This is a genomic window from Mycobacterium europaeum, from assembly GCF_002102155.1.
GTDB lineage: Bacteria > Actinomycetota > Actinomycetes > Mycobacteriales > Mycobacteriaceae > Mycobacterium > Mycobacterium europaeum.
Genome location: NZ_LQOU01000064.1, coordinates 55,589 through 112,927, shown reverse-complemented (window position 1 = coordinate 112,927; position 57,339 = coordinate 55,589). Strand labels below are relative to the sequence as shown.

Annotated in this window: 50 protein-coding genes, 1 tRNA gene and 2 pseudogenes (2 of these 53 only partly in view); 30 read left to right on the top strand and 23 right to left on the bottom strand. The window is 67.1% G+C overall.

The window, feature by feature from the left end; translation table 11 throughout:
- Nucleotides 1-107, top strand: the 3' portion of a protein-coding gene (locus AWC03_RS24610; protein ID WP_085243305.1) for an LLM class flavin-dependent oxidoreductase. 760 nt of this gene lie to the left of the window's left edge; only the last 107 of its 867 coding nucleotides appear in the window; its start codon lies beyond the left edge, outside the window; it ends in the stop codon at nt 105-107.
- A 12-nt stretch (nt 108-119) separates the two neighbouring features.
- Here AWC03_RS24610 and AWC03_RS24605 read toward each other — a convergent pair whose 3' ends face one another.
- Nucleotides 120-926 (bottom strand): enoyl-CoA hydratase/isomerase family protein, encoded by an 807-nt coding sequence (locus tag AWC03_RS24605; protein WP_085243304.1) that lies wholly within the window; start codon nt 924-926, stop codon nt 120-122.
- 75 nt (nt 927-1,001) lie between these two features.
- Here AWC03_RS24605 and AWC03_RS24600 point away from each other — a divergent pair, with 75 nt between their 5' ends.
- A complete protein-coding gene (locus AWC03_RS24600) occupies nt 1,002-1,919 on the top strand; it encodes an SAM-dependent methyltransferase (protein WP_085243303.1) in 918 nt (305 codons plus the stop codon).
- On the opposite strand, the gene AWC03_RS24595 is transcribed toward AWC03_RS24600, so the two are convergent.
- Together AWC03_RS24595 and AWC03_RS24590 are read right to left on the bottom strand one after the other, a co-directional pair.
- Nucleotides 1,916-3,853, bottom strand: a complete 1,938-nt coding sequence (locus tag AWC03_RS24595; protein WP_085243302.1) for a fumarylacetoacetate hydrolase family protein — start codon at nt 3,851-3,853, stop codon at nt 1,916-1,918. The genes AWC03_RS24600 and AWC03_RS24595 overlap by 4 nt on opposite strands.
- Complete coding sequence (locus tag AWC03_RS24590) at nt 3,850-6,120, bottom strand: ATP-dependent DNA ligase (protein WP_085243301.1); 2,271 nt, start codon at nt 6,118-6,120, stop codon at nt 3,850-3,852. The genes AWC03_RS24595 and AWC03_RS24590 overlap by 4 nt, the downstream gene beginning before the upstream one ends.
- 127 nt (nt 6,121-6,247) lie before the next feature.
- On the opposite strand from AWC03_RS24590, the gene AWC03_RS24585 reads away from it, so the two are divergent.
- The 5 genes from AWC03_RS24585 (at nt 6,248) to ku (ending at nt 12,096) form a co-directional block, all read left to right on the top strand.
- Entirely contained in the window at nt 6,248-7,777 is a 1,530-nt protein-coding gene (locus AWC03_RS24585) for a mannitol dehydrogenase family protein (RefSeq protein WP_085243300.1), read from the top strand.
- On the top strand, nt 7,774-8,631 hold the full coding sequence (locus tag AWC03_RS24580; RefSeq protein WP_085243299.1) for an HAD family hydrolase: 858 nt from the start codon (nt 7,774-7,776) through the stop codon (nt 8,629-8,631). Before AWC03_RS24585 ends, AWC03_RS24580 begins: the two co-directional genes overlap by 4 nt.
- Nucleotides 8,632-8,741: 110 nt before the next feature.
- Nucleotides 8,742-10,154, top strand: a complete 1,413-nt coding sequence (locus AWC03_RS24575) for a mannitol dehydrogenase family protein (RefSeq protein WP_085243298.1) — start codon at nt 8,742-8,744, stop codon at nt 10,152-10,154.
- Nucleotides 10,151-11,077, top strand: coding sequence for a carbohydrate kinase family protein (locus AWC03_RS24570; protein WP_085243297.1), 927 nt, complete (start codon nt 10,151-10,153; stop codon nt 11,075-11,077). The genes AWC03_RS24575 and AWC03_RS24570 overlap by 4 nt, the downstream gene beginning before the upstream one ends.
- A gap of 110 nt (nt 11,078-11,187) precedes the next feature.
- Nucleotides 11,188-12,096 (top strand): non-homologous end joining protein Ku, encoded by a 909-nt coding sequence (ku, locus tag AWC03_RS24565; protein ID WP_085243296.1) that lies wholly within the window; start codon nt 11,188-11,190, stop codon nt 12,094-12,096.
- Between the two features lie 19 nt (nt 12,097-12,115).
- Here ku and pstA read toward each other — a convergent pair whose 3' ends face one another.
- The 4 genes from pstA to pstS (AWC03_RS24545) all read right to left on the bottom strand — a co-directional run bounded on the left by pstA (nt 12,116) and on the right by pstS (AWC03_RS24545) (nt 16,436).
- Nucleotides 12,116-13,024 (bottom strand): phosphate ABC transporter permease PstA, encoded by a 909-nt coding sequence (pstA, locus tag AWC03_RS24560; protein ID WP_085243295.1) that lies wholly within the window; start codon nt 13,022-13,024, stop codon nt 12,116-12,118.
- A complete protein-coding gene (gene pstC / locus AWC03_RS24555; RefSeq protein WP_085243354.1) occupies nt 13,021-13,965 on the bottom strand; it encodes a phosphate ABC transporter permease subunit PstC in 945 nt (314 codons plus the stop codon). Before pstC ends, pstA begins: the two co-directional genes overlap by 4 nt.
- 60 nt (nt 13,966-14,025) lie before the next feature.
- Complete coding sequence (gene pstS / locus AWC03_RS24550; RefSeq protein ID WP_085243294.1) at nt 14,026-15,138, bottom strand: phosphate ABC transporter substrate-binding protein PstS; 1,113 nt, start codon at nt 15,136-15,138, stop codon at nt 14,026-14,028.
- A 185-nt stretch (nt 15,139-15,323) separates the two neighbouring features.
- On the bottom strand, nt 15,324-16,436 hold the full coding sequence (gene pstS / locus AWC03_RS24545; protein ID WP_085243293.1) for a phosphate ABC transporter substrate-binding protein PstS: 1,113 nt from the start codon (nt 16,434-16,436) through the stop codon (nt 15,324-15,326).
- A gap of 310 nt (nt 16,437-16,746) precedes the next feature.
- Here pstS (AWC03_RS24545) and AWC03_RS24540 point away from each other — a divergent pair, with 310 nt between their 5' ends.
- Genes AWC03_RS24540 through AWC03_RS24520 form a run of 5 tightly spaced genes read left to right on the top strand, consistent with a single transcriptional unit; the run spans nt 16,747 to nt 21,840 of the window.
- Nucleotides 16,747-17,538: an SDR family oxidoreductase gene (locus AWC03_RS24540; protein ID WP_085243292.1), complete on the top strand. Its 792-nt coding sequence runs from the start codon at nt 16,747-16,749 to the stop codon at nt 17,536-17,538.
- A 24-nt stretch (nt 17,539-17,562) separates the two neighbouring features.
- Nucleotides 17,563-18,639: an NAD(P)H-dependent amine dehydrogenase family protein gene (locus tag AWC03_RS24535; protein WP_085243291.1), complete on the top strand. Its 1,077-nt coding sequence runs from the start codon at nt 17,563-17,565 to the stop codon at nt 18,637-18,639.
- A gap of 40 nt (nt 18,640-18,679) precedes the next feature.
- The gene (locus tag AWC03_RS24530) at nt 18,680-19,936 is read left to right on the top strand and encodes an Nramp family divalent metal transporter (RefSeq protein WP_211279287.1); all 1,257 of its coding nucleotides are present in this window, start codon (nt 18,680-18,682) and stop codon (nt 19,934-19,936) included.
- Nucleotides 19,937-20,992 carry a poly-gamma-glutamate hydrolase family protein gene (locus tag AWC03_RS24525; protein WP_085243289.1) on the top strand — a complete coding sequence of 352 codons (1,056 nt, stop codon included), beginning with the start codon at nt 19,937-19,939 and terminating at the stop codon, nt 20,990-20,992.
- A gap of 23 nt (nt 20,993-21,015) precedes the next feature.
- The gene (locus AWC03_RS24520; RefSeq protein ID WP_085243353.1) at nt 21,016-21,840 is read left to right on the top strand and encodes an LLM class F420-dependent oxidoreductase; all 825 of its coding nucleotides are present in this window, start codon (nt 21,016-21,018) and stop codon (nt 21,838-21,840) included.
- 15 nt (nt 21,841-21,855) lie between these two features.
- Here the strand turns inward: AWC03_RS24520 and AWC03_RS24515 are convergent, their stop codons facing one another.
- Nucleotides 21,856-22,950, bottom strand: coding sequence for a CapA family protein (locus AWC03_RS24515; RefSeq protein ID WP_085243352.1), 1,095 nt, complete (start codon nt 22,948-22,950; stop codon nt 21,856-21,858).
- A gap of 180 nt (nt 22,951-23,130) precedes the next feature.
- On the opposite strand from AWC03_RS24515, the gene AWC03_RS24510 reads away from it, so the two are divergent.
- The 3 genes from AWC03_RS24510 to AWC03_RS24495 all read left to right on the top strand — a co-directional run bounded on the left by AWC03_RS24510 (nt 23,131) and on the right by AWC03_RS24495 (nt 25,660).
- A complete protein-coding gene (locus AWC03_RS24510; RefSeq protein WP_085243288.1) occupies nt 23,131-24,537 on the top strand; it encodes a phosphoribosyltransferase family protein in 1,407 nt (468 codons plus the stop codon).
- Between the two features lie 80 nt (nt 24,538-24,617).
- On the top strand, nt 24,618-25,103 hold the full coding sequence (locus tag AWC03_RS27555) for a hypothetical protein (protein ID WP_169716550.1): 486 nt from the start codon (nt 24,618-24,620) through the stop codon (nt 25,101-25,103).
- 131 nt (nt 25,104-25,234) lie between these two features.
- Nucleotides 25,235-25,660, top strand: coding sequence for a hypothetical protein (locus tag AWC03_RS24495; RefSeq protein WP_085243285.1), 426 nt, complete (start codon nt 25,235-25,237; stop codon nt 25,658-25,660).
- 21 nt (nt 25,661-25,681) lie between these two features.
- Here AWC03_RS24495 and AWC03_RS24490 read toward each other — a convergent pair whose 3' ends face one another.
- Nucleotides 25,682-26,686: a ribose-phosphate diphosphokinase gene (locus AWC03_RS24490; RefSeq protein WP_249025964.1), complete on the bottom strand. Its 1,005-nt coding sequence runs from the start codon at nt 26,684-26,686 to the stop codon at nt 25,682-25,684.
- A gap of 243 nt (nt 26,687-26,929) precedes the next feature.
- Here AWC03_RS24490 and AWC03_RS24485 point away from each other — a divergent pair, with 243 nt between their 5' ends.
- The 5 genes and pseudogenes from AWC03_RS24485 to AWC03_RS24465 all read left to right on the top strand — a co-directional run bounded on the left by AWC03_RS24485 (nt 26,930) and on the right by AWC03_RS24465 (nt 30,970).
- Nucleotides 26,930-27,385: a DUF5709 domain-containing protein gene (locus AWC03_RS24485; protein ID WP_085243284.1), complete on the top strand. Its 456-nt coding sequence runs from the start codon at nt 26,930-26,932 to the stop codon at nt 27,383-27,385.
- An 80-nt stretch (nt 27,386-27,465) separates the two neighbouring features.
- Nucleotides 27,466-27,687 (top strand): hypothetical protein, encoded by a 222-nt coding sequence (locus tag AWC03_RS24480; RefSeq protein ID WP_085243283.1) that lies wholly within the window; start codon nt 27,466-27,468, stop codon nt 27,685-27,687.
- Between the two features lie 94 nt (nt 27,688-27,781).
- Nucleotides 27,782-29,329: pseudogene (locus AWC03_RS24475) on the top strand (APC family permease); the annotation flags it as partial.
- 268 nt (nt 29,330-29,597) lie between these two features.
- Nucleotides 29,598-29,670 (top strand) — tRNA-Arg (locus AWC03_RS24470).
- A gap of 113 nt (nt 29,671-29,783) precedes the next feature.
- Nucleotides 29,784-30,970, top strand: a pseudogene (locus AWC03_RS24465) (IS481 family transposase).
- 165 nt (nt 30,971-31,135) lie between these two features.
- Here AWC03_RS24465 and AWC03_RS24460 read toward each other — a convergent pair.
- From AWC03_RS24460 to AWC03_RS24450, 3 genes are all read right to left on the bottom strand, one after another.
- Nucleotides 31,136-31,753: a TetR/AcrR family transcriptional regulator gene (locus tag AWC03_RS24460; RefSeq protein WP_085243281.1), complete on the bottom strand. Its 618-nt coding sequence runs from the start codon at nt 31,751-31,753 to the stop codon at nt 31,136-31,138.
- Nucleotides 31,754-31,815: 62 nt separating this feature from the next.
- Nucleotides 31,816-34,683 (bottom strand): MMPL/RND family transporter, encoded by a 2,868-nt coding sequence (locus AWC03_RS24455; protein WP_085243280.1) that lies wholly within the window; start codon nt 34,681-34,683, stop codon nt 31,816-31,818.
- A complete protein-coding gene (locus tag AWC03_RS24450; RefSeq protein WP_211279284.1) occupies nt 34,680-35,117 on the bottom strand; it encodes an MmpS family transport accessory protein in 438 nt (145 codons plus the stop codon). The genes AWC03_RS24455 and AWC03_RS24450 overlap by 4 nt, the downstream gene beginning before the upstream one ends.
- A 382-nt stretch (nt 35,118-35,499) precedes the next feature.
- On the opposite strand from AWC03_RS24450, the gene AWC03_RS24445 reads away from it, so the two are divergent.
- Complete coding sequence (locus AWC03_RS24445) at nt 35,500-37,347, top strand: fatty acyl-AMP ligase (RefSeq protein ID WP_085243350.1); 1,848 nt, start codon at nt 35,500-35,502, stop codon at nt 37,345-37,347.
- A gap of 43 nt (nt 37,348-37,390) precedes the next feature.
- The gene (locus AWC03_RS24440) at nt 37,391-37,684 is read left to right on the top strand and encodes a DUF4193 domain-containing protein (protein ID WP_085243278.1); all 294 of its coding nucleotides are present in this window, start codon (nt 37,391-37,393) and stop codon (nt 37,682-37,684) included.
- 150 nt (nt 37,685-37,834) lie between these two features.
- On the opposite strand, the gene AWC03_RS24435 is transcribed toward AWC03_RS24440, so the two are convergent.
- The 3 genes from AWC03_RS24435 to AWC03_RS24430 form a co-directional block, all read right to left on the bottom strand.
- Entirely contained in the window at nt 37,835-38,068 is a 234-nt protein-coding gene (locus AWC03_RS24435; protein WP_085243277.1) for a hypothetical protein, read from the bottom strand.
- 48 nt (nt 38,069-38,116) lie between these two features.
- Nucleotides 38,117-38,257: a hypothetical protein gene (locus AWC03_RS27335; RefSeq protein ID WP_158086177.1), complete on the bottom strand. Its 141-nt coding sequence runs from the start codon at nt 38,255-38,257 to the stop codon at nt 38,117-38,119.
- Between the two features lie 83 nt (nt 38,258-38,340).
- The gene (locus AWC03_RS24430) at nt 38,341-39,816 is read right to left on the bottom strand and encodes a DUF4185 domain-containing protein (protein ID WP_085243276.1); all 1,476 of its coding nucleotides are present in this window, start codon (nt 39,814-39,816) and stop codon (nt 38,341-38,343) included.
- Nucleotides 39,817-40,467: 651 nt separating this feature from the next.
- On the opposite strand from AWC03_RS24430, the gene AWC03_RS24425 reads away from it, so the two are divergent.
- The 3 genes from AWC03_RS24425 to AWC03_RS24415 are packed head-to-tail and all read left to right on the top strand — an operon-like array spanning nt 40,468 to nt 43,692.
- Nucleotides 40,468-41,694: an acetyl-CoA acetyltransferase gene (locus tag AWC03_RS24425; RefSeq protein WP_085243275.1), complete on the top strand. Its 1,227-nt coding sequence runs from the start codon at nt 40,468-40,470 to the stop codon at nt 41,692-41,694.
- A gap of 1 nt (nt 41,695) precedes the next feature.
- Nucleotides 41,696-43,210, top strand: a complete 1,515-nt coding sequence (locus tag AWC03_RS24420) for a carotenoid oxygenase family protein (RefSeq protein ID WP_085243274.1) — start codon at nt 41,696-41,698, stop codon at nt 43,208-43,210.
- Complete coding sequence (locus AWC03_RS24415) at nt 43,210-43,692, top strand: VOC family protein (RefSeq protein WP_085243273.1); 483 nt, start codon at nt 43,210-43,212, stop codon at nt 43,690-43,692. The genes AWC03_RS24420 and AWC03_RS24415 overlap by 1 nt, the downstream gene beginning before the upstream one ends.
- A 5-nt stretch (nt 43,693-43,697) precedes the next feature.
- On the opposite strand, the gene AWC03_RS24410 is transcribed toward AWC03_RS24415, so the two are convergent.
- The 5 genes from AWC03_RS24410 to AWC03_RS24390 form a co-directional block, all read right to left on the bottom strand.
- The gene (locus AWC03_RS24410; protein WP_085243272.1) at nt 43,698-44,132 is read right to left on the bottom strand and encodes a hypothetical protein; all 435 of its coding nucleotides are present in this window, start codon (nt 44,130-44,132) and stop codon (nt 43,698-43,700) included.
- A 42-nt stretch (nt 44,133-44,174) separates the two neighbouring features.
- A complete protein-coding gene (locus AWC03_RS24405; RefSeq protein ID WP_085243271.1) occupies nt 44,175-44,645 on the bottom strand; it encodes a type II toxin-antitoxin system Rv0910 family toxin in 471 nt (156 codons plus the stop codon).
- Between the two features lie 4 nt (nt 44,646-44,649).
- A complete protein-coding gene (locus tag AWC03_RS24400) occupies nt 44,650-44,838 on the bottom strand; it encodes an antitoxin (RefSeq protein WP_085243270.1) in 189 nt (62 codons plus the stop codon).
- 67 nt (nt 44,839-44,905) lie between these two features.
- Nucleotides 44,906-47,278: a cation-translocating P-type ATPase gene (locus tag AWC03_RS24395; RefSeq protein WP_085243269.1), complete on the bottom strand. Its 2,373-nt coding sequence runs from the start codon at nt 47,276-47,278 to the stop codon at nt 44,906-44,908.
- Nucleotides 47,275-48,861 (bottom strand): serine hydrolase, encoded by a 1,587-nt coding sequence (locus AWC03_RS24390; protein WP_085243268.1) that lies wholly within the window; start codon nt 48,859-48,861, stop codon nt 47,275-47,277. Before AWC03_RS24390 ends, AWC03_RS24395 begins: the two co-directional genes overlap by 4 nt.
- 97 nt (nt 48,862-48,958) lie before the next feature.
- On the opposite strand from AWC03_RS24390, the gene AWC03_RS24385 reads away from it, so the two are divergent.
- The gene (locus tag AWC03_RS24385; protein ID WP_085243267.1) at nt 48,959-50,062 is read left to right on the top strand and encodes a glycosyltransferase family 4 protein; all 1,104 of its coding nucleotides are present in this window, start codon (nt 48,959-48,961) and stop codon (nt 50,060-50,062) included.
- 36 nt (nt 50,063-50,098) lie between these two features.
- Here AWC03_RS24385 and AWC03_RS24380 read toward each other — a convergent pair whose 3' ends face one another.
- Together AWC03_RS24380 and AWC03_RS24375 are read right to left on the bottom strand one after the other, a co-directional pair.
- Entirely contained in the window at nt 50,099-51,211 is a 1,113-nt protein-coding gene (locus AWC03_RS24380; RefSeq protein ID WP_142278512.1) for an MBL fold metallo-hydrolase, read from the bottom strand.
- Between the two features lie 5 nt (nt 51,212-51,216).
- A complete protein-coding gene (locus AWC03_RS24375; protein WP_085243266.1) occupies nt 51,217-51,948 on the bottom strand; it encodes an enoyl-CoA hydratase in 732 nt (243 codons plus the stop codon).
- Nucleotides 51,949-51,975: 27 nt separating this feature from the next.
- Here AWC03_RS24375 and AWC03_RS24370 point away from each other — a divergent pair, with 27 nt between their 5' ends.
- Complete coding sequence (locus tag AWC03_RS24370) at nt 51,976-53,448, top strand: carboxyl transferase domain-containing protein (RefSeq protein ID WP_085243265.1); 1,473 nt, start codon at nt 51,976-51,978, stop codon at nt 53,446-53,448.
- A gap of 91 nt (nt 53,449-53,539) precedes the next feature.
- On the opposite strand, the gene AWC03_RS24365 is transcribed toward AWC03_RS24370, so the two are convergent.
- The gene (locus AWC03_RS24365) at nt 53,540-54,091 is read right to left on the bottom strand and encodes a TetR/AcrR family transcriptional regulator (protein WP_085243264.1); all 552 of its coding nucleotides are present in this window, start codon (nt 54,089-54,091) and stop codon (nt 53,540-53,542) included.
- Between the two features lie 104 nt (nt 54,092-54,195).
- Here AWC03_RS24365 and AWC03_RS24360 point away from each other — a divergent pair, with 104 nt between their 5' ends.
- The 3 genes from AWC03_RS24360 to AWC03_RS24350 form a co-directional block, all read left to right on the top strand.
- The gene (locus AWC03_RS24360) at nt 54,196-55,335 is read left to right on the top strand and encodes an FAD-dependent oxidoreductase (protein WP_085243263.1); all 1,140 of its coding nucleotides are present in this window, start codon (nt 54,196-54,198) and stop codon (nt 55,333-55,335) included.
- A 175-nt stretch (nt 55,336-55,510) separates the two neighbouring features.
- Nucleotides 55,511-56,221 carry a two-component system response regulator PrrA gene (gene prrA, locus AWC03_RS24355; protein ID WP_090418020.1) on the top strand — a complete coding sequence of 237 codons (711 nt, stop codon included), beginning with the start codon at nt 55,511-55,513 and terminating at the stop codon, nt 56,219-56,221.
- 15 nt (nt 56,222-56,236) lie between these two features.
- Nucleotides 56,237-57,339: the 5' portion of a sensor histidine kinase gene (locus AWC03_RS24350; RefSeq protein ID WP_085243262.1), read on the top strand. Its footprint extends 238 nt past the window's final position; the window shows 1,103 of its 1,341 coding nt (coding positions 1-1,103); the start codon lies at nt 56,237-56,239; its stop codon lies off the right edge, out of view.

Below are 57,339 nucleotides of genomic sequence, written 5' to 3'. Positions count from 1 at the left end.
TCGTCGGCTTCCGCATCCCCTACATCAAGGGCACGGACACCGAGCCGCTGGAGAACAAGATCCGCAACCTCGAGATGTTCGCCGAGAACGTCATCGCGAAGGTCTGACCTCCCTGACCGTCACAGCGGATCCCACTTCGGGGCTCGCTTCTCCCGGTGCGCCTTGGCCGCCTCGACCGGGTTGTTGGTGAAGCCGGTGAGGATCTGGGTGCGGTTCTCGATCTCGATGGCATGCCGCAGGCTGGGCGCATCCAGTGCCGCGTTGAGCCCGATCTTGGTCTGCCAGACGCCGTAGGCGTTGTTCGCGGCGATCGAGCGGGCCACCTTCAGCGCGGCCGGCATCAGGTCGTCGGGGGCCACCACCTCGTGCACCAGCTTGATGCGGTAGGCCTCGGCCGCGTCGATGATGCGGCCGGTCAGCATGAGTTCGCGCGCCACGCCCGCACCGACGATCTTGGGTAGCAGGTAGCTGGTGCCCATGTCCATCGACGAGAAGCCCGCCTTGATGAACGCCGAGGAGAACCGCGCCCGGTCGGAGGCGACACGGATGTCGCACACCAGCGCGAAGGCCAGCCCTCCCCCGACGGCCACCCCGTTGACGGCGGCGATCACCGGAATGGGCAGCTCGTAGATCCGGGTGAACAGGTCGGCCAGGCGGACCTGGGAGTCGTAGTTGACTTTGAACGCCGGGGTCGACGGCCTCGGCTTGGTCCACGGCTCGCCGGTGCCGCTCAAGTCGGCCCCCGCGCAGAATCCGCGTCCGGCGCCGGTCAGAATCGCGACCCTGAACTCGCCGCCGCTCAGCGTGTCCAAGGCGTGGTCCACGCCGTCGATCAACGCGCCGTCGATGGCGTTGAGGCGCTCGGGCCGGTTCAGGGTGATGCGGGCGATGCCGTCTTCGACGGTTTCGGATTCCACTGCGGGCATGGCAGAAACGGTAGGCGACGCGGATTTCACCGACGGGGCATACCGTGGTTTGGCCACCACATCGAAGGAGAAGCCATGGCACGAACCGAAGGTGACAGCTGGGACCTGGCCAACAGCGTGGGGGCGACGGCCACCATGGTCGCCGCTGCCCGGGCCGCCGCAAGCAAGCGTCCGCAGCCGGTCATCACGGACGACTTCGCCGAACCGCTGGTGCGCGCCGTGGGCTTGGACGTGTTCACCAGGCTGGCCAGTGGCGAGCTCGATCCCGACGACCTCGAGCGGAGCGTCGGGTTCCCCCGGATGGTCGACACGTTCGCCGCCCGCGCGCGGTATTTCGACGACTATTTCGCCGCGGCCGGGCAGGCGGGGCTGCTCCAGGTGGTGATCGTGGCCTCGGGGCTGGATTCACGCGCCTACCGGCTGCGCTGGCCGATCGGGACGATCGTGTACGAAATCGACCAGCCCGAGGTCATCGCGTTCAAGGCGGCGACGATGTCGGAGATCGGGGCGGCGCCCACCGCCAAGCTCCGCGAGGTCGGCGTCGATCTGCGCGATGACTGGCCGGCGGCGCTCCAGGAGGCGGGCTTCGATCCGGCCCACCCCACGGCATGGCTGGCCGAGGGCGTGCTGATCGGATGGCTCCCGCCGGAGGCCGAGGTGCGGCTGCTGGACTCCATCATCCCGCTGTCGGCCGAGGGCAGCCGGTTCGCCGCCGACTACGGCACGGTGACCGGCACGTCGCCGGCGGCCCGCGAGCAGGCCCGGCTCGCGACCGAGGGTTGGCGACAGCAGGGACTCGACATGGACCTGACCAGCTTGTCGTATCCCGGCGAGCACACCGACGTCGCCGCGCACCTGCACGAAAACGGTTGGGAAACAACCGAATCCCGGCTCACCGACCTGTTCTCCGCCGCCGGGCTGCCGGAGTTGGGGCCCGCCGCGGAGCAGGTCCCGGCTGCCACGATCAAATTCGTCCGGGCGGTGCGGCTCTAGCCGCGCCTGGCCAGCCACTCGGCCTGCATCACCAGCAGGGCCATCGCCTCCAGCTGCGGGGTCTCCGGGTCGAGTTCGCGGTACCGCTGATAGACGTTGACGACGACGCGCTCGGCGTCCAGCCAGCTCGCGTACTCACCGAGGTCGATGGTGTCGGCCGCCTCGGACCACGACAGCCCGCGGCGGTAGGCGGCCTCGGCTTGTTCGGAGACGTCCGCGAGATAGCCGCGCACAGCGCGGATTCCGTCCGGGTCGGTGACGGGGCCGTGGCCGGGTACCACCGTCGGCGCGTCCAGCGCGATCATCGCGTCGCACGCCGCGATCCAGTTGGCGATCGGGCCGGCCCACACGATGGGGGTGCAGCCGATGAACAGCAGGTCGCCGGCGAACAGCACACCGGCGTCGGGCACAAGCACCACCGAATCCGCGGCGGTGTGCGCCGGACCCAAGTTCAGCAGGTCGATGCGCCGCCCACCGACCTCGATGGTCAGCTCGCGGTCGAACGTCTGATCCGCGTTGCGCACCGTGATGCCGCTGAAGTCGAAGTGCCCGAAGCGGTCCCGGGTGTAGGGGGTCGCGACGGGGCCCAGGTTCGCGGTCTGCGCCATCGCCAGCATCTCGGGTGCCATCCCGTGCGCGATCTCGTCGGCCGTGCCCCGCGCGGCGATGATCCGGACGGAGGGATCGAGCAGCTGGTTGCCGTGGGTGTGATCGCCGTTGGAGTGGGTGATCAACGCGTCGGTGATGGGTGCCGCGGCGGTGATGTTCCGCATCGTGCTGAGCATTTCGCGGGTCAACGCCAGGTCGAACAGGGTGTCGACGAGCAGGGACGCCCCGTCGCCGGCGACCAGCCCGGCGTTGCTCCACCCGTAGCCGCCGTCCGGCAGGGTCCAGGCCCACACCCGGTCGGCGACCTCGTGCAGACCGCGGGTGTAGGGCACCTTGGCGGCCGCCCGGTTCACCCGCGGTGGGGCGGGCGGGGCGTCCGGGTTGCGCCGGACGGCCAACGGGTGCGGCGCGCGGCTGGCGCGCACGGTCTGTCGGGTCTCCCCGAGCCCCTGGACCTGGAGCGTGACGACGTCGCCGTCGTGCAGCCAGCCGGGGAAAGAGTCCAGCGCCGTCGGGTTGAGGTGCTCGACGAGCGTGCAGGTCGGCACCGTTCCGGAGCCGATGACGTCGCCCGGGGCGAGCGTCACGCCCCGGGAGGCGTAGGAGATGACTTCGCCGAAGGTCCAGTCCATTTGGGCGGTCGACCCCGTGCCGATGACGGCGTCGTTGACCAGGGCGGTCACCCGCAGGTCCAGCCTGCCGCCCCGCCGGTACGGCTCGAGCTCGTCGGGCGTCACCAGGTAGGGGCCCAGGGTCACGCCGCCGTCCTTGCCCTTGCCCTGCCCGATGCCCAGTTGGCTCTCCAATTGCTGCAGGTCGCGCGCGGACCAGTCATTGAAGATGGTGTAGCCGATGATGGCGCGCTCGGCTTCGTCGACCGTCAGGTCCCGCCCGCCGGTGCCGATGATCGCGGCGATCTCCAATTCGAAGTCCTGCCAAGCGCTTCCAGGGGCGGCGGGGGCGTCGTCGTAGGGGCCTAAAACCGTTGCGGGGCAAGCGAAATAGAACGCCGGTATCCGATACCAGGTGTCGGCGAGCGTCCGCCCGGCGCCCAGCGCGGCCTGGCAGTTGCGCATGTGATCCAGGAAGCACAGCGAGTCGCGGATGGACGGCGGACGCGGGATCGGCGCCAGGAGCCGCACCGCGGCCACGGGCACTGTGGCGACGGGGGCGCGCAGCGCCTCCTCGCCGGCCGCACGCAATCCGTCGGCGCCGCGCCCGATGAGGTCGAGCAGCGTCACGCCCGCGGGCATCGGGTGGATGACGTCGCCGGCGAGCACGCCGGTGCGTTCGCCGTCCGCGTCAAGGTAGGTCACCCATTTCATTCGCGCACCACCTCGCTCGGTTCCTTGTCCGGCCGCAGCCCACGCCAACTCGATTGGCGCAACCGGTCATCCGGGGTCCATTCGCTGTACCGCACTTCGCCCACGAGCACCGGCTCGACGTACGTCACGCCCCTGGCCTCGGTGCGCGGAAGCGGCGGGGTGAAGGGAGACCGGTCGGTGTGCAGCGGTGCCAGCGTCTTCTTCAGGTTCGCCAGGTCACGTTCGGTGAACCCGGTGCCGACGCGCCCGGCGAAGTGCAGGCCACCGTCGACCGGAATGCCCATCAGCAGCGAGCCGATGCCGCTGCTGCGCCCGCCCTCGCCGGCCTTCCAGCCACCGATGACGACTTCCTGGGTGTTCCAATGCTTGTCCTTGATCCAGGACGCCGAGCGTCGGCCGGGCTGATAGGTGGAGTCGCGTCTCTTGGCGACCACGCCCTCCCAGCCGTGCTCGAGTGAGTGCTCCAGCGCCTGTTTCCCGTCGCCGGGCAGCAGCTCGGGGACGATGAGGCCGCCGCCACTGGCCAACGTTTCCAACAGTTTTCGGCGGTCCTGGTAGCGGGCCCGCAGCAGCGAACGGCCGTCGAGATACAGCAGGTCGAACGCCCAGAACTGGACGCGGCTGCCGCGGCCCCGGTTCTGCATCGCATGAAAGCTCGGCACCCCGGAGTCGTCCAGGACGACCGCCTCCCCGTCGAGCACCACGTGATGGTCGGCGAGATCGGCGGTCAGAGCGCGCAATTGGGGGTATTCGTCGGTGACCTCCCGGCCTCGCCGCGACCGTACCCGCAGGCTTCCGTGGTCGATCTCGACCAGCAGCCGGTAGCCGTCCCACTTGCCTTCGAACGCCCACTGGCTCGCCTTGCAGCCGGCGACCGAGCCGTGGGAGGCGAGCATGGGCGCTATTGCGTCGAAGTCGAAGACCTTCTGGTCCTTCATCCGGTGCGCCAGCCACTGGTCACCCTTGGTTTGGATCAGGGCGTAGCGGCCGGAGACCTTGCTGCCGCGCAGATTGACGATGACCTCCCCTTTTTCGGCGGACTGATCGAACTTCTCCGCCTCATAGGTGCCGGAGTCCCAGATGACCACCTTCCCGGCCCCGTATTCGCCCTTGGGGATGCTGCCTTCGAAGGTGGCGTATTCCAGCGGATGGTCCTCGGTGTGGACCGCCAGGTGGTTCACCGACGTGGTTTCGGGCAGGTTCTTCGGCACCGCCCACGACACCAGCACGCCGTCGCGCTCCAGCCGGAAGTCGTAGTGCAGCCGGCGGGCGTGGTGCTCCTGGATGACGAACGTATTGCCTTGGCCGGACTCAGGTTTCGTCCGGGGCACCGGTTCCGGAGTCTTCGACGCGTCCCGCATGCTGCGGTACTTGGTCAGCCGGTCCGGGGCGGCGACGTCGTTGTCCAGCGCCGCCAGCAGGTCACCGTCGCGCGCCACCCGGGCCAGCACCTCGTCGTAGCGCAGTTGGCGCAGCGACGCCGGGTCGTCGATCTCCGCCCAGGTGCGCGGCGCGGCGACCGTCGGGTGTTCGCGTCCACGCAGGGAATACGGTGCGACGGTCGTTTTGGATCCGTTGTTCTGGCTCCAGTCGAGAAAAATCTTGCCCGCCCGCAGGCTGCGGGTCATGGTCGAGGTGACCAGCTTGGGCATCGACGTTTCCAGTTGCTGGGCAACCCGTTTCGCCAACACGGTCGCGCCCTTGCTGCTCACCGGTTCCGCCAGCGGCGCGTAGAGGTGCAGGCCCTTGCTGCCGCTGGTGAGCGGGAACAGGGTCAGCCCGATCCCGCCGATCAGCTCGCGCACGGCATGGGCCACCTCGGCCAGCTGGGCCATGGTCACGCCTTCACCGGGGTCGAGGTCGAAGACCAATCGGGTCGCCGGGCCGGGCTTGAGTTCCTCGGCCTTGCTCCGCGTCCACTGGGCGACGAACCGCCACTGCGGCACGTGCACTTCCAGCGCGGCCTGCTGCGCGATCCAGGCCAGCGCCTCGGGGGTATCGATGATCGGGTAGGTCGTGGTCCCGGACCGGTGGGTGACGCTGGCGCGCGGCAACCAGTCGGGGGCCGAGGCGGCCAGCTGCTTTTCGAAGAAGGCGTCCTGCTCGACGCCGTTCGGCCAGCGTTTGCGGGTGGCCGGGCGCCCCGCGATGTGGGGAATCATCACCTCGGCGATCCGGGTGTAGTAATCGAAGACGTCGCGCTTCGTGGTCCCGCTGGCGGGATAGAGCACCTTGTCGGCGTTGGTCAGCTTCACCCGCGGTGCCATGAGAGTCAACTTACGCGTTTGATCAGGGCCGATTCATTACCACCGCTGATTATGTCTCAAACGTAAATCTTTGTGACATCGACCACGAAGGGGTTAGACACACCGACGGGCCGGGCACCGAAGACGGATGCCCATACCGTCCTGGCGTCCAGAATGTGGCGTCCCCCTCAGCAATGCCACCCTTCGACTGCACTCCCGGCGAATCGCGGTACCCACCTACGAGAGATCGGCCCTCCAGCGTGGTGTCGTCCACATCGGCGCGGGCAATTTCCACCGCGCACATCAGGCCGTCTACTTCGATGACCTTGCCCGCTCGGGCATTTCGGATCGTTGGGGGGTTACCGGCGTCAGCCTGCACTCCCCGACCGCCAAAGACTTGCTGTCGGCGCAGGACGGGCTCTACACCGTGGTACAGCGCGGCCACGACCGCCAGACCGCCCGCGTGGTCGGCTCGATCGGCTCCGTGCATTACGCACCGAATGATGGCGCGGCGGTGCGCGCCGCCCTGGCGGACCCCCAGACCCGTATCGTCAGCCTGACCATCACCGACAACGGATACTTCCTCGATCCGGTCACCGACGAGTTCGATGCCAACCACCCCGACATCCGCGCTGACCTCGTCGCGTCTCATGGCGCCTCCGGAGGGTATGCCACCGCGTGGGGATATCTGGCCGAAGCTCTCGACCGGCGCCGCCGCGCGGGCGTGGCGCCGTTCACCGTGCTCTGCTGCGACAACATTCCCGGCGACACCCGCCCGGCGAGAACCGCGCTGGTGTCGTTCGCCGCCTTGAAGGACTCCGGGCTCGCCCGCTGGATCGAAAAGCATGTCGCGTTCCCGTCGACCATGGTCGACCGCATCACCCCGCAGACTTCGGCGTCGGAGCGCGAATTCGTGGAGCAGACGTTCGGCGTGGCCGACAAATGTCCGGTCGTGACCGAGCCGTACAGCCAATGGGTGATCGAGGATTCCTTCAGCAACGGGCGCCCTCCGCTCGAGGAGGTCGGAGCCGAATTCGTCTCCGATGTCTCCGACCACAAGCTGATCAAGACCCGCCTTCTCAACGGAACCCACATCGCGCTCGCGTGTTTGGCCATATTGGCCGGCTACCGGCGCACCGACGAGGCGATGCAGGACCGCGTGATATTCGACTACGTCGAGAGGCTGCTGCGCGACGAGATTCAGCCGCTGCTGCCCCCGGTCCCGGGGATGAACACACCCCAATACCGGGCCAGTTTGCTCGATCGGCTCGGCAATCCTCAGATGAGTGACCAGTTGTCGCGGCTGGCCAGGCGGGGAACGAGCAAGATAACGTCGTTTGTGTTGCCGTCCCTGCAGGATGCGATCGCGCGGGGCAGGCCGCACACGCTGCTGATGTTGGCCGTTGCCGGGTGGGCCCGCTACATGCGCGGCCACGACCTGCAGGGGCGCAAGCTCCGTCTGGAAGACTCACAGGCGATACCGGTGGCCACGTTGGCCAACATGGCAGGCGACAATGCGGATCCGCTGCTGCGGCACGCGATGTTCGCGGAGCTTCGCGCGGTTCCCGGGTTTGCGGAGCGCCTTGGCGACATGATCAGGCGTATCGACACGTGCGGTGTGGTGCCCACGCTGCTTGACGGGATGCGCAACGACGAGCGGGAGTTGGTGTCACGATGAGCGATGGGCTGACCTTTGTGCGCACATTCGACCCGGCGCCGATCACGACCTTGCTGTGCGACGCGGACGACAACCTGTTCGCTTCGGAGCGGCCGGCGTTCGAAGCGTCGACGGAGGTGATGAATCGTTTCCTGGCCAGGTTCGGCGTGACCGCTCCGGTCGACTCGGAGGAGTTGCGGAAGCGGGCAGTCGGGAAGAACTTCCGCGCCATGGCTCTCGAGCTGGCGGTCCAGTGCAGACTGCCGCTCGATCAGGCGTTGGCCGACGGCCTCCCCGCAGCGGTGTGCGCCTCAACCGGTGACGTGGCGAAGGGCAATGCGTTGTCCGCCGACGAACTCGAGCAGTGGGTGCGCGAAGAGCGCGAACGGGTCACCGCACATCTGGCGGTGACCCTGACACCCGACCCGCAGGTGCTCGAACCGCTGCGCGACCTCGCACCGCATTACGCGCTGGCGGCCGTGAGCTCCAGCGCCACCAAGCGCCTGCGTGCCTGCTTCGCCGCCACCGGCATCGACTCGCTGATCGCCGAGTCGGTGACCTTCAGCGCGGAGGATTCACTGCCGTCGCCGACAAGCAAGCCCGACCCGGCGGTGTATCTGCATTCCGGTCAGGTGATGGGCGTCGCGGCAGCACAAGGGCTGGCCATCGAGGACTCGGTGGCCGGCGTGCGTTCCGCGGTCGCGGCCGGTTACCCCACCGTGGGCAACCTGATGTTCGTGCCGGCTGACGAACGGGATTGCCGCCGAGCGGATCTGATCGATGCCGGCGCGGTCGCGATAACCGAATCGTGGCGCGCTCTTGCCGATGTCCTGCTGTTGTCGGCCGTACCGGCCGCAGGCACGTCACTCACGTAGGGCATCGGCTGGTCGTTTGTCGCTGGGCTTCGGCCCGCGGCTGTCATACCGTCGAGAGGTGCCGCGCGCCCGGTAACGATCCGGGCGGCGGCCCGGTGAGGAGTTGGCCAATGGTGGCTAGCGCGATCGATCTGAACAATGCGTCGCTTTCCAAACTGCCGATCGAGCCGCCCAACTATGACCGGGGCGCCGTGACCGTCGGTATCGCTCATATCGGCGCCGGCCATTTCCACCGTGCGCATCAGGCCGCGTACATCAACCTGCTGCTCCAGCAGGGCCTGGCACTCGATTGGGGCATCTGCGGTGTGGGCGTCATGCCCGCCGACTGGACCATGCGCGACGTCCTCAACGATCAGGACGGGCTGTACACACTGATCTTGGAGAATCCCAACGGCAGCCGAGACGCCCAGGTGATCGGGTCGATCGTGGACTACCGCTACGCCCCGGACGACCCGGAATCGGCGTTGGAGGTACTCACCGCGGCATCGACCCGGATCATTTCGCTGACCATCACCGAAGGCGGCTACCGCGACCCGGACGGGCCCGCGTTCGCGTTGATCACCGAGGCGCTCGCCAGGCGGCGCGATCGCGGGATCCCCGCGTCGACGGTCGTCTCCTGCGACAACATCGAGAACAACGGTGACGTCGCCAGGCGCACCGTGCTCGCCAGTGCCGAGCGCAGAGATCCCGCGCTGGCCGAGTGGGTGGCCGAACATGCCCGGTTCCCCAATTCGATGGTCGACCGCATCACTCCGGCAACAACTTTGGAGATGGCCGCCGAAGTGCGGCGCGACTTCGGCGTCAACGACCGATGGCCGGTGGTGGCCGAACCCTTCAGCGCCTGGGTGATCGAGGACGACTTCGCCGATGGCCGTCCCCCGCTCGAGCAGGCGGGGGTGCTGCTGGTCGACGATGTGCGCCCGTACGAGCTGATGAAGCTGCGGCTGCTCAACGCGGGGCATCAGTGCCTGGCCTACTTCGCCCACCTGTGCGGCTTCCAGTTCGTCCACGAGGCGGCGCGCGATCCGCTGTTCGCGGAATTCCTGCTCTCCTACTTCGACAACGAGGCCATCCCCACGCTGCCGCCGGTGCCGGGGATCGACCTCCACGAATACGCCCGCACGCTGGTCGAGCGGTTCGCCAACCCGGCCGTGCGCGACACCGTCGCGCGGCTGTGCGCCTACTCGTCGGACCGCATCCCGAAATGGCTGTTTCCCGTCGTCTGCGACAACCTGGCCGCCGACGGGCCGGTTCAACTCGCGGCCGCGGCGGTGGCCAGCTGGGCGCGCTACGCCGAGGGCACCGACGAATGGGGCAGGCCGTACGAGGTGGTGGACCAACTCGCGGATTCGCTCATCCCGATCGCCCGGTCACAGCACCGGAATCCCACCGCGTTCATCGAGGTCACTGCGGTGTTCTGCGATCTGGCCCACCAGCCACGCTTCGTCGAGGCGTACCGCTGGGCGCTGGATTCGTTGCACACCAAGGGAGCTCGGGCGACGCTGGAGGCTTTGGTGCGGTGACCCGCGGACTGGTGATCGGCGAGTCGCTGATCGATATCGTCGACGGCGAGGAGCATGTGGGTGGCAGCCCGCTCAACGTCGCCGTCGGACTCGCACGCTTGGGCCGTGAAGTCGACTTTCTGACTCACATCGCCGACGACCCGCACGGCCGGCGCATCGCCGAGTACGTGAAAGCTGCTGGCGCACGGCTGGTTTCGGGTAGCGTCGCGGCCGGCCAGACACCGACGGCCGTAGCGACGATCGGCGAGGACGGCTCGGCCGACTACGTGTTCAATCTGGACTGGCGACTCTCCGGGACACCCGAGATTCCGCCGCCGCTGTTCGTGCACACCGGGTCCATCGCCGCCACGCGCGAGCCGGGCTGCCTGGCGGTCGCGGCGTTGATCGACACCTACCGCGTTTCCGCCACGGTCACCTTCGACCCGAACGTGCGCCCGTCGCTGACCGCCGACCCCGCTTTGGCCCGTGCGCGGATCGAGCGCCTGGTCGAGCGCAGCGACGTCGTCAAGGTCAGCGACGAGGACCTGCGCTCCATCGAGCCCGATCACGAGCCCGAGCAGACGGCCAGGGCGTGGTTGGGTTTGGGACCCGCGGTCGTCGCGGTGACGATGGGGGAACGCGGTTCGCGGGCGTTCTGCGCGGCCGGCGAGGTCCAGGTCGCGGCGAAACCGGCCAGGGTGGTCGACACCGTAGGCGCCGGTGACGCGTTCATGGTCGGCCTGCTCGACTCGTTGTGGGAGATGAACCTGCTGGGCGCCGACCGGAGGGCCACCCTCGCCCGGATCGAACCCGACGCGCTCACTGCCGCCCTGTGGACCGCGAGCGCCGCGTCGGCATTGACGGTCGCCCGCCCCGGAGCCGATCTGCCCGATCGGGCTGCCCTGCGGGCTCAATTGACCTCCGCCAGCGGCGCTTTCGGGTAGCACGACGCCGGCGAACCCGGCACACCGCGGTCTGCCGCGAAGCCGCACAGCCCCAGCTCACGCGCCTGTCATGCTGTTTTCCCGGCGGCGGTATGGGCATACTGACTTACATGCGCTCCATCTGGAAGGGCTCGATCGCGTTCGGGCTGGTCAACGTCCCGGTCAAGGTGTACAGCGCCACCCAGGACCACGACATCAAGTTTCATCAGGTGCACGCCAAGGACAACGGCCGCATCCGGTACCAACGCGTCTGCGAGTTGGACGGCGAGGTCGTCGAATACCGCGACATCGCCCGGGCGTTCGAATCCGACGACGGCCAGATGGTCATCATCACCGACGACGACATCTCCACCTTGCCCGAGGAACGCAGCCGCGAGATCGAGGTGCTGGAGTTCGTTCCCGCCGAGGAGGTCGACCCGATGCTGTTCGACCGTAGCTACTTCCTGGAACCGGATTCCAAGTCGTCGAAATCCTATGTGCTGCTTGCAAAGACACTCGCCGAGACCGATCGGATGGCGATCGTCCACTTCACGCTGCGCAACAAGACGCGGCTGGCGGCGTTGCGCGTCAAGGACTTCGGCAAGCGGGACGTGATGATGGTGCACACCCTGCTGTGGCCCGACGAGATCCGCGACCCCGACTTTCCGGTGCTCGACAAGGAGGTCGAGATCAAGCCCGCCGAACTGAAGATGGCCGGCCAGGTCGTGGAGTCGATGGCCGAGGACTTCAATCCCGACCGCTACCACGACACCTACCAGGAGCAGCTGCAGGAGCTGATCGACGCGAAACTCGAAGGTGGCGAGGCCTTTACCACCGAGGAGCAACCGAAGGAACTCGACGAGACCGAGGACGTCTCCGACCTGCTGGCCAAGCTGGAAGCCAGCGTCAAGGCGCGCTCCGGCGACGGCAAGGCTACGGCCAAGAAGGCACCGGCCAAGAAGACGGCCGCGAGGAAGACGACAGCGAAAAAGATCACCGCGAAGAAGGCACCGGCCAAGAAGGCGGCATCGAAAGCGTGACGCGTGGCCCCGCGCGCGCTCAGCGCCTGCGGGTCGAGAAGAAGCGGGTGGCCCCCGCGGTCAGGTTGATCACGGCGACGATGATGATCAGGCTCAGGGCCGCACCCCAGATGCGCTGGAAGCCGGCGTGCTCGGGATTGGTGAGCTCGGTGTAGATCAGCAGCGGCAGCGAGGCCATGTTGCCGTGGAAGATGTCGGTGTTGATCGACCGGCTGTAGCCGACCAGCACCAGCACCGGGGCCGTCTCGCCGATCACCCGCGCGACCGACAACAGGATTCCGGAGACGATGCCGGGCATCGCGATCGGGAACACGATTCGCACGATGGTCTTCCATTTGGTCACCCCGAGCGCGTAACTGGCCTCCCGCAGATCGTCGGGCACCAGCCGGAGCATCTCCTCCGCGGACCGCACCACCACCGGCAGCATCAGCAGGACCAGCGCCAGCGACACGGCGAACGAGCTCTGCTGGAATCCCAGGGTGGCTATCCACAGAGTGAAGATGAACAGCGCCGCCACGATCGAGGGCACCCCGGCGAGCACGTCCACCATGAACGTCGTCAGACGCACCAGCCGGCCGGAACCGTATTCCACCAAGAAGACCGCGGTCATCAAACCCAGCGGGACGGACATCAGGGCGGCCACGCCCGCCTGCACCACGGTTCCGTACAGCGCGTGGTACACGCCGCCGGCGAATTGCTCCGGCAGAATCCCGCGCAGCGAGTGGGTCCACCACGTCGACCGGGTGACCGCGTACCAACCCCGGGCCACCACGACCGACAGCACCCAGACCAGCGGCACCAGCGCGACGAGGAACGAGGTGACGAAGAAGATGGTCGCGGCGTTGTTCGTCAGCCGGCGCCGGATGCTGACGGGCCGGAAGGCCTGGGCTTTGACCGGCCGGTCAAACGTTTCCACCGTGGAGCTCATCCGTTGACCTTGCCGCCGGCGATGGCGCGGGCCAGGGCGTTGACGACGAAGGTCAGGACGAACAACGCGAATCCCGCGGCGATGTAGGCCCCGGTGGGCAGTGGTGCGCTGAATTCGGCTGCCGCCGAGGCGATCTTCGAGGCGAACGTGTACCCGCCGTCGAACAGCGACCAACTCCCCGGGCGCGCGGCGGAGCGCAAGATGATCAGCACCGCCACGGTCTCGCCCAGCGCGCGGCCCAGCCCCAGCATCGACGCCGCGATGACACCGCTGCGGCCGAACGGCAGCACGGTCATCCGCACCACCTCCCACTTGGTGGCGCCCAGCGCCTGCGCCGCCTCCATCTGCATGTGCGGGGTCTGCCGGAACACCTCACGCGAGACCGACGTGATGATCGGCAGGATCATCGCCGACAGCACGATGCCGGCGGTGAAGATGGTGCCGCCGCCGGCCAGTGACACGTTGCCCTGCTTGAACAGGAAAAACCAGCCCAGGTTGCGGTTGAGGAACGCCGCGACGGGCTCGATGTTGGGCGCCAGCACGAAGATGCCCCACAACCCGAAGATGATGGAGGGCACCGCGGCCAGCAGGTCCACGATCGCCCCGAACGGGCGGGCCAGCCGCTTGGGCGCGTACTGGGTGAGGAACACCGCGATCCCGACCGCGACCGGCACCGCCACCACCAGTGCGGTGAGCGAACTGAGGACGGTCACCATCAACAGGTCGCGGATGCCGAACTCGAGCTTCGCCGGGTCGGTGGTGCTGAACTGCGCGCTGGTGAAGAAGTTCGCGTGGTTGGCCCGCAACGACGGAACGGCACGAATCAGCAGGAACGCGGCGATCAGCAGGATCGCGACGACGATCGTCGACCCGGCAGCGGCAGCCAGCAGTTTGAACAACTGGTCGCCCCGCCGAGCCGAAGGCGCACCCAGCGTCTTCAGCTCGGGCTTTTGCGGGGTCGACGGGCTGGCTACCGCTCCACGGGTCACGACCACCTCAGATCACGTGATGGCGTTGATTGCGGCCGACAGTCTCGACTTGAACGAATCCGGGATGGGGATGTACCCATTGTCGGCCAGGCCACTTTGCCCCGCACCGATCGTACTTTCCAGGAACGCCTTCACCGCGGTGCCGACCTGGGCATCGGGGTACTTGGAGCATACGATCTCGTACGTCGCCAGCACGATCGGGTAGGACCCCGGCTGGGTCGGCTTGTAGAAGGAGAGCGTGTCGAGGACCAGGTCGTTGCCCTGGCCGCTGATCTTGGCCCCGGAAATCGTTTTGCCGACCGACTCCGAGCTGATCGCCACCGCGTCCGGGCCGGCCGACGTGATGACCTTGGCCATGTTGAGCTTCTGAGCTTTGGCGAACGACCACTCGTTGTAGGTGATGGACCCTTCGGTGGCCTTGATCGCCGCCGACGTGCCGTCGTTGCCCTTGGCGCCCTCGCCGACGCCGCCCTTGAACGTCTTGCCGGCGCCCTTGCCCCACGCGCCGTCGGAGGCGGCGTCGAGGTACTCCTGGAAGTTGTCCGTGGTGCCGGATTCGTCGTTGCGGAACACCACGTGGATCGGCTCGGCGGGCAGCGCGACACCGGGGTTGAGCGCCGCGATGGCCGGGTCATTCCAGGTCTTGATGGCGCCGTTGAAGATCTTCGCCGCCGTCGGACCGTCGACGCTCAGCGAACTCAGGCCCTTGACGTTGTAGGTGATGGCGATCGGACCGAACACGACCGGCAGATTCCATGCCGGCGAGCCGCAGCGCTGCTGCGCGGCAGCGTATTCCTTGGGGGCAAGGGGCGAGTCCGAGCCACCGAAATCGGTTTGCTTGCCGCTGAATTCGCTGATGCCCGCCCCTGAGCCGTTGGCCGTGTAGTTCAGCGTCTGACCGGGGCAGGCCTGTTCGAAGGCGTTGACGAACCGGGTCATCGCGTTGGCCTGGGCGGTCGACCCGCTGGCCTTCAACGTCTTCTTCCCGCCACAGCTGACCTTGCCCGCCGACGAACCGCTGGTCGCGCTTCCGCTGCTGGCGTTGTTGTCACTTCCGCAGCCCGACAACACCAGCGCACCAGCGGTCACGACGCTCAGCGCGGCACCGAATCGGTTGAGTTTCAAGTCACTTCCTAACGGTAGGGATGAAGCTCGATTGGCGACGTTCTCCTGGCCGCTGTCGAGCGGTCAGCCGTCTCTCGCAGCAAGGAAGCTAACAGCACGAAGGTTAACGCGGGGCAAATTGCCGTCGGCCGATTATCGCTGGCCAGCGATGCCTTTGCGGTGGGCCGCAGGCCGTTGCGAGAAGCTCACGAGATGGCGTTGATCGCGGTCGACAACCGGGATTTGAACGAGTCGGGGACCGGGATGTAGCCGTTGTCCGCCAAACCGTCCTGCCCCGCGCCGATGGTGCTCTGCAGGAACGCCTTCACGGCCGCGCCGACCCGGGGATCGGTGTACTTCGAGCAAACGATCTCATACGTCGCAAGCACGATCGGGTAGGAACCGGGCCGGGTCGGCTCGTAGAAGGAGTAGGTGTCGACGACCAGGTCGTTGCCCTCCTCGCTGAAGTCGGCGCCGGCGATCGTCTTGCCCACCGAGCCCGCGTCTATCGCCACCGCGTCCGGACCGGCCGACGTGATGATCTTGGCCATGTTGACCTTTTGCGCCAGAGCAAAGGACCACTCGTTATAGGTGATCGACCCCTCGGTGGCCCTGACCGCCGCCGATGTGCCGTCGTTGCCTTTGGCCCCCTCGCCGACACCGCCCTTGAACGTCTTCCCGATGCCGTTGTCCCAGGCGCCGTTGGCGGCCGAGTCCAGATATTTCTGGAAATTGTCCGTGGTACCGGACTGATCGCTGCGGAAGATCACCCGAATGGGCTCGGCGGGAAGCGCGAGGCCGGGGTTCAACGCCTGAATCGCCGGGTCGTTCCATACGCTGACGGCGCCCTTGAAGATTTTGGCGGCCGTCGGGCCGTCCAGATTCAGCGACGTCACCCCCGAGACGTTGTAGGTGATCGCGATCGGTCCGAACACCACCGGCAAATTCCACGCCGGCGAACCGCAGCGTTGCTGCGCCGCGAAGTATTCGATGGGAGCCAGCGGCGAGTCCGACCCCGCGAAATCCGTCTGTTTGCCGGTGAATTCGCCGATCCCGGCGCCCGACCCGTTGGGGGTGTAGTTCAGCGTCTGGCCCGGGCAGGCCTGCTCGAAGGCCTTGATGAAGCGGGTCATCGCGTTGGCCTGGGCGGTCGACCCGCTGGCCTTCAGCGCCTTCGCCCCACCACAGCTCACCCGGACCGGCGACCCACCGGACCCGGTGCTTTTACCCGTCGCGTTGTCGTTGGTCCCGCAAGCCGCCACCACCAGCGCAACAACGGTCAGGACACTGAGCGCAGCGCCGAATCGCTTCAGAACCAATAGGATTCCCACGGGGAAGCATCGAACATGATCGCCACCATTCACTAGCCGCTGCGCGCCGGCCAAACTGTCAGGACTAAGGCTAGCGCCGGGCGATTGTTCTCGCAGTGGAGGCCGGATGCGGCCAGGCCGTGCTGCGCGGAATTCGGACACGATTTCGACCGACCGGTTCGGCGGGCCCCGACCTGGGCCGCACGGCGATACATCGCCCGACTATATGCAAAAGTAGAACCTGTTCCAGAAATGCCGCATCCGAGACGGCGCGGCTTGCTACCGTTTCGGCTGACAACTTGGGCGAAGAGAGGCCGCAATGATCCTTGACAGATTTCGTCTCGACGACAAAGTCGCCGTCATCACCGGTGCCGGCCGCGGCCTCGGGGCGGCCATCGCGCTGGCTTTCGCCGAGGCGGGCGCCGATGTCCTCATCGCCTCGCGCACGCAATCGCAACTAGAAGGCGTCGCCGAACAGGTCCGGTCCGCCGGTCGCCGGGCGCACATCGTCGCCGCCGACCTGGCCCACCCCGAGGTGACCGCGGAGCTGGCCGGCCAGGCCGTCGACGCCTTCGGGAAACTAGACATCGTCGTCAACAACGTCGGCGGGACCATGCCCAACACGCTGCTGACCACCTCGACCAAAGAACTCAAGGACGCGTTCACCTTCAACGTCGCCACCGCCCACGCGCTGACCGTCGCGGCGGTGCCCCTGATGCTCGAGCACTCCGGCGGCGGCAGCGTCATCAACATCACCTCCACCATGGGCCGGCTGGCCGGCCGTGGCTTCGCCGCCTACGGCACCGCCAAGGCCGCGCTGTCGCACTACACCCGGCTGACCGCCCTCGACCTGTGCCCCCGCATCCGGGTCAACGCGATCGCGCCGGGGTCGATCCTGACCTCCGCGCTGGACGTGGTGGCCTCCAACGACGAGCTGCGCGCGCCGATGGAGAAGGCCACCCCGATGCGCCGCCTCGGTGATCCCGTCGACATCGCGGCCGCGGCGGTTTATTTGGCGTCCCCGGCGGGCAGCTTCCTGACCGGTAAGACGCTGGAGGTCGACGGCGGACTCACCTACCCCAACCTCGACATCCCCGTCCCGGATCTGTGACCCCCGACCACTGAGGAGCCCGTCATGGCAATACCCGTCGTCCAGTTGGGTACCGGCAACGTCGGTATCCACGCCCTGCGGGCGCTCATCACCAACCCGGCGTTCGAGCTCACCGGCGTCTGGGTGTCGTCGGACGCCAAGGCCGGCAAGGACGCGGCAGAGCTCGCCGGACTCCCCGATTCGACCGGCGTCCTGGCCAGCACCGACCTGGACGCCGTGCTGGCCAGCGGGCCGCAGTGCGCCGTGTACAACGCGCTGGCCGACAACCGGTTGCCCGAGGCGCTGGAGGACTACCGGCGCGTCCTGGCGGCCGGGATCAACGTCGTGGGTAGCGGCCCGGTGTTCTTGCAGTATCCGTGGGAGGTGATTCCCGAGGAGTTGATCAAGCCCATCGAAGACGCTGCCCGCGAAGGCAATTCGAGCGTGTTCGTCAACGGGATCGATCCCGGCTTCGCCAACGACCTGCTGCCGCTGGCGCTGGCCGGCACCTGTCAGAACATCCAGCAGATCCGCTGCATGGAGATCGTCGACTACGCCACCTATGACAGCGCGGCGGTCATGTTCGACGTGATGGGCTTCGGCAAACCACTCGACGAGATCCCCATGCTGCTGCAGCCGGGCGTGCTCAGCCTGGCGTGGGGATCGGTGGTTCGGCAACTGGCGGCCGGCCTGGGGGTTTCACTCGACTCGGTCGCGCAGGAGTACATCCGCGTGCCGGCGCCGGAAGACTTCGACATCGCGTCGGGACACATCCCCAAGGGCAGCGCCGCGGCGCTGCGGTTCGAGGTGTTCGGCATGGTCAACGGCGACCCCGTCGTGGTCCTCGAACACGTCACCCGGCTGCGCGAGGACCTGTGCCCCGAGTGGCCGCAGCCCGCCCAGCCCGGCGGGTCCTACCGCATCGAGGTGACCGGCGAACCGTCCTACGCCATGGACGTCTGCCTGAGCAGCCGCAAGGGCGACCACAACCACGCCGGCCTGGTCGCCACGGCGATGCGGGTGGTCAACGCGATCCCCGCGGTGGTGGCCGCCCCGCCGGGCATCGTCACGACGCTGGACCTGCCGTTGATCACCGGCGAGGGGCTCTACCTGCCCGGGTGAGCAACGGGCGCGTCGAGTCTTCGGATACCCTCACTTTTCAATTCGGCCGAGTGAATCGAGGGGCGACGAGTTGACACAGAGCAGCCAGGACTCGCTGAAAAGCAGCTGGTATCTGCTCGGGCCTGCCTTCGTCGCCGCGATCGCCTATGTCGATCCGGGCAACGTTGCCGCCAACGTCAGCTCGGGCGCCAAGTTCGGCTACCTGCTGCTGTGGGTCATCGTGGTGGCCAATGCGCTGGCCGGCCTGGTGCAGTATCTGTCTCCCAAGCTCGGCCTGGTGACCGGGCGCTCGTTGCCGGCGGCCGTCGGCAAGCGGATGAGCCGGCCGGTCCGGCTGGTGTACTGGATTCAGGCCGAACTGGTGGCGATCGCCACCGACATGGCCGAAATCGTCGGTGGCGCAATCGCGTTGCGGATCCTGTTCGGTCTGCCCCTGTTGGTCGGCGGCATCATCACCGGGCTGGTCTCCCTACTGCTGCTGGCGATCCAGGACCGGCGCGGGCAGATCATCTTCGAGCGCGTCATCACCGGCCTGCTGCTCGTCATCGCCATCGGGTTTGCGGCCAGCTTCTTCGTCAAGACGCCGCCGCCCGGTGACGTGCTCGGCGGGCTGGTGCCGCGGTTCCGCGGCACCGAAAGCGTGCTCCTCGCCGCCGCCATCCTGGGCGCGACCGTGATGCCGCACGCGGTGTACATGCATTCCGGGCTGGTCCTCGACCGGCACGGCCATCCGGCCGAGGGCTCCCAGCGGCGCCTGCTGCTGCGGGTCACCCGGCTGGACGTGGTGCTGGCGATGGTCGTCGCGGGAACGGTGAACGCCGCGATGCTGCTGGTCGCCGCGATCAACCTGCAGCACCGCAACATCAGCGCGTCCATCGAGGGCGCGTACTCCGCGATTCACCACACGCTCGGGCCAACCATCGCGGTGCTGTTCGCGGTCGGACTGCTGGCGTCCGGGCTGGCATCGTCCTCGGTGGGCGCCTACGCCGGCGCCATGATCATGCAGGGGCTGCTGCACCGCAGAATTCCGATGCTGGTGCGCCGCTTGATCACCGTGTGCCCCGCGCTGGTGATCCTCGCGGTCGGGTTCGACCCCACCCGCGCGCTGGTGCTCTCCCAGGTGGTGCTGTCGTTCGGGATACCGTTTGCGGTCCTGCCGCTGGTGAAGCTCACCAGTGACCGCGACTTGATGGGCGACGACACCAACCACCCCGTCACGACGATTATTGGCTGGGCCGTTGGCGTCATGATTAGTCTGCTTAACGTGGTCCTCATCTGGCTGACGGTGACTGCCTGAATGCCGGCCCGCCGGCACGCCTACTTCGCATACGGGTCGAACCTGTGCGTGAAGCAGATGGCGCTGCGGTGTCCCGACGCCGCCGACCCGCGGCCGGCGATCCTGTCCGATCATGACTGGCTGATCAACCAGCGCGGCGTGGCCACGGTCGAGCCGTGTGCCGGCAGCCGGGTGCACGGCGTGGTGTGGCAGATCTCCGACGGCGACCTGGCGACGCTGGACAGCGCCGAGGGCGTGCCGGTGCGCTACCGGCGCGACCGGCTGACCGTGCACACCCACGACGGGCCGGCGCCGGCCTGGGTCTACATCGACCATCGGGTGACGCCGGGTCCGCCGCGGCCGGGCTACCTGCCCAAGATCATCGACGGCGCGGTGCAGCATGGGTTGCCGCAACGTTGGGTCGACTTCCTGCGGCGCTGGGACCCATCCCGCTGGCCGCAGCGGGCGTCGGCGTCGGGGCCTGCGCCCCAATCTCTTTCGGCGTTGCTGAGCCAGGCCGGGGTGAGCGAGGCCGGTCGCTTGCGGTCGCGTTTCGGCTTTCTGGCCATCCACGGCGGAGGGCTGGAAGAGATGACCGACGTGATCGCCGAACGCGCCGCCGAGGCAGCCGACGCGTCGGTGTACGTACTGCGTCACCCCGACCGCTACCCGCACCACCTGCCCTCGGCGTTGTTCGACCCGGCCGAATCGCCTCGGCTCGCCGAATTCCTCGACCATGTCGACGTTGCGGTGTCGCTGCACGGATACGGCCGCATCGGGCGCAGCACGCAACTGCTGGCCGGTGGCCGCAACCGCGCGCTGGCCGCGCATTTGGCCCGGCACATTCGGTTGACCGGCTACCGGGTGATCACCGACCTCGAGGACATCCCCCCGGAGTTACGGGGTCTGCATCCGGACAACCCGGTGAACCGGGTGCGTGAGGGCGGGACCCAGCTGGAGCTCTCCCCCCGCGTGCGCGGCCTGAGCCCGCGCAGCCCGCTGCCCGGCGATGACGGCCTGTCACCGGTCACCACGGCGCTGATCCGGGGGTTGGTGGAAGCTGCACGTTGTTGGTAATTGTCCTCGTCTGTTGATTGGAGTTGTTGGTGGCCAAGGATTTTCGCTTCGGAATGAGCATGCGCTTCATCAAGTCGCGCGCGGCGTTCGTCGACAAGGTGAAGCAGGCGGAAGACATCGGATTCGATGTGCTCTGCGTGCCAGACCATCTCGGCGCGGTGGCCCCCATTCCCGCACTGACGGCGGCCGCCATGGTCACCGACAAGCTCAAGCTGAGCATGTATGTGCTCAACGCCGCCTTCTACAAGCCCGCCCTGCTCAGCCGGGACCTGGGCGACCTGGACAAGCTCAGTAACGGCCGTCTCGAAGTCGGGCTCGGCACCGGCTACGTCAAGGAGGAGTTCGACGCCGCCGAGCTCCCCTACCCCAGTGCCGGCGCCCGGGTCGACTACCTCAACCACATGACGGCATATCTGAAGGAGCACCACCCGACGACACCCATCCTCATCGCCGGCAACGGCGACCGGGTGCTGACCATCGCCGCCCGGCAAGCCGACATCATCGGGCTGACGGGTTCGAGGGTCAAGGAGGCCGACGACCCGCTGACCGAACGCGTCGAGTTCGTCCGCAACGCCGCCGGCGACCGGTTCGACGCGCTCGAATTGAACCTCGCCGTCACGGCCGTCCCCGCCGAGGGCGAGAGCCTGCCCGACCTGGCGATGACCCGTCGGTACGCCGGGGGATTGTCCGACGAGGAGATCCTGGCCATGCACTCCGTCCTGACGGGGTCGCCCCGCGAGATGGCCGACACGCTGCTGGAGTACCGGGAGAAGTACGGGGTCACGTTCATCACCGTGCAGGACAACCACGTGGACAACTTCGCGAAGGTCATCGCCGAACTGCGCTGAGCCGTCGCTGCATCATCACGGTGTCCGGCCATGGTTGCCGGGCAACTCAACCTCCAGAAGGTCATCTCGCCGCGTCACAACACGCAGCCCGAACCGGCGGCTGGCTTGCTCGATCGTTGCGCGCAGCCATTCGACCTCGTCACGAGACGGACGCTCGAGCCGCATCCGGCGGACGCGCAGCGGGATCATCTGCAACGACGCCAATTCACCGCCGGCCGGATCGGTTCGGGTCAGATACAGGAGCCGGAGATCGGCACGGTAGGCCTCGTGCCCGCCGATGCCTTCGTAGTCGTCGATGACATCGCCGCAGCCGTAGAGGATCGGTTTGCCACGGTATATCTCGATCGGCCTGGGATGGTGCGAGGAGTGACCGTGAACGATGTCGACGCCGGCATCGATCAGCCGGTGCGCGAATGTGACGTCACTGTCCGCTATGTCATAACCCCAATTCGACCCCCAGTGCACCGAGACGATCGCGATCTGGCGGTCGTGTTGACGTGCCAGCACGTCCGCGGCCACCTCGTCGGCGACGCCGCGTGCCGAGGCGTCCCGGATCAGTCGCACGCCGGGCCGATCGTGGTGCGCGGCCCAAGACACGGGAACGCCGGCCGACGGCATCGCGACCGAGCCCACCGTGACCCGGTATCCGTCGCCGACATCGAGCACCGCCGGTTCGCGTGCGATAGACAGGTCGGCCCCGGCTCCGACGCCCCGGATTCCCGCACCGGTGAGGGCGGACAGGGTATCGGCCAAGCCCGGGCGGCCGAAGTCGAGGATGTGGTTGTTGGCCAGCGCGCAAACGTCCGGCCGCAACGCCGTCAGGGCGGGCAGGTTATCCGGATGCATTCGATAACAAACCGCTTTGCCGTCGGCGAAATCGCCCCGCGCGGTGATCGTCGTCTCCAGGTTGATCAGACGGACGTTTGGGGCGGCCTCGTCGAGGACCATCAGGACCTCGCCCCACGGCCACCGCCAATCCACCGGACGCGGAATCGGCCCATTTGCTCGCTCGGCCAACCGGACATATCCCCCGGCATCACGTAGATAGCGCTCACGCAATTCTGGATCGCCGGGATGGGGCAGGATCTGATCGACGCCTCGCCCGAGCATGACGTCGCCACCCAACAGCACCGTCACCGCACCGGAACCACGCGAGGAGCCCGGTGGGCGATCCGACTCCACCACGCCGACGCTAGGCGCTCGGAGAAATGCCGGCCAGGAGGCCTTGGTCCCCACGGGAGTGGCCTAACGGCCCTTCGGCACGCCGGCGCCTCGCGACACACTGAGGGGATGACACGGACGAACCGCGATGGCTGGGGTCGACCGCTGGTGCAGCGGCTGGCTTCGTTACGCGGCGACCAAAGAGTGTTCGATGATCGTGTCGATGCCGGACGACAGCTGGCCAAAAGTTTGGAACCCTTGCGTGGCCAAGATGTTTTGGTATTAGGCCTACCGCGCGGTGGTGTGCCGGTGGCCTTCGAGGTCGCCAAGGCGCTGCAGGCCCCGCTGGATGTATTGGTCGTGCGCAAGCTCGGGGTTCCATTTCAGCCCGAGCTGGCCTTCGGCGCGATCGGTGAGGGCGGAGTGCGGGTCATCAACGACGCCGTCGTGCGCGAAGCTCACTTGTCCGCGGACGAGATGGCGGCGGTCGAGGCGAAGCAGCGGGCCGAGTTGGCCCGTCGCTCTGAACGGTTCCGCGGCGGGCACGAACCGATCCCGTTGGCGGGGCGAACCGCCGTAATCGTCGATGACGGCGTCGCTACCGGCGCGACGGCGAAAGCCGCCTGCCAGGTCGCTCGCGCCCAGGGCGCGAGCCGGGTGGTGCTGGCAGTTCCGATCGGCGGACGCGACGTGTTCGAAAGATTCGCCGGGTACGCCGACGAAGTGGTCTGCTTGCACACGCCCGAATTCTTCTTCGCCGTCGGACAGGGCTACCGCAACTTCACCCAGACTTCTGACGACGAGGTGGTCACACTCCTCGAGCGGGCCCGAAACGGTTCTCGCGACCCGCTGGTCGATGCCGGCTCGGCCGACCCGCCGTTACGCGACGAGGAAGTCACGGTCACCGTCGGTTCGGTGTCGGTGGCGGGACATCTGACGATCCCCGAGCGTCCACTCGGTGTGGTGCTGTTCGCGCACGGCAGTGGAAGCAGCCGGCACAGCCCCCGCAACCGCTACGTGGCCGACGTGCTGAACGCCGCGGGTCTCGCCACGCTGCTGTTCGACCTTCTCACCCCCGAAGAGGAACGAAATCGAGCCAACGTTTTCGACATCGGCCTCTTGGCGCGACGGCTGGTCGACGTCACCGGCTGGCTGAGCCGCCAGCCGGTCACGGCCGCGCTGCCGGTGGGCTACTTCGGTGCCAGCACCGGCGCGGGCGCGGCCCTGGTCGCCGCCACCGACCCGCGCGTGAACGTCGCGGCGGTGGTGTCCCGGGGTGGCCGACCGGATTTGGCGGGGCAATTCCTGGCCCGGGTTTACGCGCCCACGCTGCTCATCGTCGGCGGCAATGACGACGTGGTGCTGGAACTGAATCGGCAAGCGCGAGCAGCGATCCCCGGCAGGTGCAAACTCACCGTCGTGCCCGGCGCCACCCATCTCTTCGAAGAGCCCGGAACGCTCGAGAAGGTCGCCATGCTGGCCCGCGACTGGTTCGTCGACCACTTGAGCGCGGCGGCTCTGACCACGAGTCCGTAGTCCGGAAGCTTGACCGGCAGCAGTCAGCTTGTCTAGCTGGGCGGGACGTGCTCGCCCGGCCCTGGGCATTCATCGGGCACATGGATGAGCACTGCGTCGTCGGCGGCCGGTTCGGCTTGGCCGCGGCGATGCGCAGTCAGATAAAGCCACCCCGGTGCGATGGTTTGTTTGCAGCGGGCGCATTGCGGGTCCGCGACCATGGCTTCCTCCCTTCCCGACTTCACGATCTCGACCATCATTCTCCGCCTGTCCCGCATTCGTGGGCCGTCATTTCAGACATCGGGTGCTGCGAGGCCAGTAGCGTGGTGCAGGTGACCAGACTGACGCTGACCGTGCCGGAGACGGTTGATCCAGACGAGCTGGCAAGCGAAATCGTCACGGCCCTCGTGGACAGGCTCCGAGACGATCGCGGCTATGAGTTGGCGACCGGAACCGGGACGGGTGGCACCGGGACCCGCGAATATCCATTGCATCCGGCCGGCAGCATCGTCGTCGGTAGCGAGCCGGGCACATTGACGGTCACGCTGGAGCAGCGGCATGAGGGGATTCGCGTCGGAATCGGCTGACCGTTTCGCCAGTCCGTGACATGCCCAAACCGTCTGAACCGCAAGCAGACAGATCCGGCGGTGCCCCGGACTACGAAGGACATGACTTTCGACTCTCGCTAACCGCGGGAGGGCAGCACAGACTGCAAACCATGACCGCATCTGACGACACCGCCCAAACCTGGCGCGACGTGGCCGACCAGCTCACCGCTGCGCAAATCGCTCAGCTGGAGCGCCTCGAACACGACGAACCGCAGACGCTCCTGGACATGGCACGGCAGTGGGCAGCCAAGAACGTGTCCGCCGGGATGCCATTCGACGCCATCGGGCCACCCGACGGTGCGGTTCGCACCTTCGACTGGCACTTCGACAGCAACTGGTTTCGCGAATTCGAGGGCACCTCCCGCCGCAGAGGGCCGACGCACGTTCAGATCTGCGGTCGACAGCAGGCCGATGGCTCGACGCGGCGGTGGATTGCCGTACACGCCCGTCACCTCAATGCGCTGGACGCGGCGGGCGCCCGCGAACTCGCCACGGCGCTGACCGAGGCGGCCGACGAGATCGAGCGTCTGGGCTGAGAATTATTGGCCCGCAGCGGATCACATGGCGGGATTATCGAGTGGCTCGTCGGCGTGCAGGCGGGCGATCGCATCAGCTATTGTCGGCGCAATCGAACACACACGGATGAAGGCGTCTGCGGCTTTGACGTCAGTACTGTCGGTAACCAGCACGCGCCGCAGGTCGAGCTTGCGCAATCGGTTCACCGCGGTGTGCACGAATAGCCCGTGCGTGGCCGCCACGACGATATCCGCCGCGGCGCCGTGTGTCCGCAGCTTGTCGACCGCGGCTTCAATAGTGGCCCCGGTGGTGATCATGTCATCGATGACCACCACCCTGCGGCCACTGACGTCCCCGGCGATGTCCAATGCGGCCACCGTTGAGCCGCTTTCACGCTGTTTGCGCACCACGGCCACCGAGCCGTGCAGCGCTTTTGCGTACCGTTCGGCGAGCTTGACCGCGCCCAGGTCGGGTGCGACCACCACCACGCCCTCCGGCAGATCGCCGGCGAGCTCGCGGCATAGCGCGGGAACAGCGGACAGCGTTTCCACGGGAATTCGGCACATCGCTTCCAGGGCGGGCGTGTGCGGGTCGACAACAACGAGTCGATCGGCACCCGCGGCGACAATCGCATCTATGACGACGGGCGAGCCGAGAGCCTGACCCGGCCCGGTGCGACGATCTTGGCGGGCGTAGCCGAAATACGGCACCACCGCGGTCACCCGTGCCGCGCGGGACCGACGGCAGGCGTCGAGCAGCAAGAGTAATTCGACGAAGTGCTCGTTGACCGGTGGCGATGTCGGCTGAATGACGTAAACGTCGGCACCGCAGACATCTTCGATCGTCGGATGAAGTTCCCCGTCAGGGAATCGCTCCAGGGAACAGCCGTAGGAGTCGACTCCCAGGTGGTTTGCGATGGCGCTGAATAGCCCCGGGTTGGCGCTACCCGAGACGATACGCAGTACGGTCATCGGGCGTCCTTTCCCTCGCCGCCCTGAGTCCATCCTGAATGCATGGCTATACCCATCGTGCCTCGACCATCGCACCAATCCACCGCCCGGCCGAGGGGCAAAAGTCATATCTCTGCTGCGGAAAGTCACTCCGAGCTGGACACTCTATGCCGCAGATGAATTCGGATTTCTCCCCCGGTGGGCTTCTATATGATGCGCGGGAGGCCTCGGTCGAAAAGGACAAATGACCCTATGGCGCGGACCGGTGCAATCCTTACGGTTGGACTGCGCACGCGGTGAATGCCGCGACAGGAACGGCAACAACATGACAGGCGAATTATGAGTGCTCACTACGAGACCGGCCCCGCGGCCGGCGACTACAGCGTTGAGGACGACAACCAGCTCCAACAAGAGGACACCCTGCTCGATCGCGGTGTGGACGACATCCTTGACGAGGGGTACTCACCACCCGAACGACCCTACGGACGCGGCGCATTCGGCCCGGCCGAAAGCATGGATCAAATGCTCGCGGAGGAAGAGCCGGACCCGGCGGCGCGAATCAACGTCGTGCTCGACGAGGACGAGCAGCGGCGCAGCGATGCCTCCGAGCGGGACGCCGAATTCCCGGAGCGGCGCGAAGTGGGCGGTGCACGAGCCGGGCGGCTTGTCGCTTCGGACTTGGGATTTGGCGAAGATGCCGACGAGGAGTTGTTCGCTACAGATGTCGGGATCGGCGGGGGTGCGGCGTCCGCCGAGGAAGCCGCCATGCACGTCATCGACGACGAGGAGGAGTAAGTCCTACCGGGCCCGGGCCCGGGCGCGGTCGCAGCGCTAATTTCAAGAATTCGCTCGGCGGACGCGGAGGGTATTTCGGCATGAAAATGTGGATCCAAATTTCCGGCCAGGATGAAGACGACGAATATCCGGACGGCGCCACTTATGCAGTACTCACGGGCGGCGTGCTGAGGGTCAATAGCGGCAAGGACATTCACCTCTACAGTCCGTCGTACTGGCAAGAGGTCATCATTGATACCGGCCCCGCCACCGAACTCGACGAACGAGCCCAACAACTCGACGAAGATCTCAGATGGCAATAGTCGCCGCAGCGCGGCGGTAGGCGCGGCGACTCCTCAACGCCGATTTCGCCTAGGTCTGCTCAAACAGAGGGGTGCGATGAGCAAAGGTGGGACCATGGCGGGCCCGGATTGGGAAGCCGCGCCGACCACCGTCAAGAGCAAAGGCCTCAGGGGTGGCGCGCTCGGCCTGGTCTCCGGCGTCGTGGTCGGCCTGGCGTCAATGGCACCCGCCTACAGCCTTGCCGCGACGCTGGGTCTCATCGTGGCCAGTGGCGGTGGGCAACTCGCCGGCGTGAAAGCCCCGGCGGTCGTTCTCGTTTCCTTCATCCCGATGTATCTGATCGCCGTCGCCTACCGGGAGCTGAACGAGGCCGAACCGGACTGTGGCACCACGTTCAGGTGGGCGTCGCGGGCGTTTGGGCCTGTCGTGGGATGGCTCGGCGGCTGGGGCATCATCGCCGCGGAAGTGATCGTGATGGCCAACCTGGTCGATATCGCCGGGAAGTACTCGTTCAGCTTCGTCGGCCAGCTGGGTTGGCATTCGGTTGCGGACCTGGCCGACAGCAGGTTCTGCTCGACGGTGGCGGGCGTCTCCTGGATTGTGCTGATGACGTATGTCTGTTATCGCGGCATCGCGGTCTCGGCACGACTGCTGTACGCACTGCTGTCCATTCAGATCGTGGCGCTGATTGCGTTTTCGGTGGTCGCGCTGGTCAAAACGTATACTCATGAAGCCCAAGCCTTTTCGCTGCATCCTTCGCTGTCCTGGTTCTGGCCGGGCGGTCTTGACTTGAGGACGACCGCCGCCCCGGCAGTCCTCATGGCCATCTTCATGTACTGGGGGTGGGACACCGCTGTGTCCTGCAACGAGGAGTCCGACGACCCCGGCCGCACGCCGGGTCGCGCCGGCGTCATCTCGACTTTCCTGCTGCTGGCGACCTTCACCCTGGTGACCGTGTCGGCCGTGGCGTTCGCCGGTGTCGGGACGGCGGGCATCGGGCTGGGCAACCCGCACAACTCGAGAGACGTTTTTGCATCCATCGGTCCGCAATTGTTCGGGGACGGTGTCCTCGGGAAGATTGCACTGCTGTTGCTGGCGGCGTCGATCCTGACTTCCGCCTCCGCGTCGACTCAGACGACGATCTTGAAGACCACGCGCACCACCCTGTCGATGGGGGCGTACAAGGCGCTGCCTGACTCGTTCGCCAAGACCCACCCTCACTACCTGACGCCGAGCACATCCACGATCGCGGTCGGGGTGGTGTCCATCATTTTCTACGTCCTGTTCACGCTCGTCAGCGAGAGCCTGCTGGCCGCGCTGGTGGGATCGGTCGGGTTGATGATCGCGTTCTACTACGGGCTCACCGGGTTTGCGTGCGCCTGGTACTACCGCCATACCCTCACCGCGTCGGTGCGGGATTTCGTGATGCGCGGCGCCTTCCCATTGCTGGGCGGCGTGGTCTTACTGCTCGTTTTCATCTACGGGCTCATCCAGTACGCCAGGCCCGAGTGGCTGACCGACCATGAGGGCCACAGCATCACGATCCTCGGGTTCGGTGCCGTCGCGGCGGTCGGTATCGGCGCGCTGGCGCTCGGAGTGATCCTGATGCTGGCGTGGTGGGCGATAGCCCCGGGTTTCTTCCGCGGCCGCACCATCACGCGCGGCGTCACCGGAGCCGATTCCGGTGGGAGCATCGTTCAGCCGCTACGTCCCTGACTGCCTTGAGCCGCCTGACGCGAGCCGGCAAGAGAGACTCGCCCTCGGCAGCGCGTCACGCCGAGATGTCACCTGGTCATCGCCATACCAGCTACACTCACACCCGCCACATCGCGACGACTAGGCCAATCGTCCGGAATGGCACCAGGACGCCGCGAATGCCGCTGAACCTCGCCCAGCTAGGTTTGAGTCAAGGTATTTGAAGACGTCCCCCGCCCTCGTAGCTCAGGGGATAGAGCACGGCTCTCCTAAAGCCGGTGTCGCAGGTTCGAATCCTGCCGGGGGCACTCCTGTTTTGTATGAGCTCGGCTGATGCGTGACATTTCGTCTTCGGGTGATGGGTGACGGTGTTTCGGCTGATGCGTGACAGTTGTTTCGGCTGATCGGTGACACTCCCTGAATGACGGAGTTGAGCGTGGCCGAGCAGAGGTACCAGGCCGTGATGGCGGTCATTGGTGATGGGTTGTCGGTGTCACAGGCCGCAGAAAAGACCGGGGTGGCGCGTCAGACGTTGCACCGGTGGTTGGCCCGCTATGAGGCCCAGGGTTTAGACGGGCTGGCGGATCGGTCGCATCGGCCGGTGAGGTGTCCGCATCAGATGCCGGCTGAGGTGGAAGCGGCGGTGGTGGAATTGCGCCGCTCACGTCCGTATTGGGGTCCCCGGCGGCTCGTGTTCGAGCTGGCCAAGCGCCGGGTCAGTCCGGTGCCCTCGGAGTCGGCGGTGTATCGGGCCCTGGTGCGGGCGGGGTTGATTGATCCGGCGGTGCGGGATCGGCGCTCCCGGAAATGGAAACGCTGGGAACGCGGCGCCCCCATGGAACTATGGCAGATGGACATGGTCGGGGGTTTCCCGTTGGCCGGCGGCACCAGCGCCAAGGCGTTGACAGGCATGGATGACCATTCCGGTTGTGTGTGTGCGCGCGGTTGATGGCTCGAGAACGCACCCGTGCGGTCTGCGACGGGCTGCGTGACGCGTTGGCCCACTTTGGGGCGCCTGAACAGATTTTGACCGATAATGGCAAGGTGTTCACCGGCCGATTTTCCCATCCACCGGTGGAGGTGCTTTTTGATGCGATCTGCCGCGAAGATGGCATCGAGCACCTGCTGACCCAACCGCGCAGTCCGACGACGACGGGCAAGATCGAGCGGTTCCACCGCAGCCTGCGTGCTGAATTCCTCAGCACTGCAACACCGTTCGCTAATCTGAAGACGGCTCAGCGGGCTCTTGATGAGTGGGTGGGTGACTACAACACCAACCGGCCGCATCAAGCGTTGAAGATGGCGACCCCGGCCGAACGCTTCGGCGCCAGTGTGCCGGCATCGTCACCGTCGAACTCGAGGGGCGCACCCACCGACCGGGTCGGTGATGACTGGGTAAGCCGCCGCGTCACCACCAATGGGGTGGTGTGCGTGTGCTGGCAGCAAGTCAGCATCGGCCGCTACTACGCCGGACAACGCTGCGATGTCCACGTCGACGGCGATCTGCTGCGGTTCTGGGTCGGTGACAATCTCGTCAAAACCGCCGCCCGCCGCACCACCGGCGAGGTACGAATCAAACGGGCCATGCGCACCAGCGCAGGCGCCTAAACCACAACACAGAGTGTCACGGATCAACCGACACAGAAACGTCAACCATCAACCGACTCTGAACAGGGGCACTCCTGTTTTTGTATGACCTCGGCTGATACTTGACGTGGTCCCTTCAAGTGATGCCTCTGGTCAGGGCCGGTACGAGGCTCCGCACTAAGAGCCCTATTCGTTAGCTGGCGCGCGTACTGCGGGCAGGATCAGTGTGTCGATAACCCGTCGGACGAAGTTGGCGTCGACGGTTTGGCCGCGGGCGACCTGCAGCAGGCCCATTCCTAGGAGCACGTCAGCTACCAGGGACCAATCACGGTCCGAGGAGACCTCGCCGCGATCGGCCGCCTTCGCCAGAATCGTCGATATCGTGCGTTTGCCTTTTGCCAGCATGAGGTCATCGAGTGCGGAGGCGAGTTCGGGTTCGTGGGCGGCTTCCATAGCGACTCGCAGTACCAGGTCGTTGCTGACGAGGTTGGTGTCATTGACTTTGACGCGTTCGACCAGGGCGTCCAGGTCGCCGGTGAGGCTGCCCGTGTCGGGGACGTCGGTGCTCAGGAGATCGGGTCGCCAGTACACCAAGGCGTCGGTCATCAGGGCGGCCTTGGATGACCAGCGCCGATAGATGGCGGCCTTACCCACACCGGCGCGCGCCGCGATGTCATTCATGTTGGTGGCGTGATACCCATGCTCTGTCAGGGCCGCTAGAGCGGCATTGAGAATGGCCGGATCGCGAGACCGGTCCAAACGCCCGTCGGTGCGTTGGCGCAGTTTTGATTCCGGTTCTGTCATGAGCCCCGCTCCGTCATCTGACGACCTCGTCGTCGACAGTGTGGCAGACCGGCGGCTGAGCCTCACGGGGCTATCAGCTGCGGAATGGGCGCCGTGTGCACCTCGTCGGTTGCCTGCGAGGCCGGTTTGGTGCGGTAGGTGTTGAGGGGCCACCAGAACCAGTGCCCGAGGGCGGCGGCGATCGACGGCGTCATGAACGAGCGCACGATCAAGGTGTCTACCAACAGACCCAACCCGATGGTGGTGCCCAGTTCCCCGATCACACGGAGCTGGCTGACGATCATCGACATCATGGTGAACGCGAACACCATGCCGGCGGCGGTGACCACTCGCCCGGAGGCGCCCATGCCGCGGATGATCCCGGTGTTGAGGCCGGCGTGGATTTCCTCCTTGAGCCGCGAAACCACGAGCAGGTTGTAGTCCGAACCCACCGCCAGCAGGATCACCACGGACAGCGGCAACACGATCCATTGGACGCCCTGGCCGATGAGGTCTTGCCAGAGCAGGACCGACAGGCCGCAGGCCGTGCCCAATGAGGCGGCGACGGTGCCGACGATCACCAACGCGGCCACCAGACTGCGGGTGATGAGCAACATGATGCCGAAGATCAAAATCATGGCCGAAATTCCCGCGACGAGCAGGTCGATGGTCACCCCTTGTTGCATGTCGCTGTACATCGAGGCCATCCCGGCGACGTAGACCTTCGAGGATTCCAGTGGTGTGCCCTTGATGGCGTCGGCCACGGCGTCTTTGATGCCCTTGACGTGCTTGATGCCCTCGACGGTGGCGGGGTCACCTTGGTGGGTGATGATGAACCGGACGGCCTTCCCGTCAGGGGAGACGAACATCTTCAGGCCGCGCACAAAGTCGGGACTTTTGAAGACCTCGGGCGGTAGATAGAACGAGTCGTCGTTTTTGGCCTCGTCGAAGTATTGCCCCATCAGGGTGGATCCTTCGGCAGCCTCTTGCATGTGGGCCTGGATGCCGGCCATCGTGCTGTGCGTCGAGAGCATGTAGTCGCGCATCGTCTTCATCGTGTCGATCATCGACGGAAAATCGGCCAGCAACTGGGGCATCAATCGATCGAGATGGTCGAGATCGCCGCTGAGCCCTTCCAGCTGATCGGCGAGGTCGTCGATCCCGTCGAGGGCGTCGAAGATCGACCTCATCGACCAGCAGATCGGGATGTCGAAGCAATGCCGTTCCCAGTAGAAGTACGAGCGGATGGGTCGCCAGAAGTCATCGAAATCGGCTATGCGGTCGCGCAATTGGTTGGAGGTGTCCACCATGTCGTGGGTCTTGCCCACCATGCTGTGCGTGGTCGCGGTCAACTCGCGCATGACGCTGTACATGTGTTCCATGGTGGAGATCGTCTTGCCCAGCTCGTCGGCCTGCTCGAGCATGTGAGCCATGTTGTCGTTCATGAACTTTGCCGTTTGCAGCGTGCTGGAGTTCTGCATCGCGATCTGAAACGGTATCGAGCTGTGTTCGATCGGTGCGCCCAGCGGTCGGGTGATGGTCTGCACGCGCTCGATGCCGCGTAGGTGGAACACGCTCTTGGCGATCCGGTCGACGACGAGCATGTCCGCCGGGTCACGCAGGTCGTGGTCGGCCTGGACCATGAGCAGCTCGGGATTCATGCGGGCCTGGGAGAAGTGCCGATCGGCGGCGGCGTACGCGATGTTGGCCTGCATATCTTGGGGCGTGAACTTCTGATCGTTGTAATTGGGCACATAGGTGGTCAGGCTGACGAAGCCGATCGCGGCGATCATCATCGTCACGAGAAGGATCGGTATCGGCCAGCGCACTACAGCGGTACCGACCTTGCGCCAATTTCGGGCGGAGAGATTGCCTTTCGGGTCGAAGAGCCCGAACCGGGAGCCCACCACCAGCACGGCAGGCGCCAGGGTCAGTGCCGCCAATACGATCACCAGCAACGCGATCGCACACGGCAGCCCCATGGTCTGGAAATACGGCAGCCGGGTCGCCGTCAAGCACACGCAAGCGCCCACGATCGTCAAACCCGAACCCAAGATCACTTGGGACACACCCTGATATGCCGTATAAAACGCCTCCTCTCGATCTTGGCCGAGGGCGCGGGCTTCGTGATAGCGACCCAACAGAAAGATGATGTAGTCGGTCCCCGCGGCGATGCTCAGCATGGTCACCATGCTGACGGCGTACGTGGTGAGGCCGATGAGATTCAGGTTGCCGGCAGTCGCCGTAACTCCCTCTGCGGCAAACAGTTCGATGCCGATCACCACCAGGCACAAGATCGTTGTGCCGATCGAGCGGTAGATGAGCAGCAGCATGCCCAAAATCACGCCGATCGAGACCAGCGCCATCGTCGCCATGCTCTTGTGTCCCACGACGCTGACATCGGCGTTGAGCACCGTGTTGCCGGCCACGTACGCCTTGACGCCCGGCGGCGCGGGTACCTCGGCGACGATCTTGCGTATCGCGGCGACCGACTCATGACTGGGCGTGGTCCCCTGATCACCATCGAGGAACACCTGCACGTAAGCGGCCTTGCCGTCCGCGCTTTGTGAACCCGCCGCGGTCAGCGGGTCACCCCAGAAGTCCTGGACATGCTGCACGTGCGCGGTGTCGGCCTTCAGCTTGGCCACGATCCGGTCGTAGAACTCATGCGCGCTGTCCCCGAGTTTGTCCTGTCCCTCCAACACCACCATTGCCGAAGAGTCCGAACTGAACTCGTTGAACACCCGGCCGATCTGCATCATCGATTTGAATGCCGGGGCGTCCGTTGGGGTCATCGGCACCGAGTGCTGGGCCGCGACATCGTCAAGCGAGGGCGAAATCAAACCGAGCCCAACCGCCAGCAGGACCCAAAACAACACGATTGGCAACGCCAGGACGCGAATCAGCCGGGCGAGAACCGGCCGCCTCGGTCGCGCATGGGTGCTGCTCATACGGCTTTCACCAAGCAGTAGATGAACGGCTGGTACTCGTCGCTGCGCCGATCATCACGCACCTGACCATCAACGATCACCCGGCACCGCAGAGCGTTCACATCGGTAGCGCCCTGAGCCACGATGTTGGCCGACATCGACGGCAGCGTCGTCACGATCGTGTACGCCCACGGCAACGGCGCGGCATCGACAAGGTGCGGCTGACCATTCTCATCTAAGTAGTTGACGTTCACTGTGCCACCCGTCGCGCTGGTTATCTCATACGTAATGTGCTTGGGATTAAAGGGTTTCGTATTATCGGCATTCGCCTCGCCGGAACCTATAGCCGCATTGGCGCCGAAGGTGTCGCGAATGCGCACAACCGCGTAACCGCCTAAGGCGATCACGACTGCGAGGAGCAGTGGCATCCACGCCCTTTTCAACATTCGAAACACGTTCTTTCCCCTGACGTCTGCCCGGTTCGCGCCGGCAGCAGTTACTCCGAACGCGCCCCTTTTCGATAGGGCGGAACTCGGGTTCCGTCGCCGCGTCAGACTGTACAGTATGGCCGCGCAGCCCGCCAGTGGGACCTCGCAGGCGACCGCAGCACGGGACTGGCACCGCGGATCGTCTTGGGCCCGGCAGCAGCCCGAGAATCGTCTGCCACAGTGGCCCTTTCGCTTTCTCGAATGCATGGAACCGTGTGTCGATGCTTCGCCACGACTGGGGTTTCCCCCAACATCGCGCCGCGGTGACTGTGATGGTTTTCACGACCGTTCGATAGGTGCAAATCGTTAGCGTAGCTATATTCTGCTCGTCGTGGTCGAGAACCCATTGGTGCACAACGGTATTGGAACTGCAATCGGCGACATCGCAGATTATGTTCTTGCCGATGGCACTATTGCGCTGCCTGATGGGGTGACCCTGACGTCATTCCTCGACCGCAATCGGGCGGCTTTCGGCGACGAACGGTCGTACCGCTTCATCGACTACGCCAGGGAGCAGGACGGGCTGGCCGTGGATCTAAGCTGGAACGCTCTATGGTCGCAAGTGCGCGCGATTGGTGCTCGCTTGCAACAAGTCACCTCGCAGGGCGACCGGGTGGCGATCGTCGCCCCACAAGGTTTGCACTACGTAACGGCATTCTTCGCCGCAATCCACGCCGGCAACGTGGCGGTCCCGCTCTTTGCGCCGGCTCTGTCTGGGCACGCCGAGCGGTTAGCGGCGGTGTTGGCAGACGCTCGACCCGCCGCAGTCTTGACCACCACCGGGGCCGCCGAGTCGATCCGCAGCTTCATGAGAGCCCTGCCACCCCCGCAGCGCCCGCGATTGATCGCCGCCGATGCAGTGCCGCAAACATTGGGAGCGGCATTTTCTGACGTGACGCGTGATAGCGATGATGTCGCGTATTTGCAGTACACCTCCGGATCGACGCGCACACCGGCCGGGGTGGAGATCACCCATCGCGCCGTCTGCACCAACGTCATACAGATGATCCTCGCAGGCGGACTAGACCTGAAGATCCGCAGCGTGAGCTGGCTCCCCCTGTATCACGACATGGGCCTGATGATGATCATGTTCCCCGCACTGTTCGGGGAATCCATCACACTGATGGACCCCATGGCCTTCCTCCGGCGGCCCTACCGATGGATAAAGCAGCTGGGCGCTGAAGGGCGCTACGGGCGGACGTTTGCGGCCGCACCGAACTTCGCCTTCGAACTGGCCGCCGAACGCGGTCTCCCCCCACAAGGCGATTCCCTCGACCTGAGCAACGTCGTCTGCCTGCTCAACGGATCCGAACCGGTGACGATGTCGGCCATCGACAAATTCACCAAAGCCTTCGCGCCCTACGGTCTGCCGGCCACGGCGATCAAGCCGTCCTACGGAATGGCGGAAGCGACCCTCTCGGTGGCCAGCATCGCCCAAGATGCCAAAGCCAGTGCGATCTATTTGGACCGTGAGCAGCTCGGCGCCGGCCGCGCAGTCCCCGTCGCCGCGACAACACCAGGCTCGGTCTCCCACGTCTCGTGTGGCCAACCGATCCCCAATCAGTGGGCGGTGATCACCGACCCAGACGGGGCCGAGGTCACCGACCGCACGGTCGGGCAAATCTGGTTGCACGGCAATAACATTGGCCACGGATACTTCGGACGCGAAGACGAAACACAGCGCGTATTCGCGAACAAGCTGCGATCGCGACTAGAACACGGCAGCCACGCCGAGGGTGCCCCAGACAACGCATGCTGGCTGGCAACCGGCGACCTCGGCGTTTACATCGACGGCGAACTCTATCTGACCGGGCGGATCAAAGACCTCATCATCATCGACGGCCGCAACCACTACCCCCACGACATCGAAACCACGGTCAGCGACGCCTCAGCCGCCGTCCGCAGCGGATACGTCGCGGCGTTTTCCGTTCCCCGCGACGTGGTGGAATCGTCCAGCGTCAACACCACAGAGCAAGTCGTCATCGTGGCCGAACGTGCAGCCGGTGCCGGCCGCGCAGACCCAGCCCCGATCCTCGACGCCGTGCGCGCCGCGATCGCACGACAGCATCACATCCGCGTTGCCGACATCAGACTCGTGGCCGCCGGCACGATACCGCGCACCACTAGCGGCAAATTGGCCCGAAACGCCTGCCGGGCTGATTACCTCGCCGGGCGATTCAACGCCAGCCGAGAATGAACTCAGAAGTTTCATATTTCACGTTTGCGAAAAGTGAGTCAACATGGCAACCGATTACGACACACCGCGATCCAATCCCGAAGCCCCGGAGGAGGATTCACTCAACGCACTGCGCCCCGCGCGTGACCTCGGCCAGGATTCGCTCCTCGACGAGGACATTGACACCGCAGACCCCGTCGAACTTCCCGGCGCCGACCTCTCCGGCGAGGTACTTCAAACCCAGGTTCTTCCCCCGCAAGTCGACGAATTCATCTGCACCCGTTGCTTTCTCGTGCAGCACAAAAATCGACTCGCCAGCAACATCGCTGCCCAACCCATCTGTGCAGAATGCGCCTAGCCACCCTCGATTCATCAAGAGCCGGCGTGGCTGGGCCCGAGGAGTTAGTCCAGGCCTTGCGAGGGTCGGTCTTGTAGGCGCCGGTTGCAGACTGGCGGGCAGCGAGCGATCGCAGGAAGTCATCGATTTTTGGTGCAGCGTTGCCAACGCTTAAGGCTTGATCCCGTACCCCTCGCCGTCGTCGGCCAGGTAGGTCACCACATACCAGCGCCGGGGCGGCTCCACGTTGTGGTCGTATTCCTCGGTCGGGGTCGCCCGCTCCAGCCGAACGTCCGTCAATTGCGGATTGTGCACGCGGATATAGTCTTCGAGCTCAGCCAGGAGCGCATCGCCCGTCAGCACCGTATCCGCGAGCGCCTTCGCCTCGCGCTTGGCCCAACTCACGCGTTACATCTTGCCCCGACCGGTGCGGCCGGCGGCTGACGCCGTGGGTTAGGTCGCCATCCGCCCGTCGAGCATGATGCCCAGCCGGAGGGCGCCATCCCTGCGACGCACGCCCTCGATACGTACCTCGATGTCTGGTCGCCGTGGCTTGCCGGCGGTCGACGTGGCCGGGTTGTCGAAGGTGATCATCGTCGATCTCCTCTCTCGCTAGTCCCCGCTCTATTCAGGGTGCGACACGTATACCGACTATTCGGGGTGCGACACGATCACGATTAGGGCAACACGGTGTGCATCAGCATCACGTCGTAGGCCGACCACAGCGACAGGTTGAAGTACAGGTCCCGGCCGGACGACCAGGGGTGGATCATCGGCGCGTAGATGCCACCGGGCATCGAGAACGATGACACCAGCGGTTGCTCCGGGCTCCACGGTCCCTGTGGGGTCGGCGCGGTGCGGGCCACCACGTCGTTGCTGCCGCCGTTGGTGTAGAGCACCAGATATTGCTTGAGGTAGTTGTTGTACTGGGCCGACATTTCGCCTACCGGACCCGGGAAGATCGGCGTGGCCGCGCCCGGATTGTTGGGAACCCAGCGACCGCCTTCGTCGCCGTTCCAGTACTGGTACTTGGTGAGGTCGGGCAGCTGACCCGGGGGCACCCGCGACAGGAAGGCCGCGCCGCTGCGTCCCGACGGAGTCCCGAACTGGTAGAGGTAGCCGTCGTTGCCCTTCATGAAGGCACCCATCTGGAAGTTCTCGTTCCCGGGGGTGAACCCGGCCCCCGGGATGGCATCCGCCGAGGCGGTGCGGATCGAGGTGGGGAAGATCCCCCAGTTCTGGCCGTTGTCGTTGGACCGCGCGATCGCCGAGTAGTTCGTCGACCATTCGCCGTCGCGACCCCACTGCCGGATGGACATGTAGCTCATGTACTGCGTCCTGCCGAGCGAGATGGCGGCGGTCGGAATGATCCCGGTCTCGTGTGCTGCCTTATGGATGGTGTTGACGACCTGCTTGGACAGGTTCGGCGCCCACACGGGTGAACCGGAGTACCGGTCGTTGGGGATGCCGTCGGCGATGTGGATGCCGTGCGACAGATCACGGTCCGAGCTGCGGAAGAGCGTGTTGTAACGCCACTGCTGGCCCTTGACCCTGCAGTAGCCGAAGGTGTCACCGAAGGCCATGAGCACTTGACGATTCGCGGGATCTCCGTTGTCCCAGGCGATCCCGAGGTCGGTACCGGAGATGCTGAAGCGCTGCAGAGTCTTGTTGGGCCCGTCGGGTCCGGTCACCCAGTCGACCAGCGACGTCGGCGCCCCCGCGATCGAGGGGGGCGGCGCCGGCGCGGGTTGCGGCGGCGGGACCGGGGCCGCGTTGGGCTGCAACTGACCGGCGTTCGGCGGCTGCGGGAGGGCGGGGACCGGCGGATTGGGCCCGGGCGGTAGCACCTCGGCCTGCGGTCTCATCGGGGCGACCTGCCGTGGGATCGCCGGCTTGAGGAACGACGAGATCAGCGGCCCCAGCTTGGGCAGCGGCGCCTGGTCGTTGGTGTGGCTGGGTCTGCGCCCGGTGGGCGGCTGGACGACCGGCTGGGGTGCGGGCATCGCCGGCGGCGCGGCGGGTGGCTCGACGTTCGCCTCCGGCGCGCCGCACGGCGTGGCATTGGCCGACGGTGCGGGGCCGACCACGTAGACGAGTCCGACAGCGGCCGCCGACGCCATCGATAGCGACACACTTCGAAGAATCGCCGACATGTAACACCTTTCGAGCGGCAGGACACCGCATTGACGTCCGCAGTTGGCTCATGTGACGATAGTGATCAGAGCGGCTGTTGTGACTAGTGATGCAGCGATAGGTACGTATCCGTGATCGTGTCGCAACGCAGCCGGTCCCCGCTCCTCTTGCGCGTGTTCCGGTCGACGGCGCAGCCGCATGACCCGACGTGTGTCTCGAGAACACCCTGCGATGCGCACCGGGGCCGGCGACGCCCCCGGTTGCCCGGGCGCGCGGCCCGTCACGGAGGGCGACGACGAGTGTCGTAATGATCTGGGCGGCAAGCTGATCGAAGCCCGCCTATCGTCGCCGCTTGGCGGGGAGTCTCAACGACCGATCGGGCAGGCGGCCGCAAACAACGGGCCGCCGCGACGCCGCGATCCGGCGACACCGAGCTCGTCGATGGCGCCGCGTGGCATGGGCACCGAGTCGAGTCCGCATGTTTGTTTGCCGCGGTACGGGGCAATGTTCCATGAGAGGCGCACGCGTCGGCCGGCCTTCGCGTTCGCCTAGGTCCCGTCGGTTCAGCCCGAGAGCCGACGGGGCCGCCCTCATTTGCGCCAAGGGCCGGACCATGAGCCGCTCGCGGATACGCCTCAACGGCGAGGCCGTCCAGGAGTAGCCTGCGGCGTATGGATGGCTCGGCCGGTGTGTGGATCCTGGGCGGTTGCCAAACCGATTTCGCCCGCAACCTGACCAAAGAGGGCCGCGACTTCGCCGCCCTGACCGCCGAGATCGTCGAGGCGACGCTGGCCTCGGCCAAGGTCAACGCCGCCGACATCGAAGTGGTGCACGTGGCGAACGCCTTCGGGGAGATGTTCGCCCGCCAGGGTCACCTCGGGGCGATGCCCGCGACGGTCTGCCCCGATCTTTGGGACACCCCGGCCTCCCGGCACGAGGCGGCGTGCGCGTCGGGCAGCGTCGCCGCACTGTCCGCGATGGCCGATCTGCGGTCCGGCGCCTATGACACCGCGCTGGTGGTGGGCATCGAGCTCGAGAAAACCGTGCCCGGTGACACCGCGGCGCAACACCTGGGTGCGGCCGCGTGGACCGGTCACGAGGGGGCCGGCGCGCGCTACCTGTGGCCGTCGATGTTCGCCGCCGTCGCCGACGAATACGACCGGCGCTATGGCCTGGACGACACCCACCTGCGCGCCGTCGCGCAGCTGAACTTCGCCAACGCGCGGCGTAACCCCAACGCCCAGACCCGTGCTTGGGCGGTCCCCGACCCCATCACGGACGACGACGCCACCAACCCGATCACCGAGGGGCGGTTGCGGCGCTTCGACTGCAGCCAAATGACCGATGGCGCGGCGGGATTGGTTCTGGTCGGCGACGCTTATCTGCGCGATCACCCCGACGCGCGCCCGATCGGCCGCATCGAGGGTTGGGGGCACCGGACGGTGGGGCTGGGCCTGCGGCAGAAGCTGGACCGGGCCGCGGACGACCCCTACATCCTTCCGCACGTGCGGACCGCCGTGCACGACGCGTTGCGGCGCGCCAGGCTGACCCTCGACCACCTCGACGGCTACGAGGTGCACGACTGTTTCACCCCCAGCGAGTACCTGGCCATCGACCACATCGGGTTGACCGGCCCCGGCGAGTCCTGGAAGGCCATCGAAAACGGCGAGATCGAGATCGGCGGCCGGCTGCCGATCAATCCCAGTGGCGGCCTCATCGGCGGCGGCCACCCGGTCGGCGCCTCCGGCGTGCGCATGCTGCTCGACGCGGCCAAACAGGTCAGCGGCGCGGCCGGCGAGTATCAGGTCGAGGGGGCGCGGAAGTTCGGCACCCTCAATTTCGGCGGCAGCACCGCCACCACCGTGAGTTTCGTTGTCGGCGCGGCAGAGGGCGCGTGAGATGGACGTTGAGCTCGTCGGCAAGTTCCTGTCCACGCTGCCCGAAGACGACGACCACCCCTACCGGACCGGGCCGTGGCGTCCCCAGACCACCGAGTGGAACGCCGACGACCTCACCGCCGTCGAAGGGGAGATCCCGCGCGACCTGGACGGCATCTACCTGCGCAACACCGAAAACCCGCTGCATCCCGCCCTGAAGACCTATCACCCGTTCGACGGCGACGGGATGCTGCACATCGTCGGATTCCGCGACGGAAAAGCCTTCTACCGCAACCGTTTTATCCGCACCGACGGCTTCCTGGCGGAGAACGAAGCCGGTGAGCCACTGTGGCCGGGACTGGCCGAGCCCGTGCAGTTGGCCAAGCGCGAGGACGGCTGGGGCGCCCGCACCCGGATGAAGGACGCGTCGAGCACCGACGTCATCGTCCACCGCGGCGTCGCGCTGACCAGCTTCTACCAGTGCGGCGACCTCTACCGGGTCGATCCCCGTTCGGGCGAAACCCTGGGCAAGGAGACCTGGAACGGGCGCTTCCCGACCGATTGGGGTGTGTCCGCGCACCCGAAGGTGGACACCAAGACCGGTGAACTGCTGTTCTTCAACTACAGCAAGCGGGACCCGTACCTGCGCTACGGTGTGGTCGACCAGACCGGCGAACTCGTCCACTACGTCGACATCCCCCTGCCCGGGCCGCGGCTGCCGCACGACATGGCCTTCACCGAGAACTACGTGATTCTCAACGACTTTCCGTTGTTCTGGGACCCGGTCCTGCTCGAGCAGGACGTGCACCTGCCGCGGTTCTATCCCGACATGCCGTCGCGTTTCGCGGTCCTGCCCCGCCGCGGCGGAACCGGGGACGTCCGATGGTTCGAGGCGGACCCGACGTTCGTGTTGCACTTCGTCAACGCCTACGAGGACGGTGACGAGATCGTGCTCGACGGTTTCTTCGAGGGCGATCCTTCGCCGGTGGACAACGGTGGAACCAAGTGGGACAAGCTGTTCCGGTTCCTGGCACTCGATCGCCTGCAGTCGCGGCTGCACCGGTGGCGTTTCAACCTGGCCACCGGCGCCGTGCGCGAAGAGCGATTGTCGGAGTCGGTCACCGAGTTCGGGACCATCAACCCCGACTTTGCCGCAAGCGACTACCGCTACGCCTATGCCGCCACCGGCAAACCGGGCTGGTTCCTCTTCGACGGGCTCGTCAAACACGATCTGCGCACCGGAGGCCAACAGGCATTCTCGTTCGGCGACGGGGTCTACGGCAGCGAGACGGCGATGGCGCCGCGGCGCGGTGCCACCGGGGAGGACGACGGCTACCTGGTCACCCTGACCACCGACATGAACGCCGACGCCTCCTATTGCGTCGTCTTTGATGCCGGGCGTTTGGCCGACGGCCCGGTCTGCAAAATTCAACTGCCGGAGCGTATTTCCAGCGGAACTCATTCCACCTGGGCGCCCGGCGAACAACTCCGGCGCTGGAGCACCGCGGAGTCCGCGGCGAGCGCGGTCGGGTTGTGATGGAGGCGCACAAGCTCCGTCGGACCACGCACTGGCCGATGCAACTGGCGTCGATCGGCGGCATTCGTTTTGCGCGCCGGTCGTCGAACTTCCAAGAGGCGGTGCGGTTTTACCGCGAGCTGGTGGGGTTGCCGCTCTACGAGACGTTCGCCGACAGCTACGGCAGCAACGGCGCGATCTTCGGCCTGCCCAGCTGGAACCTGACCCTGGAGATCGTGGAATCCGCCGAGCCGGTCGCGGTGGACCCCCACGAACAGCTGTGCCTGTACTTCCCCGACCGGCAGGCCCAGCAGGGGGCGATCGTCCGCCTGCGAGCGGCGGGCGTCGAACCCGTCGAACAGCATGCGTACTGGGAGGCGACGGGCGCGCTCACCTACCGCGACCCGGACGGCCGCGAGATCGTGTTCGCGCCCTTCGTGTTCGGTGTCAACGAGCCCGGCGACAGCTCCACGTCAGGAACACACGAGTTCCCGACGCCGTAAAGACCTCAGCGACCGGGCCCGCCGGACGCCAGGGCCGCGATGACGGCCGCGATGGAACACACCACCGCACAGACCGCCGCGATCGCGGCGACATAGAGACCGTATTGCGCCGACACCGGCGGATTGACGTTGAGCTTGTAGTACCACGCCGTCAGGGCGACGATGAGCAGCGAAATCACCAGCGCCGCAACGGAAGCGAGACGCACCGCAAGGCCGCGGCCGACCATCGCCCCGGTCACCAGCAGCGCCGAGGACAGCAGCACGATGAGCTGGCCGGCGCCGAACCCCCGCGGAAGTTCCAAGTTGCCGTGAGCGCCGCCGATGCCGTTGGCCCAGCCCCCGCCGTTGACCGCCGTCGTCAGCCACGGTAGCCACGCGCTGGCCGAGATCACCAACGCGAAAAGCGCAACCAGCCAACCAGGGCGCAGCCGGCGAGTCATGTCAGCGAGATTAACCGACCACGCGAGCGTGGCGCTCCTCGGTCAGCGGTGCCCGCCGGAACCGTTCATGCCGGGGTCGGGGCGAGTGAACACCGTGACGAAGTTCTGCAGCGACGTGTCGATGTCGCCACGCAGCGCGGCGGCGACGATCATGCCGATCGGCCCGAACAGCGCCGGGCCACCGAGGTGAACGTCGAAGCTGACGACGGAGCCCTCCTCCGCGGGCTGGACTTTGGCCATCAGTTTCACCTTGACGCCACCGACGCCGTCGCCGTTGAGCGTCATGCCCTCCGGCGGCTTGTACCGGACGACCGTCCACTTGATCCGGTTGTACATGCCCTTGACTTCCACGATCGACTCCACGACCGTGCCTTTGTCGATGTCGTCGGGCAGTCTGCTGCGCCACACCCGGTGAATGGTCAGCCAGTCCTTGAACCGGGCCAGGTCGGAGGCATGCTTCCAGGCCACCTCGGGTGGCAGCGGGACGTCGATGGATCCGGAGAGTTTCGCCATGAGCTCAGTTCTGGTTGTCGCCTTTTGCCGCTGATTCGGCCGCCTTCTTGGCCTCTTCTTGCACTTTGTGGATGGTGTCGGAGTACTTGCCCTGCGTCTTGTCGTCGACGAACTCGCCGGCCTTGTCGATTGCGGTCTCGACCTTGTCGGCGTTCTGCGACAACAGCTCTTTGGCCTTGTCCAGGAATCCCATGTACCCGTCCTTTCCCCGCCGAAATCCTACTTGTCCGCCTGCGCCCCGCGCGCGGGCGATCGGGCGGTCAGCGCCACAACCGCGGCCGCACGCCCAGGATCCGGGCCCGCACCCACCACATCACCTCGATGGCGGCGGCGCCCAGCACCCCGATCCCCACGGCGGCCGACGTCACCGCGACATCGGTGGGATCGAGCAGGAACGCTCTGCGGGCCAGCGGGAGGCTGAAGATCACCAGGTAGGCCAGGCCGCAACCGACGACCAGCGCGACCCGCCACCACTGGTAGGGGCGCGCCACCACCGCGAGCACCCACAGCGCGGTCATCAGCAGCGTGATCAGGGCCGCGGTCGACGCCTGCTCCTGTTGCTGGAACGTCGCGTGCCGGCCGTGATAGGCCACCAGGTAGGAGGCGAACGTCGCGGCGCCGGCGATCAGCCCGGACGGCAGCGCCGAAGTGAGTACCCGCCGCACGAATCCGGGATAGGCGCGTTCGTTGTTCGGGGCGAGCGACAGAATGAACGCCGGGATTCCGATGGTGAACCACGCGGCGATGGTGACGTGGATCGGCTGGAACGGATACAGCAAGGGATCGGCCTTGAGCGGCTTGGAGAACAGGCACTCGATGCCGACCAGCAGCGCCAGCAGCACCGAGTAGACGGTCTTGGTCAAGAACAGGTTGGCGACCCGCTCGATGTTGCCGATGACCCGCCGGCCCTCGCCGACGACATACGGCAGGGTGGCAAAGCGGTTGTCCAGCAACACGATCTGCGCGACGGCCCGCGACGCCGGGCTACCGGCGCCCATCGCGACGCCGATGTCGGCGTCCTTGAGGGCCAGCACGTCGTTGACACCGTCGCCGGTCATCGCGACGGTGTGCCCGTGCGATTGCAGGGCGTGCACCATTGCCCGCTTCTGGTCGGGCCGCACGCGACCGAAGGTGGTGTAGGTGTCCAGCACGTCGGCCAGTTGCGTGGGCTCGGACGGGAGCCGGCGCGCGTCCATGGTTTCACCGCGCAGCCCGAGCTTGTCGGCGACGGCAGCGACGGAAACCGCGTTGTCGCCGGAGATCACCTTGACGGAAACGCCCTGCTCGGCAAAGTAATCCAGCGTCTGGGCGGCGTCGGGGCGCACTCTTTGCTCGAGGACCACCAGCGCGACGGGGGTGACGCGGCCCGGGGCGTCCGGGTGGTCGACGGCCACGTCACCGGTGCCCACGAGCAGCACCCGCAGACCCTGCGCGCCGATCCGCTCGGCCTGTTCGGCCGCGGCCGACGCCGGGTCGAGCAGCACATCCGGCGCGCCGATCACCCAGTTGCCGTGGTCGGGGTAGGACACCCCGCTCCACTTGGTGGCCGACTTGAACGGCGCGGTCGCCGTGGCGATCCAGTCCGGCGGCCGTCGATAGGTTTCGGCGATCGCCTGCATGCTGGCGTTGGGACGCGGGTCGGCGGCGGCCAACGCCGCCAGCGCCTCGTCGACCGGGTTCCGCTGTGCCGCTCCGAGTTCCTCGACACCCGCGACGCGCATGCCGGTCTCGGTCAGCGTGCCCGTCTTGTCCGCGCAGACCACGTCGACCCGCGCGAGGCCCTCGATGGCGGGCAGCTCCTGCACCAGGCACCGGCGCTGCCCGAGCCGGATCACCCCGACGGCGAACGCGACCGATGTCAGCAGCACCAGGCCTTCGGGCACCATCGGCACCAGCGCACCCACCGCCCGGAGCACGGACTGCCGCCAGCCGACGTGGGTGGTGAACAACTGGGTGTAGATCGTGAGCAGACCGGCCGGCACCAGCAGGTAGGTGATGAACTGCAGGATCCGGTTGATGCCGTTGCGGAGTTCGGATTTGACCAGCGTGAACTTGCTGGCCTCCTCGGCGAGCTTGGCGGCATAGGCCTCCGGCCCGACCTTTGTGGCGCGATAGGCGCCCGCGCCGGCGACGACGAAGCTGCCCGACATCACCGCGTCGCCGGTGGCCTTGTCGACGGGATCGGCCTCCCCGGTCAGCAGCGACTCGTCGACCTCCAGGTTGGTCTCTTCGACGACCTGACCGTCGACCACCACCTGGTCGCCCGGCCCGAGCTCGATGATGTCGTCCAGCACCACCTCGGCCGGCGGCAAGGTACGGGTCCCGGATCGCCTGCGCACCAGGGGCTTTGCCTGCCCGACGATGGCCAGGGTGTCCAGCGTCTGTTTGGCCCGGATTTCCTGGACCATGCCGACCACGCTGTTGGCCACGATCAGCAGGCCGAACATCCCGTTGATCAGTGAACCGGTCGCCACCACGATCAGCAGCAGCACCCCCAGGATCGCATTGATCCGGGTGAAGACGTTGGCGCGCACGATGTCCGGGATGCTGCGGGTGGCACGCTCCCGGGCCGCGTTGCTCTTGCCTTCGGCGACCCGCTGCGCCACCTCGGCATCGGTCAGGCCCGCGATCATCGGGTGAACGTTCCCAGCTTGTCCGAGTCGTAGTACTCCAGGTTCAGTGTGCGGACCGGCGAACCAGAAAATATGGCCTTGGAAATCGTTCCCGGCGGGGCGTTTTCGTCGGTCAGCCCGAAAGTGAAGGTGTCGCCGTCCCAGTGGGTCAGGGTGACCGTCCGGTTCTTCGGGCCCATCGCCAGCTGCAGCGCGCCGTCGCGTTCGGTGACGACGGCCGGGCCCCAGTAGTCGCTGGCGTAGACCCCGGTGTAGTCGCCCAGCGGCCGGGGCGGGGCGGGGTTGGCCGGTGGCTGCTTGCCGACCAGCGAGCCCTCCGGATTGTTCAGCCAGCCGATCGCCTTCTGGTACAAAGCCGCCCAATCCTCGCGGATCTGGCCGTACTGAACCAGATCCATGAATTGGGCGGTCAGCGTTTCGGGGATACCATACGGCGCGCCGTTCGTCAGCGCGATGATGCCCAGATCCTCGGCGGGCATGACCACGAAGTTCGTCGCGGCCCCCAGGTCGAAGGCGCCGGAATGGCTGTACTCGGTGCGCCCCGAGGAATCAACCGACGCGTTGAAGCCGTATCCGTAGAACCCGGAGCGCGCGTTGGGCGTCTTCGCCGGCGACGAAACCGTCTGCGGGCTGCTCGCGGGCAGCAGGGCCTCCGGGGAGGTGATCCGCCGGCCGTCGTAAGTTCCGTTGCCCAGCAGCATCATCAGCCAGCGGGCCATGTCGTTGACCGACGAGCTGACGCCGCCCGCGGGTGACTGCGGGTCCGGATCCCGCTGGAACCGGGCCTCCCACCTGCCGGCGATCTTGATGTGGTTGACGGCGTGGTTGGGGCGCGCGAGGAAGTCCGCGAAGCGCGAACTGGTCGAGGCCATGCCCAGGGGGCGGTAGAGCGCCTCCTCAGACAGGTCCTCCCACGGCTTGCCCGCCGCGGCGGCCACCGCCTCGGCGGCGGCGGTCACACCATAGTTGGTGTAGGCGTAGCTGATTCGAAACGGGGCCAGCGGCAGGTACTTCAGCCGTTCCAGCGTCTGCCGCCGGCCGTAACCCAGGTCTTCGAGTTTGTCACCGGCGTGGTCGGGCAGCCCGGAACGATGCGAATACAGGTCTCCGATGCTCACGTGGCTGGTGACGTAGGGATCGCTCAGCGTCAGCCACGGCAGCTTGGCCGCCACCGGGGTGTCCCACGCGACTGCGCCGGCACTGACTTCGTGCGCGACCACCGTCGCACCGACCGATTTGGACACCGAGGCCAGCTGGAAGACGGTGTCGGCGTCCACCTGATTGCCCTGACCCGGCCCCTTGCTCGCGTCCTTCATGCCGAATCCCTTGGCGTACAGCACTTTACCGCCGTGAACAACGGCCACCGCCATTCCCGGGACGCCGGTGCTCTTCATCAGGTCGCCGACCAGGCCGTCGAGCTTTGCGACCGCCTGGTCGATGCGCCCGGCGGGGATCGCCACTCCGGACACCTCGTTGGGCGGTGCGTCGGAGAGCGCGGGCGGGCTGGATACCGGTGGCGCGGGCCCGCATCCGGTCATGCCGAGCAGCACGGTGACAGCAGCGGCTGCTGCACGTTTCGCCATGGCGGCACTCTAGCGTGGTTGCCGGGAAACGCGGCGATTCCGCGGGCCGGCATGCCAGTTGGGAACCCCGGCGGCCGGCCACCTAGAGTGCGGGCACATGGACATCGTGTTCATCGACGTCGCCTCCTGGGCCTACGATCCGGACACGCCATTCCAACGGCCGCTGGGCGGCTCGCAGTCGGCGGCCTGCTATCTGACGCCCGAGCTGGCGAAGCTCGGCCACCGCGTCACGCTCGCCACCCGCGACGCCGAGCCCAAGGTGGTGCGCGGAGTCCGCTGCCAGCCGATCCCCACCGGGCGGGACGACGCCCTGCGAAACGCCGACTGCGTCGTGCACATGGGCGGGGTCATGTATGCCAGGCTGGCCGAGTTCAGGGCGCAGTGCGGCCCGGGCGCGCACCACATCTTGTGGACCGGCCACGCCCATGACCAGCCCTTCGTCGCGCCCCTGGCGCAGCCCGAGATCCGGTCGGTGTTCGACGGTTTCGCCATGGTCAGCGAGTGGCAGGCCGACTGTTTCCACCAGGCGTTCGGGCTCGACCCGGCGCGCATCGGCATCCTGCGCAACGCCGTGGGCCCCGCCTTCACCGACCTGTTCGGCGACGCCGGGATCCTGCCGGCCAAGGCGGGCCCGCCGACCCTCTGCTACACCAGCACGCCGTTCCGCGGGCTGGACCGCCTGCTGGAGGCGTTCGCCCGCGTCCGGGCCGCGGTGCCCGACGCCCGCCTCGAGGTCTACAGCAGCATGGGCGTCTACAACGCCCTGGTGGACCCGTTCCAGCCGCTCTACGAGATGGCGCGGGCCTCCCCCGGCGTGACCTATCACGGTTCGGTCGCCCAGCCGGCGCTGGCTCGCGCGCTGCGCGGCGCCACGATGCTGGCCTACCCCAACACCTTCCCCGAGACCTCGTGCATCGCCGTGATGGAGGCGATGGCGGCGGGTTGCACGGTCGTCACCAGTGATCTCGGCGCGTTGCCGGAAACGGGCGCCGGCTTCGTCGACCTGATGCCGGCGCTGGCCGATCCGCACGCCCACGCTGGGGCGTTCGCCGACCGTGTCATCCAATTGCTGGCCGACCGGACCGCCGACCCCGCCGGCACCGAGGCGCGCCTGCAGGCCCAGGTGGCTTACGCCGTGGCCGAGAACAACTGGGCGCGGCGGGCCGAGCAGTGGGGCAGTTGGCTGGCCATGCTGGCCTAGACCTAGGCCCGGCCCGTCGACGCTCAGGCGCCGGATTCAGAGCCGCCACCACGCGTTGAATCTCCCGGGGGCCGCGGGATCGATGCGTTGCCCCGGGGTGGGAACCGCGACGTCGACCTGTTCGGGTGCCGCCGCGGCCAGCAGGCGTTCGACCGGCTCGGCCCACGGGTGGGGGGCCAGCCGGAAGGTGCCCCAATGGATCGGCACCAGCAGCCCTTTTTCGGTGAGATCCCGGTGCGCCCGGACCGCCTCCTCCGGGTTCATGTGGACGTCCGGCCATGCGGTGTTGTAAGCGCCGATGGGCAGCAGGGTCACGTCGAACGGCCCGAGGTCGGCGCCGATCTGGGCGAAGCTCTTGGTGTAGCCGGTGTCGCCGCCGAAATACGCGCGGTGGTTGGGGCCGGCGAACGCCCACGACGCCCACAGCGTCGTATTGCGATCCAGGAAGCGACCCGAAAAGTGGCGCGCCGGAACACAAGTCACGGTGAGCTCGTCGACCCGGGCGCTCTGATGCCAGTCGAGCTCGACGACGCGATGCTCGGGTATCCCCCAGGCGCGCAGGTGGGCGCCGACGCCGAGCGGCACGAAGAACGGCGCGCGCTGCGTGCGCGTCAACGCCATCACCGTGTCGATGTCGAGGTGGTCGTAGTGGTCGTGGCTGATCACCACCGCGTCGACGGCCGGCAGCCCTTCCAGTTGCACCGGCGGCGGGTGCAGCCGCTGCGGCCCGACGAGGTCCGACGGTGAGCAGCGATTGCTCCACACCGGGTCGGTGAGCACCCGGTAGCCGTCGATCTCCAGCAGCGTCGTCGAATGGCCGAACCAGCTGACGGCGAGCCGGCGGGGATCACCCTCGAAGAGGGCCGGCGCGGCCAACGGGATCGGTGCCGGGGGCCGGCTCACGCCCCGGTTGCCGATCAGCTCCCACGCGACCAGCCGCAACTCCTCGCGATCCATCGTCAGCGCGGAGGCGGGTTCAACGTTGACGAAGACGCCGTCGCGGTAGTTGGGCGAGCCCTGCGCCACCGCCCTGATGGCGGTGGGGTGGGCGCCGAGTGCCGCCGGAGCGCCGTGCAGCGCCCGCACCAACCAGCTGCCGGCCGCCAGCGACGCCGTACCGGCGGCCAGCCGCAGCGCCCCCCGCAGCATGGCCCTCAGACCCCCTGGAACTTCGGCGGTCGCTTCTCGATGCGGGCGACCTGCGCTTCGATGACGTCCTGACTCTGCCAGGCTTTGTCGAAGAGCTCCTTGTGCTCCGGCAACGAGTCCTCCATGGCACCGTCGTCGTTGAGCACCCGTTTGGCGTGCTGAATGGCCAGCGGCGCCAGGCCGGCGATCTCGGCGCCCCAGGCCTGGGCGTCGGCGAGCGCCCCGATGCGGTTGGCCATTCCGGTCTGCAGCGCCGCGTCGGCGGTCAGCTTCTCGGCGGTCAGCAGCATCGCGCTGGCCCGGCCGTGACCCACCAGCGAGGACAGCCGCCGGATGCTCCAGTTGTCCAGTGCCAGGCCGTATTTCGACGTCGGGAACTGAAAGAACGCCTCCGGGGCCACGACCCTCAAGTCGCATCGCATGGCCAGCTGCAGACCCGCGCCGATGGCCGGACCGTTGATCGCGCCGATCAGCGGGATCAGCGTGGCGTCCATCAACTTATGCAACTCGATGAGCCGGTCGGGATAGTCGGCGGCGAACGCGTCGCCGCTGAGGTCCGCGCCGGCGCAGAACACCGTGCCCTGCCCGGTCAGCACGATGGCCCGGACGGAGCCGTCGCTCGCCTTCTGGAAGGCTTCCCGCAGCTCCTCGACGAGCTGCGAATTGAGGGCATTGCGCCGCTCGGGACGCTGCAGCTCGATGGTCAGCACGGCTTCGTCCTGGGTAACACCGATCATGGCAGCCACCCTATATAGCCTCGTGTCGTGAGTCGTATCACGGCTGCTCAGCTGCGCGACGCGGTGCTCGACGAGGGTTCCTTCATCCGCTGGGACGGCGAGCCGCTCGCGGTGCAGGTCAGCGAGGAGTATGCGCGAGAACTGGCCGACGCGCGGACCGCCAGCGGCCTGGACGAATCGGTGCTGACCGGTGAGGGCCGCATCTTCGGCCGCCGGGTGGCGGTGGTGGTCTGCGAATTCGGCTTCCTCGGCGGCTCCATCGGGGTGGCGGCGGCCGAGCGGATCACCGCCGCGATGCAGCGAGCCACCGCCGAGCGCCTGCCACTGCTGGCCTCGCCCAGCTCCGGCGGCACCCGCATGCAGGAGGGCACGGTCGCCTTCCTGCAGATGGTGAAGATCGCCGCCGCCGTCCGGCTGCACAAGCAGGCGCACCTGCCCTACCTGGTCTACCTGCGCCACCCGACCACCGGCGGGGTGTTCGCGTCGTGGGGATCGCTGGGCCACATCACGGCCGCCGAGCCGGGCGCCCTGATCGGCTTCCTCGGGCCGCGCGTGTACCAGCTGCTCTATGGCGAACCCTTCCCCGCGGGCGTCCAGACGGCCGAGAACCTGCAGCGCCACGGGGTGATCGACGATGTGGTACCGCTGGACCGGCTGCGCCGGATGCTGGACCGCGCGCTGACGGTCATCGCCGACCCGCCCGGGGCCCTGCCGGCGGCGCAGCCGCCCGAACCGATACCCGACGTGCCGGCGTGGGACTCGGTGGTGGCGTCGCGGCGTCCCGACCGCCCCGGAGTCGGCCTGCTGCTGCGCCACGGCGCCACCGACCGGGTGCTGTTGTCGGGCACCGGCCAGGGCGACGCGGCGACCACCCTGCTGGCGCTCGCCCGCTTCGCCGGACAGCCGGCGGTGGTGCTCGGTCAGCAGCGGGTGGCGGGCGGAATGGTGGGCCCCGCGTCACTGCGCGAGGCCCGGCGGGGCATGGCGCTGGCCGCGGAACTGCGCCTGCCGCTGGTGCTGGTGATCGACACCGCCGGGCCCGCGCTGTCGGCCGAGGCCGAACAGGGCGGGCTGGCCGGCCAGATCGCCCAGTGCCTGGCCGAGCTGGTGACCCTGGACACCCCGACGGTCTCGGTGCTGCTCGGGCAGGGCAGCGGCGGGCCGGCGCTGGCGATGGTCCCCGCCGATCGGGTGTTGTGCGCGTTGCACGGGTGGCTGGCGCCGCTCCCGCCGGAAGGTGCCAGCGCGATCGTCTTCCGCGACACCGCGCACGCCGCCGAACTCGCTGCCGCGCAAGGCATCCGGTCGGCAGACCTCTTGGCGTCCGGCATCGCGGACGTCGTTGTCCCCGAACATCCCGACGCGGCCGACGAGCCCGTCGAGTTCTGCCGGCGACTCGCGCGCGCCATCGCCGCCGAGGTGCACGCCCTGCGCGCACAACCCGCCGCCGAGCGGCTGGCCAGCCGGTTGCAGCGCTACCGCCGCATCGGAGTGCCCTGACGCGTCCGACGGCGCCGCCGGCGCCCGCGACACATCAACCACGCACACGACATTGCCCCGCAAAACGTCACCGTCGTTTATGCCTGGTGAGTCACCCCTCTGGCAGGCCGAGATAGCGCTGAATGGTCGGGCCCAGCCACTCGACGATCTCGTCGCGGGTCATCTCCACGACCGGGGGAAGCCGTAGCACGAAGCGGCACAAGGCCATCCCGAGAATCTGGGTGGCGATGAGCCCGGCCCGCACGCCGACCTGCTCCGGCGGCGCGAAGGAGGACACCAGCGGCCGGATCTGCTTTCCGAAGATCTCATGCATCCGTTGCGCCGCTTCGCCATTTGTGGCGCTGGACCGCAGCAGGATCACCAGCGCCTCGTCGCCCTCCCAGCGTTCGAGGAAATGCCGGACCAGCGACCGCCCGACCTGGGTCGGGTCGGCCGCGGCGAGGTCGGGGAACCGCAGGTCGAACTCGGCCGCCGCGGCGAACAGCTTGTCCTTGCTGCCGTAATACCGCATGACCATCGCGGGATCGATCCCCGCGTCGGCGGCGATGGCCCGAATCGTCGCGCCCTGGAAGCCCACCGCGCCGAACCGCTCGCGGGCCGCCGCCAGGATCACCGCCTTGGTTTCGTCCGACGATCTCCTCATGCCAACGATTGTAGGCCAACAACTGTTGACATAGGGCGGAAGGCGCGCGACCATGGGGTTATGCCAACAAGCGTTGACTAACAGCTCAAGGAGAGGAGCCCGCCATGAAAGACACCGACGTCCTGGTGATCGGCGCAGGCCCTACCGGCCTCACGCTCGCCGCCGCGCTCCAAGCCCGCGGGATTCGCGTGGTGGTGGTCGACAAATTGGCGGCGGGCGCCAACACCTCCCGCGCCGCCGCCGTCAACGCCCGCACCCTCGAGGCGCTCGACGAGCTCGACGTGACCCGCCGAATGGTCAAGGCCGGGCTGATCGCGCCGCGGTTCACCATGCGGCAGGGCCGGCGCGTGCTGTTCCCCGTCGACTTCAGCACGCTCCCGACGGAACACCCGTACACCCTGATGCTCTCGCAGGCCGACACCGAGCGGCTGCTGCTCGAGCGGCTGCGCGAACTGGGCGGCGACGTCGTCCGGCCCAAGGCGCTGAGCCGCATCACCCAGGACGGCACCGGGGTGACCGCGACGTTCGACGACGGCGACACCATCAGGGCCGGCTACGCCGTCGGGGCGGACGGCATGCACAGCACCGTCCGCACGGAAGCCGGAATCGGCTTCGCCGGAGGGGAATTCGCCGAGTCTTTCACGCTCGCCGACGTGCGCGTGACCGGCGAAGCGCCCAGCGACGAGGTGATCCTGTTCTACGCCAAAGATGGCCTGACCGTCCTGGCGCCGCTGCCCGGCGACATCTTCCGCGTCGTCGCGCCGACCACCGCGGCACCGCAGCTGCCGTCGGCGCGGTTTGTGCAGGCACTGCTGGACACCCGTGGCTTCGGGCCGGGGCGAACGGTCGTGACCGACCTGGTCTGGGGGTCGCGGTTCCACATTCAGCACCGCGTCGCCGACAGCTACCGGGCCGGCCGGTTGTTGCTGGCCGGCGACGCGGCCCACGTGCACAGCCCGGCCGGGGGCCAGGGCATGAACCTCGGGATCACCGACGCGGTGGCCCTGGCCGGCGCGCTCACCGAGGTCCTGCGGGGTGGCCCGGACGCCGCGCTGGACGCCTACAGCGCCGCGCAGCGCCAACGCGCCGAGCGGGTGCTGAAACTGACCGGACGGCTGACCCGCGTCGCGACGCTGCCGCGCCCGCTGCGCCCCCTGCGCAACGCCGGAATGCGCCTGGCCGCGGAGATTCCCGCGGTGCGGCGGCAGCTGGCGGTGCGGTTGAGCGGGCTCGCCACGGAGTGATCGACGCCCTCCCGTCGACCACAAGCGGCGCGGGAAGCGAAACAGGCTTCGCCACAACCGGTTTCGGCACCGATACGCAGACATCAACGGCCAGTTGCGGCGCAGCGTCGAAAACGTAACCTTTTGGGCAGCGGCGGCCCGGCCATGGCGACGCCGCGTTCGGCGATCAGGCAAAATGGGCGGCATGGACACTGCTGGGACCTCACCCCGCGTCTTGGTCGTCGACGACGACTCCGACGTGCTCGCCTCGCTGGAACGCGGCCTGCGGCTGTCCGGATTCGAGGTGTCGACCGCGGTCGACGGCGCCGAAGCCCTGCGCAGCGCCACCGAGACCCGCCCGGACGCGATCGTGCTGGACATCAACATGCCCGTGCTGGACGGCGTCAGCGTCGTCACGGCGCTGCGGGCGATGGACAACGACGTCCCGGTCTGCGTGCTGTCGGCCCGCAGCTCGGTCGACGACCGGGTGGCGGGGCTCGAGGCGGGCGCGGACGACTACCTGGTCAAACCGTTCGTCCTGGCCGAACTCGTCGCGCGGGTGAAGGCGCTGCTGCGTCGCCGCGGCGCAACGGCAACCTCCTCGTCGGAAACCATCACGGTGGGCCCGCTGGAGGTCGACATCCCCGGTCGCCGGGCCCGGGTCAACGGCGTCGACGTCGACCTGACCAAGCGGGAGTTCGACCTGCTGGCGGTGCTGGCCGAGCACAAGACCGCGGTGCTGTCCCGGGCGCAGCTCTTGGAGCTGGTCTGGGGGTACGACTTCGCCGCCGACACCAACGTGGTCGACGTGTTCATCGGATACCTGCGCCGCAAGCTGGAGGCCAATGGCGGTCCCCGGCTGCTGCACACCGTCCGCGGAGTTGGGTTCGTGCTGCGCATGCAGTAACCAGGTAGAGCGGCGATGAACTTTCTGTCCCGAATCCTCACCCGTACGCCCTCGCTGCGCGCCAGGGTGGTGGTCGCGACAGTCATCGGCGCGGCGATTCCCGTCCTCATCGTCGGCGTCGTCGTCTGGGTGGGCATCACCAACGACCGCAAGGAGCGGCTGGACCGCCGCCTCGACGAGGCCGCGGGCTTCGCGATCCCCTTCCTGCCCAGCGGTCTCGACGAAATCCCCCGCTCCCCCAACGACAACGACGCCATCATGACGGTCCGCCGCGGCAACGTGGTGAAGTCGAACTCGGGCGTCACGCTGCCCAAGCTGGGCGTCGACTACGCCGACGCCTACGTCAAAGGCGTGCGCTACCGGGTGCGGACGGTGGAGATTCCCGCGCCGGAGCCCACGTCGCTGGCCGTCGGCGCGACCTATGACGCGACCGTCGCCGAGACCAACAACCTGCACCGGCGGGTGTTGCTGATCTGTGGCTTCGCCATTGGCGCGGCGGCGGTGTTCGCCTGGCTGCTGGCCGCGTTCGCGGTGCGCCCCTTCAAACAGCTCGCGCAGCAGACCCGGTCGATCGACGCCGGCGACGAGGCGCCGCGGGTGGAGGTGCACGGCGCCACCGAGGCCGTCGAGATCGCCGAAGCCATGCGGGGCATGCTGCAGCGCATCTGGAACGAGCAGAACCGGACCAAGGAGGCGCTGGCATCGGCCCGCGACTTCGCCGCCGTCTCGTCGCACGAGCTGCGCACTCCCCTGACCGCGATGCGCACCAACCTCGAGGTGCTGGCCACCCTGGACATGTCCGACGACCAACGCAAAGAGGTGCTCAGCGACGTCATCCGCACCCAGTCGCGGATCGAGGCCACCCTGAGCGCCCTCGAGCGGCTGGCCCAGGGCGAACTGTCGACGTCCGACGACCACGTGCCGGTCGACATCACCGAGCTGTTGGACCGCGCCGCCCACGACGCGATGCGCATCTATCCCGATCTCGACGTGTCGCTGGTGCCGTCGCCGACCTGCATCATCGTCGGCCTGCCGGCCGGCCTGCGTCTGGCGGTGGACAACGCGATCGCCAACGCCGTCAAGCACGGCGGCGCGACCCGCGTGCAGCTCTCGGCGGT

Bases quoted from the DNA above. Each gene is read 5' to 3' on its own strand.
- AWC03_RS24605 (WP_085243304.1), bottom strand. From the start codon at position 926: ATGCCCGCAGTGGAATCCGAAACCGTCGAAGACGGCATCGCCCGCATC.
- AWC03_RS24600 (WP_085243303.1), top strand. From the start codon at position 1,002: ATGGCACGAACCGAAGGTGACAGCTGGGACCTGGCCAACAGCGTGGGG.
- AWC03_RS24595 (WP_085243302.1), bottom strand. From the start codon at position 3,853: ATGAAATGGGTGACCTACCTTGACGCGGACGGCGAACGCACCGGCGTG.
- AWC03_RS24590 (WP_085243301.1), bottom strand. From the start codon at position 6,120: ATGGCACCGCGGGTGAAGCTGACCAACGCCGACAAGGTGCTCTATCCC.
- AWC03_RS24585 (WP_085243300.1), top strand. From the start codon at position 6,248: ATGCCCATACCGTCCTGGCGTCCAGAATGTGGCGTCCCCCTCAGCAAT.
- AWC03_RS24580 (WP_085243299.1), top strand. From the start codon at position 7,774: ATGAGCGATGGGCTGACCTTTGTGCGCACATTCGACCCGGCGCCGATC.
- AWC03_RS24575 (WP_085243298.1), top strand. From the start codon at position 8,742: ATGGTGGCTAGCGCGATCGATCTGAACAATGCGTCGCTTTCCAAACTG.
- ku (WP_085243296.1), top strand. From the start codon at position 11,188: ATGCGCTCCATCTGGAAGGGCTCGATCGCGTTCGGGCTGGTCAACGTC.
- pstA (WP_085243295.1), bottom strand. From the start codon at position 13,024: ATGAGCTCCACGGTGGAAACGTTTGACCGGCCGGTCAAAGCCCAGGCC.
- AWC03_RS24540 (WP_085243292.1), top strand. From the start codon at position 16,747: ATGATCCTTGACAGATTTCGTCTCGACGACAAAGTCGCCGTCATCACC.
- AWC03_RS24535 (WP_085243291.1), top strand. From the start codon at position 17,563: ATGGCAATACCCGTCGTCCAGTTGGGTACCGGCAACGTCGGTATCCAC.
- AWC03_RS24525 (WP_085243289.1), top strand. From the start codon at position 19,937: ATGCCGGCCCGCCGGCACGCCTACTTCGCATACGGGTCGAACCTGTGC.
- AWC03_RS24515 (WP_085243352.1), bottom strand. From the start codon at position 22,950: ATGCTCGGGCGAGGCGTCGATCAGATCCTGCCCCATCCCGGCGATCCA.
- AWC03_RS24510 (WP_085243288.1), top strand. From the start codon at position 23,131: ATGACACGGACGAACCGCGATGGCTGGGGTCGACCGCTGGTGCAGCGG.
- AWC03_RS27555 (WP_169716550.1), top strand. From the start codon at position 24,618: ATGGATGAGCACTGCGTCGTCGGCGGCCGGTTCGGCTTGGCCGCGGCG.
- AWC03_RS24495 (WP_085243285.1), top strand. From the start codon at position 25,235: ATGACCGCATCTGACGACACCGCCCAAACCTGGCGCGACGTGGCCGAC.
- AWC03_RS24485 (WP_085243284.1), top strand. From the start codon at position 26,930: ATGAGTGCTCACTACGAGACCGGCCCCGCGGCCGGCGACTACAGCGTT.
- AWC03_RS24480 (WP_085243283.1), top strand. From the start codon at position 27,466: ATGAAAATGTGGATCCAAATTTCCGGCCAGGATGAAGACGACGAATAT.
- AWC03_RS24460 (WP_085243281.1), bottom strand. From the start codon at position 31,753: ATGACAGAACCGGAATCAAAACTGCGCCAACGCACCGACGGGCGTTTG.
- AWC03_RS24455 (WP_085243280.1), bottom strand. From the start codon at position 34,683: ATGAGCAGCACCCATGCGCGACCGAGGCGGCCGGTTCTCGCCCGGCTG.
- AWC03_RS24440 (WP_085243278.1), top strand. From the start codon at position 37,391: ATGGCAACCGATTACGACACACCGCGATCCAATCCCGAAGCCCCGGAG.
- AWC03_RS27335 (WP_158086177.1), bottom strand. From the start codon at position 38,257: ATGATCACCTTCGACAACCCGGCCACGTCGACCGCCGGCAAGCCACGG.
- AWC03_RS24430 (WP_085243276.1), bottom strand. From the start codon at position 39,816: ATGTCGGCGATTCTTCGAAGTGTGTCGCTATCGATGGCGTCGGCGGCC.
- AWC03_RS24425 (WP_085243275.1), top strand. From the start codon at position 40,468: ATGGATGGCTCGGCCGGTGTGTGGATCCTGGGCGGTTGCCAAACCGAT.
- AWC03_RS24420 (WP_085243274.1), top strand. From the start codon at position 41,696: ATGGACGTTGAGCTCGTCGGCAAGTTCCTGTCCACGCTGCCCGAAGAC.
- AWC03_RS24415 (WP_085243273.1), top strand. From the start codon at position 43,210: ATGGAGGCGCACAAGCTCCGTCGGACCACGCACTGGCCGATGCAACTG.
- AWC03_RS24410 (WP_085243272.1), bottom strand. From the start codon at position 44,132: ATGACTCGCCGGCTGCGCCCTGGTTGGCTGGTTGCGCTTTTCGCGTTG.
- AWC03_RS24405 (WP_085243271.1), bottom strand. From the start codon at position 44,645: ATGGCGAAACTCTCCGGATCCATCGACGTCCCGCTGCCACCCGAGGTG.
- AWC03_RS24400 (WP_085243270.1), bottom strand. From the start codon at position 44,838: ATGGGATTCCTGGACAAGGCCAAAGAGCTGTTGTCGCAGAACGCCGAC.
- AWC03_RS24395 (WP_085243269.1), bottom strand. From the start codon at position 47,278: ATGATCGCGGGCCTGACCGATGCCGAGGTGGCGCAGCGGGTCGCCGAA.
- AWC03_RS24390 (WP_085243268.1), bottom strand. From the start codon at position 48,861: ATGGCGAAACGTGCAGCAGCCGCTGCTGTCACCGTGCTGCTCGGCATG.
- AWC03_RS24385 (WP_085243267.1), top strand. From the start codon at position 48,959: ATGGACATCGTGTTCATCGACGTCGCCTCCTGGGCCTACGATCCGGAC.
- AWC03_RS24380 (WP_142278512.1), bottom strand. From the start codon at position 51,211: ATGCTGCGGGGGGCGCTGCGGCTGGCCGCCGGTACGGCGTCGCTGGCG.
- AWC03_RS24375 (WP_085243266.1), bottom strand. From the start codon at position 51,948: ATGATCGGTGTTACCCAGGACGAAGCCGTGCTGACCATCGAGCTGCAG.
- AWC03_RS24365 (WP_085243264.1), bottom strand. From the start codon at position 54,091: ATGAGGAGATCGTCGGACGAAACCAAGGCGGTGATCCTGGCGGCGGCC.
- AWC03_RS24360 (WP_085243263.1), top strand. From the start codon at position 54,196: ATGAAAGACACCGACGTCCTGGTGATCGGCGCAGGCCCTACCGGCCTC.
- prrA (WP_090418020.1), top strand. From the start codon at position 55,511: ATGGGCGGCATGGACACTGCTGGGACCTCACCCCGCGTCTTGGTCGTC.